The sequence below is a fragment of the Pseudoalteromonas sp. ATL1 genome (genome assembly GCF_058933015.1).
The window spans coordinates 235001-290637 of sequence record NZ_JBZYXL010000001.1 but is presented as its reverse complement, the minus strand read 5'-3'; the positions used below and the strand labels follow the sequence as shown (position 1 = coordinate 290637).

Genomic DNA, 55637 nt, shown 5'->3' with positions numbered 1-55637 from the left:
CCTTTGCTTAATAACGGCGGCGTGATTAAGCCCAAAACGGCCAAGATGTTGACGATACCAGCCACACGGCAAGTGAAGCTACAAACCAATATTAAAGGTGTTCGCGGCTTTTTAAGCTCGCTGGAATCACGCGGCTGGTCAATTGCTTGGCGTGGCGGCTCTGTGCTTGGGGCGCCTCCGGTTGGTCAAAAAGGGATCGGGTTAAAGTTACCCGCGAAAATTGGGAAAGATGGCAAAAAACAGCGCCCAGCATATTTGCTGTTCTATCGCAAAAAGCAAGTTGTGGTGCCTGCTCGTCGATTTATGAAGCTCACCAAAGCGCAAAAGTTGGAGCTGAGAAAGTTTGTGAAAAGTTATATGTCGGGAGTACATAAATAATGAAAGTAGTTAAACATCAAGATAGGACGCTGATTAATGGTGAGGCGCTTGCATTCTTAGCAACACTTGAGAGTAATAGTATTGGCGCATTAGTTACCGATCCGCCTTATAGTTCTGGCGGGTTACATCGCTCTGACAGAGTGCAAAAAACCAGCACAAAGTACCAAGGCACGGGATTTAAGGATCTATACCCTGAGTTTGTGGGCGACAACCGAGATCAGTTTAGTCAATTAGCTTGGTTAAATTTATGGTTAACCGAGACATATAGAGTTTTAGAGCCAAGTGCTTACGTTTTATTATTCAGCGATTGGCGGCAACTTCCCTTAACTTGCACTGCATTACAAACAGCCGGATTTATTCAACGTGGGATTGTGCCTTGGGATAAAACCAAAGCGTCACGCCCGCAAAAAGGCCAATTTAGGGCGCAATGCGAATATGTAGTTTGGGGCACTAAGGGGTCATTAGACGATGACGCTAAAAACCGTCCCGCATTACCGGGTTGTTTTACGCACTCGCCGCAAAAAGGCGGTAAACATCATATCGCAGGTAAACCAATTGATCTTATGACCGATTTGATTCAAATCGTGCCAAGCGGTAAGACCATTTTAGATCTATTTATGGGTTCTGGTTCTACGGGCCTTGCTTGCTCTGGCCGAAATCCATTTATAGGGGTTGAACTCACCGCCGACAATTTTGCTGTTGCATGTAATCGTTTAGGCGCTAATGAGGATGCAGCATGAACAAACACTTAGATCACCTTAAACAACAATTAGTTGAGCTGTTGGATATGCCTGGTGTCATAGAGCCGAGCAAAGCAGGCTCTAAAAGCCACTTTAGACTTTTACCCGGAGAACTTACCCTACACCCGCTAGCTCAGAGCTTAGGGCAGACAGATGTACCATACGAGGCACAGGTAAAAATTGTGTTTAGTTGGCGTATTGAAGGTGGTAACGAAAAGCTGATTTTAACGGATAAGGCGCTCGCTTTATCTATTCGTGTTGCTGAATTTATGCACCCAGATAACGACATAAAAACACAATGTACGGCACCAATCACGTTGGGTACGGGGCTGTCGCTATCTGAATATGGGCGCGTTAACAACATCAAAAAAGTAAAGGGTGAGTTTGCTCAAATTGAAGGCGATGAGCTGTTTTTATACCGCGAAGATTGGCAAATGGAACTGGGTATACGAGTACTTCGCCATCATACACCGCCGACATTACAGCAGATCACGCTATCGAATAGCGACAACGATCTAGTCGTGGAGTAAACCTATGATTTGGGGGAGCTGGGGCGCGGTCATTTTTGAAACAACATCGAGTCCAGACAAACTCACAAGCACACAGCAATATCGACTGGTGTCTCATGCGCTGATTAATAGATACCCAAGCCATGAATTTATGGGTGAAGACGAGCATTCGACCATTATGTCGTGGACGTTAAACAGCCGTTATTGTGATCCCGATACTATTTATAGTCAGTTGAACGATGCAGCAAGCACAGGAACCTACGCACCATTAGTGATTGGTGGTAAACAAATTGGTCAATTTGCTATCCGAGAAATAAAAAAAGATTTGCTCAATACGTCCCCCGAAGGTCATACGCGCGTGATTAAGCTCACTGTTAACTTAGTAGAGGTTCGCCCATGAACACGACTATTAGCAGAGATGGAGAGCGCTGGGACCAGTTAGCAGTGCGCACCTTGGGCCGCTCCGATATGGATACGGTCAACAGTATTATTGCCGCTAATGCTCAATTGCCACCCCCAATACGCTATGCAACTACGTTGATAGCGGGGCTCAAAATAAATTTACCTAGCATCCAACAAATACCACAAAAAACCGCAGGAACTGCACCATGGCGACGTTAAAACAACCCAAATTAGCGTTAACCTGGGCAGGCCAAGATGTAACTGAAGATTTAAGCGCGTTTATAGAAGAGTTCACCTTTACTGACTCATTAGAAGGCGGAAAAGACGAAATATCATTGCGCTTAAACAACATGGACAACCGCTTTATAAATGAATGGTTCCCAGACTATGGTGATTTAATTGAGCCGGTGATCATCTCTGAAAGTGGACGTTGGGCACTGGGTAAATATGCGATTGATAAAGTGGCTCCAAGGTTCAATCCCAGTGTATTTGTGGTGTCTGCTTTGGCACAGGAAATTAACCGTGACGCATTGGACAAAGTGCAAAGCCGCGCATTTGCCAATACCTCATTACATGCCGTGGTTGGCACATTAGCAGGTGAAACGGGGCTTAATCCAAATGTTGATGGCCAAGACCAAAACCTGAAGCGGTTAGACATGCGCCAAGAGTCAGCGCACCAACTATTACAGCGGCTCAGTAAACAGTATGGCTATTACTATGCAATTAAAGGCGATCTGTTGTTGTTCTTATCCAAGCCGCCGGTTGCAGAGGTTGCTATCGATATAAAACAAGATCCGAACCTAAAAGCAGCAAGCTTTGAGATAAACCCCCGCAAAGCCTACGCTAAAGCAACCATTCAATTTTATGATGCACAGCAAAAAAAGTTGATCGTGCATACCGAGACCGCTGACGGGATACCAGGCGATAAAACACTAAAGCTTTATGACATTGCCAATGATATCAGTGATGCACAGCATAAATGCCAGGCACAATTAAAAGCGCAAAACAAATCAGCCGGAGGCACTGGTACCTTGACGCTCACAGGTGCAACCATAGATGCTGGTTCAACCATAAAACTGATAAATGCTGGAAAACTACCAGCCAATTGGCTGGCGGAAAAAGTTACGACCACATTAAACAGTACAACTGGCTGGACGACCCGAATCAACTTAAAAGTAAAGGAGTAAGTCGTGGATATCTCATTACTACAGGCACCTGAGCTAGACAACACAACATTTCAAGAGCGCTTGGCCAGACTGAAACAGCAATACCAGACAGGCACTGGTGTATATCCGGCGCAAACATACCCTGAAACATTTTTACTTGAGCAAGTTGCGTATGAGGGCGATTTGCTGCGCCAGCATATCAACTTTGAGTCCTTACAAAATCTGCTTGCCTTTGCTGTGGGCGAACGGTTGGATCAATATGGTCAATTCATGGCAACACCAAGATTACCCGCTGCCTCAGCGCTGGTAAGGGTCGTGTTCAACTGCAATGGCCATGCACAGCCATTTACGATACCAAGAAACACAAAAGTGCGAGCCAGTGACAATAAAACTATTTTTGTAACCAAAACGGCTATTACAGTCATGCCGGGTCAAAACCAAGTGGATACAATTTTGATGTGCAGCACCGCAGGTACTGGTGGCAATGGGTTTTTACCCGGTGAAATCAATCAGCTCACTCAGCCGCTAGCCTATGTGCAAAACGTGAGTAATATTGATACGTCATCCGGTGGGATAGCACCAGAATCGGATGAGGCATATCGAGTACGTTTGCAACTGGCCCCCTCTAAGTTCAGTACAGCAGGCTCCGAAGATAGCTATATTTTTTACACTCGTTCAGCCCATCAAAATATCGTTGATGCAAAGGTAACAAGTCCTGCACCCAGTGAAGTTGAAGTGATAGCATTGCTACGTGGTGGGCAAATTCCAGACGACGCTATGCAGCAACTGATCATGGATACAATCAGTGACAAAAAAGTACGTCCAGTGGGTGATAGAGTGACACTAAAGCTACCAAACGCCGTTAATTTTAGTGTGGAGATAGTGCTGCAGTTCTATCGCAATCAAGCGACAATGACAGATCCAAGCGAGCAAAGCGCGAAAGCAAAAGTTGAGAAAATTGTGGATGACTGGCGCAACCAGCTTGGGCGAGACATCGTTCCTGAGCAATTGATCACAGCTTGCCAGTCGCTACCGGGTGTATACAGAGCAACCACAACGCTTGGGTTTCAGCAACTCGCTAATGATCAATTTCCGGTTTGTATTGAAGTCACCATTACCAGTGCAATTGTTGATGAAGCAGCGCGATAACCCGCGCAAAGTTGAAAAAGGTGGCATTTGCCACCGTAATAGAATTATTTTACTGAATCTTGGGCCTTTGGCCTTGAACCAGTGCCTGAGTTGCTACCGCCTGAAATGCGTTTCAATAGTTCTTTATTGGTTAACTGTTGCATAGTTATTTCCTTGTTAATTGTGTTGTAAAATGGTTAGAGGCAATAATACACGAATTGACATGCTTAGTTAGGCTTATTTTGTACTTCCCAAGCCTGCACATTTTTAGTTGCTAACCATTGCCCGAGATTATCTAAGCGCCATGTACGCAATTCATCAACACGGCCATGGCGAATGGTGTATGCGGTTTTGGTTTCTGGTGCAATGCCAATTAGATGGTATTTGTTTCGTTCAATACTTTGTTGTGCTATAAACTTACGCATAACGCCAGTTTCAAACAACCGCACAAATTCCCCCTCAGTGACTCTGTGAAATACTAAACCCATACATTCCCCCATATTGTCGGTGACATTTTGCTGTTTTGTATTTTCATTCTATTTGAGCTGCAAAATTCGGACTGCTGTACAGCAAAGTGATTCTGAACTTTTACATAGACTTGTGTAAAAGGAGGACGCAATGAAACTACTAGACACATTCAAAGACGTAGCCCCAACGCTGGTAACAGCGATTGGTGGCCCATATGCGGGACTTGCAAGTCAGGTGATAAAATTGGCTTTTGGTGATGACGACGATGCACAAGTAGAACATCGTTTAAAACAACCTACGGACGCAGATATCGCCGCGTTACAACAAGCGGAGTACGATTTTAAAGTTAAGATGCGAGAGCAAGATATCAGTTACGAACAGTTATTTTTTGCTGATAAACGTGATGCACGACACATGCAGATACTGACTAAATCTAATATGCCAGCCGTGTTAACTCTATTACTAACCATCGGATTTTTTGGAGCCATGGCTGTGGTTTTTTTAGTGGACCTATCAACTGAGCGACAACACCTCGCCATGTTTATGTTAGGTACGCTACAAACCTGTTGGGTCGCTTGTGTGCAGTTTTATGTCGGTACGAGTAAATCAAGCCAGGATAAAAGCCGTTTATTGGGAATTAACAAATAGTTTAGTGACGCATATATATGTTTTTGCTATGTAACGCCAACTCAACTAGCCTTTAATTTTATATCTGCAATATGTTGAGATTATATATATTATGGCTAATAAACACGAGTTGAAGAGGTACATACCAGCGGCAATTAGAAGGCAAATCCGAGATGAAGCTGGATACGGGTGCGTTATTTGTGGCAGCGCATTATATCAGTATGAACATATCGAGCCTGAGTTTTGTGACGCAAAAGAACATGACCCTGACAAAATGACTCTGTTGTGCCCTTCTTGCCACGATAGAGTTACCAATACACTAATATCAAAACAGAGAGTTTGGGAAGCAAAGCGTTCACCAAAAACATTTGAAAATGGGTATGTACATGACCCATTAATGGCACTAACTGATACAGGAGAGCTACGCATTGGAGATTGTACAACTTCAATGATTGGGGTTATTTTTTCAATCTACAGCAAGCCAATAATTTGGTTTGAACCATCCGAAACTCTTGGTAGATGCACATTATGTGCAATTTTTGTTAGTCCAAGAGGGGAAAATATCGCGTTTATCAACAGAAACGAGTATGTAGCTCTAATTGGTAATCAGGATATTACTCAGGAAAAAGCGAGTATTAAGATAAAAGATGATAAACATGGCGTTTTGCTAGAGCTTGATAGAACAGGTGACAAGCCTCTACATATTCAACGGCTGTACACTTATTATCTAAATACTGAACTTAAAGTACCCGGAATATATGGAGGTTTCTCCATAACATCCGCAAATGCCCCGCGTGTAGACGTAAGCAAACTTCGTGTTGAGATAAGCAATGTTAACCACAATGATATGCTGTGCCTTTATCGTTATGGGTGTGCCCCCCATTCAAATGGGTTAAACATGTTAGAAATGGCGCTTTTTGTTGCTCGCTACGGTATACCAGTTTTAAATTTTTTCGGCGGTATTTCTGCTTGGATTGCTGACTCCAAAATAATAAGTAAAACATATAAAGTAGTTGGAGTGATAAAAGGTAGGCAAGCTTTTGATTTAACTGGTACTTATGTCGCTGATTATATAAACGACCAATTTCTATGTAAAGATGATCAATATGAAACGGGTGAACCAATTTTTGTTTATCAAAATGATAGACTGACTAGAAATGTAAAGAAAGTGCAAGGGTTTGATCTAAGCTACAGATTTAAATAAGCGTTTAAAATAACTCAAGCTGCTGACCCGACTTAACAGTTTCTTGATTACTATCACTTTCAACAAACACATACCAACCGTGAAATCGGCAAGAAAAAAAGTGTAGCTCTTTAATTTTAGAGCGACGAGTTCGAGCACAGCCAGTTACATACTTGCTGGCTGGCACTAAATTAGTTTGCTGCGTCTGCTGCGCCATAGTTAGACCTATCCCAAATGAGATCAGCTACATCGACCAACTTAAACACATCAACACAGCCCAATTCTGATTTGATCACGTTTTGGTCAATTCGCCCAATGCTAAACTTTTCAAAAAACTCGTTTGCAGGTATCCAGCCATCTGGCCAATGACTTTTTAAAATAACCTCAACATCTTCCACTGACTGAGGGCTGACTATTGTTTGATTGTTTAGCTGTTGCATAGCTGGTAAATATCCTCTAGTTCAAACACAACCAGTTGTAACAGCTCGCGGGTGTGCTCTGGGCAGTGGTTAGTGATGGTTTGAACTGTTCCTCTCAGTGCTTCAATTCTGCTCACAATATTGCGGGGAACCGTCAATTTAGATAACGACTCTATGTCCAGTTGAAAATCAGATTTATCAGCGCGTAGCTGCGCATTAATTTTGTCAATATGTGGCGCTATATCACCCGTATACGTGCCGTTTAGTACTCTATATATGGTGGTTCTATCCATACCGCACTTATTAGCAAGCTTTGCCAAAGAGCCGTAACTATCTTTTAATTTCTCTGAATCACTCATACTTTCCACTTCTCCAACCCGGTGATCACATTTGACATTTGGCGTCTATCGAGTTGATAGACAGATACACATTGCTGCTGCGTTGTGCGTTGTATAAAATCAGCTAACTCTGGTGCACCTAAACCCGACCAGCCCTTTGACTTAACTACCGCTGTTAATTTTTTATATTGGTTGTTTGTTGGATTGTTATTCTGGCCCGTTTGCTGCTGTGCCTTTGCAACTGGCTTAGGCAAAGCGCCTTTGGCTTCTAACAAATTTTTAAGCGCTTTTAGCTGGGCATCGGTTAAGTCTTTGCAACTGGTTTTACTGGTAGTTTGCTTTAACCAGTCTCTATAAACCGCGTCAGCATCTTCCGGTAACATTTGGTTTAGGCCAAGCAAACGTGCTGCACCTTTATGGATCAGGCCGTAATAAGCATTTCTGTTAATTTGCATAACAACTCCAATCTTAAAAAAGGGGCCGAAGCCCCCAGAGGTACTCAATTTTTTTTAATGATTAACAGCATCTTTTAACGTCTTTCCTGCTTTGAACTTGGGTACTTTAGCCGCTGGAATAGTTATAGATTCGCCTGTTTGCGGGTTTCGGCCTGTGCGTTCTGCGCGTTCAGTCACTTCAAATGTGCCAAAACCTACTAGGGCTACCGATTCACCTTGTTTAAGTGACTTAGTGACTGCACTAATAAGCGCGTTTAGTGACGCTTCAGCATCTTTTTGTTTAATGCCTGCGTTTTCTGATATTTGTTGAATGAGTTGTGCTTTGTTCATGATTTTTCCTGTTGTGTGTTTTAAGTTAAATCGCTGCAATATCTAGTGAAATAGGTTGCCAGCTATCTGCGCTTGTGGGGCGCTGGTAAAATCGAATGTATTCCTTGCTATCAGTTATTTGTATGCTGTCTGCAACAGCTTTCATTGCTTGGTCCCAGCGCTCATCATTCATTTCTAACTTGCGTAAGTCCAAGATCCTGCCAAGTGAAACTTTACCTTGTCTGTCCACTTGAAAAGCGTGCTCTACCAGTGTTCTTACACGATCATTTGCACCATCAGACCAATCGCGTATGCATTTGTCGATCAGCTCTTTTGCTACCTGTAATCGCTCGTCAAAGTGCCTACGCTCAGCTACTTGAACAACAACTTTCTTAGTACCATCAAAATTAACTAACGTAATGTTCCCTTTTTTACCACCTAGTTGCTCGTTATACTCACTTGCAGACAGCTCGACAAAACTCTCAACTTCGGTAAACATCTGCACCTTGAACTCTCGTAAAAGTTGTTGTTGCTCAATGGCTTTATGGGTTAATTGATAAACAAGGTCGTGTCTTATCAAATCTATGGGTTTTATGTTTTGTTTGGCTACGAGGTTGCCCTTAGCATCCTTCATGTAGCCATCAGGTATTGTATTCACGCTGTTCTCCTGTATTGGCTGCTCATCAGTACCGGGCAACCACACCCGGCAGACCTCTGGCTTACTCAGAGGTTTCGCTTTGTGCTTCTTTGATGCGCCGCACTGTTGTTTTGAGGGTTTCACCTGCTGAAAAATGATAAGAGCTATATCCTGCAACTCGATGTGTATTCAGGCTCCTACCAACTGGGCCATAACGCTCTGGTACATGTCTGGCGTGAAATGTGCCCATTTGTGGCCACACAATGGGCTCGCTTTTGGCGTAGCACTCTGCGAAAGTAGAAGCTAGTGCCTCAAGAGCCGCTTTTACTTGTATTTCATCAAGCGCTGATTTTTCTGAAATGCTGTTCACTAGTTGTAAGTAGTTCATTAGATGTCCCCCATAGTTGACGCTGCGGTACTAATAATTTCTTCAGTTAACTCTGTAAACTGTCCATCATTTAAAATGCGTTCACACTGGACCATTAAGGCGTTTGCGATTCGCCAGTTTCCGCCTTTTGAAAATGCAAAAAAGCGCTTTGCAAGCTCTTTGGTTACTTCTTGTTGCAGGCGGGGCTTCAGTACATACCCGGCAACTTCTTTCATGGTCATTGGTTTCACTTTGAGTTGCTTACTACCAATTCGGCCCATAAGCTGCTCTAGGTAAATTTTGCTTTTGCCGCAGGTAAACTGCTCTTCGAATATTCGTGTTCCAGAAAGGATTAGTGTTACACCGCATTCGTCAGGCAAATAACGCAACAACTCCAAATGTTTCCAATTCAGATGGTTACATTCGTCTATAACCACGATCACTTGCTGGCCGTCTAAAAACTCTTTTAAGCGGATCATCAAACGGTCTTTTGATGCTGAACCTGTGTATATGCCGACACCTTGGCTTACCAGCTCAAGTAGCGCTTTTGCACCAATGTCTTTCCATGGTGCAACACGTATAGCCCCCATTTCACGCTCTAAGTACTTAGTTATGGTTGACTTGCCCGTGCCAGGGTCGCCGATAATTCGCCCAACCCGTTCAGTTGCGTTGGCTGTGGTATTGACGAGTTGTACAGCACGTTTTATGTCATTGGTTTCAATCGTCATGGCTAATCCTTAGTTTGGTAAATCGTCATCGTCCCACTCAATATCATCGAGTAGCACATTGTTCGGGTCCGTAAGGAACTGGTCGTAAACTTTTTTAGGTTTTTTAACCGTTTGATTCTCTTGTTTCATTGCTTCTAGCGCTTGGCCCAATTGGCTATCAGGTGCAACGGTCACAGTTTGAATCGTTGGCGCTTCAGGCGCGTCTGGTAGGCGCTTGTTCCAATCAGCCATTTCTTCAACAAGGTCTAATCGGTCACAGTGCTTACGACGTGCAGTAATGATCCGTTTTAATGTCTGAGTACGACGGGCTTGCTCTCTCGCGCCCTTACTCTCAAGAACACCATATTCTGGCTCATATGGCGCTATGCATGTCAGGTTGCGGCCATCGGCATAAACCAACACTTTTGAAGGGTCGTGACGGGCCCAGCGTGCAGTAACTTTGCGACCTGAATAAGGCAACAAGTCGTCGTGATAATAATGATGCCCGTTGATTGAAATTACGCCTCGGTCTGCTTTTGGTTCGTATGTTTCAGCGAATGCAAACAGCAAAGTCTCTTGAGTGACAGCAACTTTGCCCCATCCTCGACTGACAAAATCTGCATATTTTTGGTTGGGTGAACGCTCGCCCAAGGCGCTTTGGGCACGTTTATGGTAGCGCTCTAATGCAATGTCACACTGGGCGTGAAAGTCGTCCATTGTGCCAGGGAATGCGACAGGCTCTTTGCCCACATTTTGCTTTTTCTGGTCCTGACGATTACCGCCTACATAACCGGTAATGCTACCGAAATACTGTTCGATGACCGAAAATAGCCCCTCAATGGCTTTAGCTGGCGCATTGTAAGGACGACTGCGTAGGATTCGGCCTAATTCGCGCTCAGCATCCATAAGTGTGACGCTCATTTTGCTGCTAAGCTCTGCAATCTCAAGGAAGCCCTGCATCATTTCAGCCCATTTATATTCGTTACCATTATCGAGATATAAACGGACAGGTAAGCCCCATTCCTGCGACATAGAAGCGAATGACATGGCAACGTGTTCACGGCGCACACCTTCGCCTTTTTCGAGCATGATCAGTGTAAACCACATGCGGCCAGTGCCTACGTCGTGCCATGCAATGGCGCGAGGGTATACAACAGAGCCATCAGGTCGGCGACATTTAATGTCGATTGGGTGAACGTCACCCACAATTAGATCCATGGGACGCAGGCCGTCAGTATGGCGTGTGATACGTGGGATATAGCGGTCAAAAAATAGTTTTGCATCGCTATCATGTATCGCTACTAATTTATATTCACATCTAAATCGTTCAACATAAGCGCGGGTGACAGCACATTCGCTTTTTGTGTTTTTAATTTGCTCTTGTGTTACACCAGCTTCTATTAAAAGGTCGTGTAATCGGCCTGTTGCGTACTCCGTGATTGTACGCCAACCTTTGGCATTATTAGCCCATAGCGACTTTACGTAACGTTCTATCGTTTGTTCAATTTGCTCATGTGTGCGTTTAGATAAAAAACCTTGTTTAACTAAGTTATCTACATCACGTATGAAATTCTTTTTTCGACCCGTATCTTCACGAACTTTGGGCATTAGGTCGCGCACATTTCCCGAACCATTTTCATAAGTGCTGATCCAACGATAAAGCATATCTAAAGTAACTTTTTTAGATTTGCCGTTTGGCATTATGTAGGTTTTACCCGCAACTCGTTGAACCTCTGCGCCACGTTCAGAGCTATGACGATCAAAGTCTAGAGCCTGACGAATAAGCTCAAATCGCCACAAAGCAGTACGCATACGCGACTCGGTATTATGTGTAGCTACGTCTCCATGTTCGACAGCATCAGCAACCAGGGGAGATAACTCCGTAGATGCACTGCCAACCTGAGATAAATAGTACTTTTCGCGAAGTTCAGGCGGTAGGCTGTTTACATCAACGAGCAAACCTTTACCACCATGACCTCGAACACCAGTAATTTCTTTAGTTTTAATGACTTGTTTGGATATTTCGCCAGCAGAAAGAATCGTTCTTGCTCGGCGCTCGCCGACACTCATTAGCTGAGCTAGGTCTGTAGAGTTAATCCAGTTTTTTGAACTCACTTGCTGCATAACTAAACTCCCTGACTATTCAATCCACAGTCTTCAAGAATTTGGTCAACACATTGCTTTGCTTTTTCTCCAGCCCAAGCGCCATGAAGCGCCTGTCTAGCGTTCTGAGGTGCTACACCAATTTTCTCACATGCTTTGTTTAGTGAATCGCCTTTGAAGGCGTATGCAGCTCTTACAGTGTTGTACAACTTCTTAGAAGGTGGACAAATTTCCAAAATAATCATTTTGTTTATCCTTAATGCAACGAAATACCTAATATGTTTATATTTGTATTAGGTTTGCATATGGATGTCAACTATAAATACTAAATATATTTAATTTTTGTACTAGAAATATTTATTTTTTATATGTATCTTTTATATTAGAATCTAATAACGAGTAAAAAGGATACGAGTTATGAGCACTGAATTGAATCTGAAAAACGACATTATACCGAGGCTAAAGGAACTCTTAGGTGTTACAAAAAACACTGAAGTTGCTAAGGCGCTGGATACATATCCACAAACGCTCAACGGTTGGATGGATAGGAATTCGGTTCCGTATACTCAGCTATACAAACTAGCTAAAGATAGAAACGTATCCTTGACTTGGATTTTAGATGGCCAAGGCGAGCAAGTTAAAAATAAAAAGAGTGACGATAGCAATGTCAGCTTGAAAGCAGTTGACTCGAATGAGTCTGTCGCAGTTAGTAATGAATTTCTTAAATCAGTTCTCAAAATGGACGCTCAGAACTCCGCATATTACGTAGTACAAAGCGACTCAATGGAGCCGTTAATCTCAAATGGTGATACTCTACTTTTAACGACTAATACAGAGAACGCAGGTGATGGTATTTACGTTATGAAGATTAACAGTCGTATTTCAGTTTGTAGATTACAGTTTTTACCGAAAAGCATTAAGGCGAGTAACGAGAATAGTGCCTATGAACAATTTGAAATTAGCTATGATGATAAGTTTGAATTACTCGGAAGAGCTGTACGGAAACTAGGAAAAATCAACTAAAAGTAGATCCGTATTAGATCCGTATTCAACACATGATCAGATCCGAATTAAGGATCACGCTGTACATAAATACCGCTCAATCACTCTAAACTTCTATTAAATGGCACATTACACAAATTTTGTGCCAATTTTGAATAACAAATACATCATAAAATTCTGATATCATTATTTTTCAATTAGTTACAAATTTTAAGATTTAAAAACCGAAAAATTCTTAGGATTTTCATTTCATCCGCTACTCTAGATTTATAAAGATCTACTCCACGTGCTGATGGGATTACAAGCTATTAAAGTTTGCGATTTTTATATAACTGTATATACTCACAGTTAAATGTACTGTATGGAAAACCAGTTATATGCGGCCTTTGACAAAACGACAAGAACAAGTATTTGAACTAATTAGAGTATTCATAAAAGATACTGGAATGCCACCAACGAGAGCTGAAATCGCTGACGCCCTTGGTTTTAAAAGTGCGAATGCGGCCGAGGAGCATCTAAAGGCGCTGGCCAAGAAAGGTGTGATTGAAATGGTGCCAGGGGCGAGTCGCGGCATTAGGCTTGTTGAGGAACTAGAGAAAGAAGATCCTGGATTGCCTTTAATAGGACGTGTTGCTGCAGGTGAACCTATTCTTGCTCAGCAGCATGTGGAAAGTCACTGTCAAATAGATGCTAATTTATTTAAGCCAGCGGCCGATTACCTCCTACGCGTAGATGGTATGAGCATGAAGGATATTGGAATTTTAGATGGCGATCTGTTGGCTGTTCACAGTACACAAGTTGCAGAAAACGGTCAGGTTGTCGTAGCGCGAGTCGAAGACGAAGTGACTGTGAAACGCCTTGAAAAGGCAGGGAAAAAAGTGTATCTCCATGCAGAGAATGAAGATTTCTCACCCATCGTTGTAGATTTAGAACACCAATCGCTCACAATTGAAGGGTTAGCTGTTGGTGTCATTAGAAATGGCAATTGGATGTAAATAAGACTAAACCCTAATAATTATATGTTTCGAGTGGCTATATAACGCTAGTTATATAGCCATTTTTTTATCCTATGTACTTTTAGTTTCTATAGATTCAATCACTTCCATAAACTTCCTTTTTAAAACGAGCAAAACTTGCGAATTGTTTATTTATTGTCTAATCGTTAAAGAGTCGTGTTGTTAGATTAATGTTATTCAATAAGTCTAGACAGTCATCCAAATAATAAAAATGGTTATCGTCATTTGGCACACAAGGCAAATGGATAATGAAGGAGGCGTCAAATGTTTAAAACCCTACCGGCGGCAGCACTAACATCACCTCTTGCTGTTTCTTTCTCTGCATTAGGTAATAGTGCTTACAATATGCGACCTGGCGTAACTAATATTAGTCAGAATGTATATGACCTGCACATGACTATTTTCTTGATATGTTGTGTCATAGGCGTGGTTGTGTTCGCAGCGATGTTTTGGGCCATGATCCATCATAGAAAGTCTAAGGGGGTTGAGCCCGCGCAATTTCACGAGAGCACCAAAGTCGAGATCTTATGGACAGCTATACCCTTTCTTATCTTGATTGGGATGGCAATTCCAGCGACCAAAGTACTAATCGCAATGGAAGACACGAGCAAAGCTGACCTCACCATAAAAATAACAGGCTCACAATGGAAGTGGCACTACGAATACATGGGACATGGTGTTGATTTTTATTCGGTACTTTCTACCCCTAAAGCACAGATTGATGATTCAGAAGCCAAAGGTGAGCATTACTTACTGGAAGTAGATAAACCTTTGGTGATCCCTACGGATAAAAAAGTGCGCTTTTTAATGACTTCAGACGACGTTATCCATTCTTGGTGGGTCCCTGATTTTGCGGTGAAGAAGGATGCAAATCCAGGCTTTATCAATGAGGCTTGGACTCGTGTCAATGAAGAAGGCACATATAGAGGGCAATGCGCGGAATTATGCGGTAAAGATCATGGTTTTATGCCTGTAGTCGTAGATGCGCGCTCCCCCGAAGCATTTGAAACATGGCTTGATAACGCTAAAAAAGAAAAGCTTGAGGCACAAGCGGCTAGTGTAGCACTGCTCGATCAAACTTTGAGTAAGGATGAGCTAATGATGCTCGGTGAGAAAGTATACATGGCTTATTGTGCAGCATGTCATCAACCTGCTGGTACCGGTTTACCTGGCGTTTTCCCTGCGCTTAAAGGAAGTCCCATCGTTTTAGGAGACGTTAAAGATCATATAGACATCGTTTTGCATGGCAAGCCAGGTACTGCAATGCAGGCGTTTGTAAAACAGTTGTCTATTAAGGAAATCGCCGGTGTAGTCACTTTTAAGCGAAATAGCTGGGGAAATGATTTGGACCAAGTCATTCAACCAAGCCAAGTTCAAGAACGAATCAATGCGAATAAGGAGGCTAGCCAATGAGCACCGTAGCGCAAACACAGCATGAACATCATGGGCACGCACACAAAGGCCTCAAACGCTGGCTGTACACAACGAATCACAAAGATATAGGGTCTCTATATTTAATATTTTCTTTAACAATGTTTCTAATTGGCGGCGCGATGGCAATGGTCATACGTGCGGAGCTTTTTCAACCAGGATTACAGTTAGTCGATCCGCACTTCTTCAACCAAATGACGACAGTGCATGGATTAATCATGGTGTTTGGTGCGGTAATGCCAGCATTCACAGGTCTTGCTAACTGGATGGTGCCGATGATGATCGGCGCGCCAGATATGGCATTACCAAGAATGAATAACTGGAGCTTTTGGATACTTCCATTTGCTTTTACAATTCTATTGTTATCGCTATTCATGGAAGGTGGGGGGCCAGCTTTTGGCTGGACTTTCTATGCACCACTCTCGACTACTTATAGTAATGATAACACCGCGTTATTTGTATTTGCCGTGCATATAATGGGTATTAGCTCAATTATGGGCGCAATCAACGTGATCGTGACTATTGTGAATCTAAGAGCGCCAGGAATGACATGGATGAAGCTTCCTTTGTTTGTTTGGACTTGGCTTATTACTGCGTTTTTGCTGATTGCTGTTATGCCTGTGCTTGCCGGAGCAGTTACTATGGTGCTAACGGATAAATATTTTGGCACTAGCTTTTTTGACGCTGCCGGTGGTGGAGACCCGGTGATGTTTCAACATATATTCTGGTTTTTTGGGCACCCCGAAGTGTACATTATGATACTGCCAGCTTTTGGCATCATTTCTACTATTATCCCAACTTTCTCTCGGAAAAAGCTTTTCGGTTATGCATCAATGGTATACGCAACCTCGTCGATTGCACTACTGTCCTTTATCGTTTGGGCACATCATATGTTTACGACAGGGATGCCGCTAGCTGGTGAGTTGTTTTTTATGTACGCGACCATGTTAATTTCAGTGCCAACTGGCGTGAAGGTATTCAATTGGGTAGCAACCATGTGGCGTGGTTCTATCAGTTTCGAAGTACCGATGATGTTTGCTATCGCGTTCATTGTACTCTTTACCCTCGGCGGCTTTTCCGGCCTTATGCTGGCGATTACACCTGCCGATTTTCAGTATCATGATACCTATTTCGTTGTTGCCCATTTCCATTATGTTCTTGTAACCGGAGCAGTTTTCTCCATTATGGCTGCTGCTTATTACTGGTTGCCAAAATGGACTGGACACATGTACAACGAGACACTAGCAAAATGGCACTTTTGGTTGTCACTTATAAGTGTCAACGTTTTATTTTTTCCGATGCATTTCATTGGGCTCGCAGGTATGCCAAGAAGGATCCCTGACTATGCACTTCAATTTGCTGACTTTAATGCGCTGATTAGTATTGGGGGATTTGCTTTTGGGTTGTCGCAGTTGTTGTTTGTTTTAGTTGTGTACAAATGTGCGAAAGGTGGGCAGAGCGTACCGGATAAAGTTTGGGATGGGGCTGAGGGGTTAGAATGGCAAGTACCATCACCTGCGCCTTATCACACATTTTCGACGCCACCAGAGGTTAAGTAATGCCTCATCAGCGTTTGATTCGAAAGTTACTTTTAGCGGTGTTAGGTATGTTTGCTTTTGCCTTCGCATTAGTACCACTTTACGACGTTTTCTGTGACGTGACAGGACTTAATGGCAAGCCATCATTAGAAGTTGCAGGTGAAAGTAATCAGGTTTTAGCGCAGCGTTTCGTTGACGTGAGTTTTACTACTCATAGTCAACGAAATGCACCATTTCAAGTGGTATCTGAGACTTACAGTGTGTCGGTCCACCCAGGTGAAATGGCGAAGGTTAAATTTTCTGCAAAAAACTTGAGCACAGAGCAGAGGGTTATGCAAGCTGTGCCCTCTGTATCACCGGGAAAAGCGGCTAAATATCTGCATAAAATGGCGTGCTTTTGTTTTGACAGACAAGCGTTTTTGGCGAATGAAGAAGTTGAGTTTACTTTGGTGTTCTATGTAGATACAGAATTACCAGAAGATATCAATGAGCTTACCCTGTCGTATACCGTGTTTGATGTGAGTGATCAGACGTCACAAATCACGGAGCTGGCTAAGCATCAGGCGGGTTAGGAGATTATTATGAAAACAGAGTATGAGCACTATTATGTACCAGAGCAAAGCCATTGGCCTATCGTAGGCGCAATAGCAATGTTTTTGATTGCAGCTGGTGCGGGTTTAACTGTAATGCAGTTATCAAATGAAAGCACAAGTGGGAAATATATACTTGCTGCAGGTTTATGTATCTTGTTCTATATGCTATTTGGTTGGATAAAAAATGTCATACATGAGTCACAGTCAGGCCTCTATTCTAAGCAGATGGATAGTTCATTTAGACAAGGAATGAGTTGGTTTATATTCTCAGAGGTTATGTTCTTCTTTGCATTTTTCGGAGCATTATTTTACGCAAGGATGCTATCTGTCCCTTGGCTAGGAGGGGATGGAAACAATGCTATGACCAATGAAGTGTTGTGGCCTACGTTTGAAGCTATCTGGCCTTTGCTTACTACACCAAGTGGAGAAACAACGCAAGCGATGGGGTGGGAAGGATTGCCACTTATTAATACCATCATTCTACTCACCTCATCTGTCACGATACATTTTGCTCATGTTGCTATGGAGCATGATCAAAGAACGAAAGTTAAAGCTTTTCTGGGACTGACAGTACTTTTAGGTGGTACGTTTTTAGCTCTACAGGTGGCTGAATATATTCATGCATACAGGGATCTTGATTTAACGTTGCAGTCAGGCATTTACGGAACCACTTTCTTCATGCTTACGGGATTTCATGGTATGCATGTGACATTAGGTACTATTTTACTTTTGATTGTTCTGTTGAGAATTTTTAGTGGCCACCTTAACTCTAAGCAACACTTCGCATTTCAAGCCGCGGCATGGTACTGGCATTTTGTAGATGTAGTGTGGCTTTGCTTGTTTGTATTTGTATATGTACTTTAGCAACAGGGGAGTGGTTCAACTGAATCACTCCTAGTTTGGCTGCTAAGATGATAATGATGATGACAATGGCAGAGAACAGTACACGCCGACCCAAATAAAATGACATGGGCTTACTTTCTTTAGAGTTTTTGAGCATTAAAAACAAAGCTCTAAAAAGATTAAAAATAATAAACAATAACAAAACAACAATAAGAATTTTGATTGTCATAGTAGGTCCTTTTATGCGCGATATCGTTACACTGAAGTCTAGTTTAGTTATACCAAAAGCAATTGTCATAGCGGTCGTTTTCACATGCTTATCGCTAGCTAGTTGGCAATGGCATCGCTCTATAGAAAAAAAAGCACTTATAGAGCAACAGCAAAAGTTGAATTCGCAGCCGCTATCTGTGTTGATGAAAGCATCTTCAGAACAAAGAAATGGTGCTTCTGCCCAATTAATAGGGCATTTCATCGAGCCTCATATTTGGTTTTTAGATAATCAAGTGCTTGATGGTCGTGTAGGGTTTGATGTTGTTGCATTACTCGCCATTAACAGCATCCATCCATCCACGGTACTTGTGAACTTAGGCTTTGTAGAAGCTCCACATTCAAGGACATTACCATCTGTCACCTTGCCGAAGGGACAGGTTGCTGTCAATGTCATTTTGAAATCTCTCGATGTGAAAGGTTTTACGCTTGCGACTGCCCCAAATATGGATACTGAAGAACCGAGGCTGCTCCAGTATATTGATTTTGACTACTTCGAAAATCAAACGGGTCAGGTAATTAAGCATTTTGTCGCTTATCAACAAGGTCAAAGCCCTATCGTGGCTCTACCACATTACCAGCATGTTGTCATGCCACCGGAAAAACATCAGGCATATGCACTACAGTGGTTGCTTATTGCTTTAGCTGCTATTGCTGTAGCTTATTTTTCTATGTCAAAAAGGAGTTGAAATGAATAACAGACCGCTTTGGATGTTCGCTCTTTGCTGCGCTGTTCCTTTGCTGTTGGCATACATTGTTGTTAAAGGCCAATGGTTACCCGAACGCACAACAAATCATGGTCAATTTTTATCGAAGGAAGTTTACATCCCAAACTGGGAGAGCAAAGAGCATGTTTTGTGGACCATTGCAGTGAGTGCGCCAGATGAATGTGGAGAGATATGCGATAAGCAATTTTCAGCATTACACAATCTATACATCGCTTTGGGTAAGCACAAAGACTCTGTTGGTTTAGCGGTTTTAAACTACGGTGATGCCAACGAATTACCTAAAGAGTTTGGTCACTATCAAGTCAACGAGACTTTTCCATTTGCAAACTTGTTTCTGGTAGATCATAGAGGACTTGTTGTGCTGCAGTACAAATATTTCAATGATGAGCAACAGAATAGAGCCGAGCAAAAAGGGTTACTGAAAGATTTAAAGAAATTATTGCAATATGCGCGTAGTAGCTAAGGAGTAAAAATGGAAAAACACTATAAGTTGCTAGTAATTGTAAGTTGCTTTTTAGCGCTAACCGTTGTGTCTTTGGGCGCCTACACACGCTTAAGTAATGCTGGTTTAGGTTGTCCAGATTGGCCCGGTTGTTACGGGTTCTTAACTGTACCCAATGAAAGTCACGAGATGCAGGTTGTGGAACAGAATTTTCCTGGAGTGCAAGTAGAAGCGAGTAAGGCTTGGATTGAAATGATCCACCGCTATTTTGCGTCCTTTTTAGGGATGATGATCCTCGTTATATTTTTTATTGCACTTAAGAAGAGATTCTCCTCAGTGGAAAGTGCCAAAAAAATACCATTTAAACATACATTGTTATTGCTTATTTTGGTGTTATTTCAGGGCATGCTGGGTATGTGGACAGTCACAATGAATTTGCAGCCATTTATTGTAATGGGACATTTATTAGGCGGATTTTCGATACTTGGACTGCTGACCTTGCTCGCGTTAAGGTTAAGTTGGAGTGATAGGGATGTACCTCAAATCATTGGATTGTCATCTTTTAATGCCGCAATCGTAGCCCTAGTCGTATTGGTTATTCAAATTGCTTTGGGTGGCTGGGTTGCAGCTAACTATGCGGCACCTCATTGCACAGGGCTGCCAATTTGTAACAATATTGAACTGTTTTCATTGAGCAGTGTATTTCATTTGCCCTTAGGACAAAGTAATTATGAGTATGGCGTGCTGCCTTTTGAGACGCGTTTGTCCATACATTTTATTCATCGAGTTTGGGCGTTAGTAACAGCCATTGCGATTTTAAGTTTGGCGTGGAAGTTACTTAAAGGGGGTCAATCTTCACAGATCCGTCAATCTACATACCTTGTGGTGGCAGTACTAATCAGTCAATTAACATTGGGCAGTTTGATTGTTTATTTTCAGTTTCCTCTTTCACTAACGCTTTTTCATAACATCATGGCGGCGCTACTGTTACTGAGCATGATTAGGTTGTGCTATTTGTTAGTGCCAAAACAAGGAGCATTATCATGATTTCTACAAGTTTATCTACAAAATGGTCAATTAACTCTAGGCGAACACTAAATAATTACTTAGCAATTTGTAAGATCAAGGTAGTCATGATGCTCGTTTTAACTGCGTGGATAGGCATCGCACTTGCTCCAGATATGCAGCGTGATTGGTTTTCACAATGTATGAGTCTGCTAGGCATTGGACTTTTGTCAGCGTCTGCTGCTGCAGTGAATCATATTGTCGATAGAGAAATTGATAGGAAAATGGCGAGAACACGGCATCGGCCTATTGCTACTGAGCAGCTAAATGTGACTCAGGCATTGATATTTGCTTTAGTTTTATCGGTATCTGGAATTGTGATCTTACTTGTATGGAGTAATGTACTTTGTACGCTTCTTACGTTGGGAGCATTAGTTGGTTATGCCGTTGTGTATACACTGTTCTTAAAACGCGCGACACCACAAAATATAGTGATTGGTGGATTAGCGGGCGCTATGCCACCTTTGCTAGGGTGGGTGAGCGAAACAGGCATGCTCAGTGCACCACCTTGGCTCCTTGTTATGATCATATTTACTTGGACACCACCACACTTTTGGGCGTTAGCAATAGCGCGGAAAAAAGACTATGAACGTGCCAATATTCCAATGTTGCCAGTTACTCATGGGATTATGTTTACCAAACTCTGTATTGTTGCATACAGCATATTGCTAGGCGTAGTTTGTATATTGCCTTATCTAATCGGTATGGCTGGTTGGGTATATCTTGTTTTCGCGGCACTCTTAAATACGGTATTTGTAGCTAAAAGCGTGCAGCTTTACCGAAGTGAGGACGAGCAACAGGCAATGGCACTATTTCGTTTTTCTATTACCTATTTACTGATATTATTTTTAGCGTTCTTTATTGATTCGTGGTGGTTGTAATGCACAAAATATGGGCTGTGTTTTTGCTGTTGTTGGTGTCTTGTGGGGAAGTTGAGCAGGTTTCTGAACATACGGTGCATTATAACTCTCCTAAGATGATTGAGCCTTTTGTGCTTTATGATCAAAATGAGGTCGTCGTCACTGAGCGTGATTTGCTAGGAAAGTGGACTTTAGTATTTTTGGGCTATACCAGCTGTCCCGATATTTGCCCAATGACTCTGTCTAAGATGGCTCAGGCTCATTCACAATTAAGTACTTCCTATCCTACTAATGTTTGGTTTGTTTCAGTTGACCCTAGTCGAGACACACCTGCTAAGCGCAAGGCTTACATTAACTATTTCGATCCTACTTTTAAAGCATTGAGCAATGAACACAGCGTGTTGTTTCCACTCGTGAGAAATATGGGGCTCATTTATGCATTAAACGAGAATCAGGGTGATGAATATTACGTGGACCATAGTGCGTCTGTTGCGCTCATAAACCCATCTGGTGAACTGGAAGCTATGTTCAAGGCCAAATTTTTAGCCAACGAAGTGCCTTTGGTGGATGAAATGCAATTGGTCAACGATTTTCAAGTTATTGCTGAACAATATGTGCGCTAGTTCGCACATTTTCAGTTTCCTATCCTTACATCTAACATCTTCATTAATTTGTATTTATTCACATCAGTTTTGTGGCTTTTTCGTTATCTGCGTCTAAGATAAATTTATGAGTCAACAAATCTAGAGCTGAGCCCTGACATGTTAAAGCTTCCATCTGAATTAGCTGTAAGCCAAGTTGAAGAGCTTCATCAGCTATTGTTGCATGAGCTTATTGGTGAGCAGGATGTTTGTCTCGACATATCCGAGGTGACTAGGGTTGACACAGCATCTGTTCAGTTGTTTTGCGCTTTACAAAAACATCTGCACTCAGTAAGCCATAAAATTCTCTGGCACGGCGAAAGTCAAGCTCTCTCACATGCAGTGAATGAGCTTGGTTTGACAGAGTATCTAGCTCTGGAAGGCACAAACTAAGAGGTTAATATGAAGAAAATTCTGGCAGTGGACGACTCAGCGTCTATGAGACAAATGGTTGGGTTTACGTTAAAAAAAGCGGGCTTTGACGTAACAGAAGCCAGAGATGGAAGTGAAGCATTAAGTATTGCAAAGCAGCAGGGATTTGATGCGGTTATCTCTGATGTGAACATGCCAGTTATGGATGGAATAACGTTAATTCGTGAGTTAAGAAATCTACCAAACTATAAGTTTACCCCTCTATTAATGCTGACAACAGAATCAGGTCTTGATAAGAAAACAGAGGGAAAAGCAGCTGGTGCGACAGGCTGGATCGTAAAACCTTTTAACCCCGAGCAGTTATTAGCGGTATTAAAAAAAGTCATTCGCTAAACTGAGGAGCTGGGTTTATGAGTATCGATCTGAGCCAGTTTTTTGAGGTTTTCTTTGAAGAAAGTTTTGAAGGGTTAGACGCCATGGAGTCTGAACTTTTAAACTTAGAGCCCGGAAACGTAGACAGCGAAACCATTAATACTATTTTTAGAGCGGCACATTCCATCAAGGGCGGAAGTGGCACGTTTGGCTTTTCTTCTGTGTCGGATTTTACACACGTTTTAGAAACTCTGCTTGATCAAGTGAGGGATGGTGAGCGTACGTTAACATCCGAGCATGTAAACTTGTTACTCAAGTCGGTTGATTGTTTGCGAGGGTTACTCAGAGCACTACAAGCAGAGCAAGAACCTGATTTAACAGAAGCCATTGAACTGCGCGTAAAGTTTGAACAGATACTAGGAATGAAAAACGCAGTACCTTCAACAGAATCTGAAGGGGAATCAGTGGGTGCGCAATCGAAGACGACATTTCAAATTGACTTTAAACCGAAACCTCATTTATTTAAAACAGGTAACGAACCGCTTTTCATGATTAGCGAACTGGGCGAACTGGGTGATATAGAGACACAAGCTTTTCATGATGCGATTCCAGATATTAATCAGTTACATCCCGATGAGTGCTTTTTAAACTGGCGTTTCTTTTTAACAACAGATAAAGACCAAAAGGCGATTGAGGAAATATTCGAGTGGGTTGAAGATGATGCCGAAATTACCATTGGTACTTGTGGCGGAATATTTGAAAGTTCGGAAGTTGAAGAGCAAGGCCAGTCTGATGTAGACAAGCCGAAAGAGGCAGAAGCGAAGATAACGGAAGCGCCAGCAAAAAAAGCCACAGCCCAAGAAAGTACGAAAAAAGCGGATCCAAAGGCTGGATCAGAGCAGTCAACTTCTACGTCAATTCGGGTTGGAATAGACAAAGTAGACTCTTTGATTAACATGGTTGGAGAATTGGTGATCACGCAGGCGATGCTAAGCCAAATTGGTGAACAAGAAATCACTGAATCAACCATCACCGCGTTGCAAGAGGGTCTAGCACAATTAGCGCATAATACACGAGACCTTCAAGAAAATGTGATGCGGATCCGCATGCTCCCAATCAGTTTTGTATTTAGCCGGTTTCCTCGCCTGGTCCGCGATATTTCGCAAAAACTCAATAAACAAGTCGAACTTAAGCTATTAGGTGAGCAAACTGAGTTGGATAAAACCGTGATGGAAAAAATCTCCGATCCCATGGTTCATTTAGTGAGGAATTCTCTCGATCATGGGCTTGAAATCCCAGAGCAACGTATCGCAGCAGGTAAAGACCCAGTTGGTTCAGTGACGTTAAATGCGTTCCATCAGGGTGGCAACATCGTAATTGAAATTATGGATGATGGTCAGGGTTTAAATACTGAAAAGATAAGGAAAAAAGCGCTAGAAAATGGCTTGATACAAGATCAGGACGAGTTGAGTCCAGATGAAATCAATGAGCTAATTTTCATGCCTGGGTTTTCAACCGCGGATGAGGTAAGTGATATTTCGGGTCGAGGCGTGGGAATGGATGTGGTGCGCCGTAACATTCAGGCTTTGAATGGTTCTGTAGAAGTGTCTTCCGCACCTGGAGTGGGGTCTACATTCACCATACGATTACCTCTAACATTAGCAATTCTTGATGGTCAACTTGTACAGGTTGCACAGCACACTTACATCATACCTTTGATCTCAATAGTTGAATCACTTCAAATCGATGTGAATATGGTCAGCCGCGTTGGCAAAGACTTAGATGTACTGAGACTTCGAGACGAATATATCCCTATTTTACGCTTATATGACATTTTCAATCACCAGGGGGCAATTGAAGAGCTTGATAAAACCTTGTTGGTTGTTGTGGAAAGCGATAATCACAAAGTAGGGCTATTGGTTGATGACCTGCTTGCTCAACAGCAAGTGGTTATAAAAAGCTTAGAAGCAAACTACCAAAAAGTTGATGGGATCTCGGGGGCTACCATACTTGGAGATGGTCGTGTTTCGCTGATCATAGACATTAGTGGTTTGATTAAGTTAAGTGGCTTGAAAAGACCTGGGTCACAAGAATTGTTATTGGAACAACAAGGTTCAGAGGTGGCGTGATGAGCGAACATCGCGATGTAAACCAGCAATTAAATCTGAGAAAGCAGCAAAATGAGAACCAGTACTTAACGTTTATGATGGCTGGAGAAGAGTATGGTATGGACATACTCGCAGTTCAGGAAATAAGAGGTTGGGAAGATGTTACTGTGATCCCTAACGCGCCTGACTTTGTGAAGGGGGCGATTAATTTAAGGGGAACTATAGTGCCCATTGTTGATCTACGATTGAGGTTTGGTATTCCTAGTGAGATGTATGGGCCTCTCACGGTTGTCATTGTGGTATCGGTAAAAATTTCAGAGCAACAAAAAGTCATGGGGCTCGTAGTTGATGCAGTGTCGGATGTCTACAGTATTTCTGAAGAAAAAGCGAAAGATGTGCCTGATTTTCAAGACTCGAACAATGGGCAGTATGTTCATGGACTGGTTAATGTAGGCGAGAAAATGGTGGTATTGCTTAACTTGGCAAAGGTATTAGATCTAAGTGGCAAGCAAGCATTGCAAAGCTAGAAAAAGCGAAGGGTGAAAGCATGCAAAGTGAGATTAACAATAAATTATTGATTATGGGAGTGGTGCTAGTTTCAGCAATTATCGCCACTTTTCAATTGCTTGGAGTAACTATGAGTGCTGAAAATGGGGCGATGATAAGTCTTCCCATTGTTTTGGTACTAGCCGCCATTTTATATCTCAAGCAAATATTTGATGGCTACACGCGTAAATTGGTTTGTATAAAGGCTGTGATGCCATACTTGCGCGTGTCGGATCAAGATATTGTCTCTCGGCTTGATCTAGACGCATTACCAGAACTCACAAGGTTGTCTGAAGCGACGACCGTAAATAACTCGGATCAAGATCATGTTGAAAGCTTGCTGAATGCGCTTCATACCTGCCAAGCAAACATTATGATTGCGGATACAAATTTGAATATCACCTATCTCAATGAGTCGGTGACAAAGATGCTCAAAGCAAACGAGACTAAACTTAGGGAAGACTTACCTCGATTTAATGTTGATAGTTTAGTTGGCACCAATATCGACGAATTTCATAAGAACCCTGCGCATCAGCGAAACATGCTCGCTACGTTAAATCGCGTTTACACAACGCAAATTGAAGTCGCAGGTCTCACGTTCGACTTAATTGCTACACCGGTATTTAATTCGAACAATGAAAGAATATCGACGCTTGTTGAATGGAAAGACGTAACAGAGCAATTAGAGTTTGAAAGAAAGCAGGCTGCTTTAGCTGCGCATAACGCGCGTATTACAAGTGCGCTGGATGTGTGCCAAGCAAATGTGATGTTAGCTGATGGTGACTGCAATATTGTTTATGCAAATCATTCAGTGCTGAAAATGCTGAGTGAGAATGAGTCTCAGCTGCAAACCGAACTCCCTCAATTCGATGCAGATAACTTGATTGGTAAGTGCATTGATATATTTCACGCTAATCCGCAACATCAACGTAGAATGCTAGAAGCGCTGAGTGATACTTATAAAACAGATATTAAGGTTGCGGGCTTTACGTTCGGCTTGATAGCAACGCCAGTTTACGATTCCGATAATAATCGCCTTGGCACTGTGGTTGAGTGGGATGACAAAACCAAACGTCTAGAGCGAGAAAAAATTGAAAAACAAACTGCAGAGGAAAACTTGCGGGTTAAACAGGCGCTAGACAATGTGGCTACAAACACCATGATTGCGAATCACCAACATGAAATTGTGTATATGAATAGTTCGGTGCTCGACATGATGCGTCATGCAGAAAGTGATATTCGTAAAGACTTACCGCAATTTGACGTGAATAAGTTGATTGGTTCGAACATGGATATTTTCCATAAGAACCCTGCCCATCAGCGGGGTATGGTGGAGAAACTGAGTTCAACCTATAAAACAGAAATTCTTGTCGGTGGTAGGACTTTTGGACTCGTAGCGAACCCAATCGCGAGTGAGTCAGGTGAAAGAATTGGCACCGTAGTTGAATGGGAAGACAGAACTAATGAGGTTGCAATCGAAAAAGAGTTGAACGATTTAGTGTCTTCCGCTGGTGGTGGTGATTTAAGTGTTCGGTTAAATGAAGGTGATAAGGATGGCTTCTACTTACGATTGGCAAAAGGGCTAAATGAATTAATCACGATTGTTGATGGTGCAGTTACCGATACAGGCGAAATGTTAGATGCATTGGCCGGTGGTGACCTTACTCGACGTATCACAGGCGACTATGCCGGAGCGTTCGATAAGCTGAAGAGAGATGCAAATATTACCGCAGACAAGCTTACCGAGGTGATCAACAAAATAAGTTCTTCAGCTGGATTGGTTGCCAGTGGTGCAGAAGAAATATCGCAAGGTAACGCCGACTTGAGTCAGCGTACGGAAGAACAAGCATCATCGCTTGAAGAAACAGCTTCAAGCATGGAGCAAATGACCAGTACGGTTAAGCAAAATGCGGATAACGCAAAAGTTGCGAACGGGTTAGCTGAGGAAACGTGCGATAAAGCGATTTTAGGTGGTGAGGTTGTTAGCAAGGCAGTCGATAGCATGTCTGCCATTAATGAATCGAGCAAAAAAATAGCTGATATTATCGGTGTTATTGATGAGATAGCTTTCCAAACTAACTTATTAGCACTCAATGCAGCTGTTGAAGCGGCAAGGGCTGGAGAGCAAGGTCGCGGATTTGCGGTTGTAGCGGGTGAGGTTAGAAACCTTGCTCAGCGTTCTGCCGGTGCTGCCAAAGAGATCAAAGATCTTATTCGAGACAGTGTCAGTAAAGTAGAAGATGGCACATTATTGGTTAACGAGTCAGGTGCCACGCTCAAAGATATAGTTTCCTCGGTAAAACGTGTGACTGAGATGATTTCAGACATTGCTGAAGCATCGGTAGAGCAAAGCTCTGGTATTGAACAAGTTAACAAGGCTGTTGCTCAAATGGACGAAATGACTCAACAAAATGCAGCCTTGGTAGAACAAGCGTCAGCAGCAGGTGAATCTATGGCTGAGCAGGCCAATGATATGAGAAGGTTACTCCAGTTCTTTTCATTGGATGGTTCTGCGAAAGCAATGCCAGCACAGCTAACACATGATGAGCCTGCGGTTACCTATACACCGAGACCAAAACTCAAAAGCGGCAATAGCCAACCGGCCCCTAATAAGACTATGTCAATTGGCAACAAGTTTTCTGATAGCTCAGAAGAATGGGAGGAGTTTTAACAAACTTTCCACGGAGCTATTGGCCTAGCTCCGTGGTTTTATGTACAGGGGTGGCGATATGAGAGAATTTCTCTTTACAGATGATGATTTCGAAGGATTGTCAAAGCGAGTCTATAAAGCGTGCGGCATCGTTTTAGGGCCTCACAAAAAGGAAATGGTTTATTCTCGTATTGCTAGGAGAATTCGCGCGAATGGATTGAACTCATTCAAGCAGTACATTGATCTTGTAGATAGCGATAACATTGATGAATTTAGCCATTTTATCAATGCGATTACGACGAATTTAACTTCATTTTTTCGTGAAAAGCATCACTTTGAATATTTATCTTCAGTGGTTATTCCACAATTACTAGAAAAAAATGCAGCATCCAAGAGAGTTCGCATCTGGTCCGCTGGGTGCTCGACTGGTGAAGAGCCATATAGTATAGCGATGACTTTGCAAGGACGTTTCCCCTCGAATTGGGATGTGAAAATTTTAGCGACTGACTTAGACTCAAATGTGTTAAACAAAGCCCAAAATGGGGTTTATAACGCGAAAAACATAACAGGTATTGAACCAGAGGAAATCAAAAAGTGGTTTCTTAAGAGTCCAAATGGTGAATCATACAAAGTGAAGCCTAGCTTACAGGGATTGATCTCATTTAAACGCCTTAATCTTTTAGAAAGTTGGCCAATGAAGGGTCCATTTGACCTTATATTTTGTCGCAATGTACTCATTTATTTTGATAAAGAAACAAAAGACCAGCTATTTGCAGGTTACTACAATTTGTTATCACCGGGAGGCTATTTATTTATTGGACACTCGGAAACAATGGGAAAAGAGCATACAGAATTTCGTAACTTAGGTAAAACAATGTATCAAAAAGGCCAATTATGAATAGTCACTTTTCACCCGTATTGTCTGGGTTTGAACATGTGAAGCGATTCTGGGACTCAGGTCGCTCAACAGTTGTGGCCAAAGTGTTGCCGGGAGAGTTTTACGTATCACGAAACGATGAATATATTTCCACTGTTCTGGGCTCGTGTATTGCAGCTTGTGTCTATGACGAAACACGTGGGGTGGGTGGCATGAATCACTTTATGCTACCGGGGGCAAAGGATATCAAAGATATTCATGCGGATGATCTCAACTGTCGGTACGGCAACTGGGCGATGGAATATCTGATAAATGAAGTGATCAAGAATGGTGCGTCTCGTTCTAACTTGAAAGTGAAGTTATTCGGCGGTGGCAAAATTATCCGAGCGATGACGGATATTGGCATTGGGAACATTCGCTTTGCACATGCCTATGTTGAAGAAGAAGGGCTAGAGCTTGTTTCTCACGACGTTGGAGGACCTTGGCCTAGAAAAGTGATGTTTCATCCCCAAACTGGTAAAGCTCAGGTTAAAAAACTTAGAGAAATGCATAATGACACCATTGAGAAACGTGAAGTTCGCTATCTACATGATATCGAAGCGCAAGACGCAACAACTGACATTGAGCTGTTTTAGGAGGGATAATGATCAAAGTACTGGTTGTTGATGATTCCCCTTTGATCCGTGGGCTGTTAACTGAAATATTGAACCAAGCTGGTGATATCAAAGTGGTCGGTGCGGCAGAAGATCCATACAAAGCAAGAGAAATGATCAAGGAGCAAAATCCTGATGTACTTACTTTGGATATAGAGATGCCCAAAATGGATGGTATTAGCTTTTTACGCAACCTGATGCGCTTAAGGCCAATGCCAGTCGTAATGATCTCTACGCTGACTCAGCAAGGTTCCCCAGCAACGCTCGATGCATTGGAAATTGGAGCGGTCGATTTTATTGCAAAGCCGGTAGCCAATGTGGCTGAAGAGTTACAAGGATATGCGCGTACCGTACATGATAAAGTTCGTGCCGCAGCCGGAGCACGAGTTAGATCTTTTAAAGCGATACCAACAGAGCAACAAGATAAATATAAAGGTATGCGCTTTAAGGCGGGCAGCGTGATTGCCATAGGAGCCTCAACAGGAGGAACAGAGGCGATTAAAGAAGTACTGACCAGATTGCCCGAGAACACCCCGCCTGTTGTCGTAACTCAACATATTCCTCCTGTATTTAGCACCTCATTTGCTTTAAGAATGGATCGATGTTGTGCCGTAAAGGTAAAAGAAGCGCAAACAGGAGACATACTGCAAGAAGGGCACGTATTTATTGCGCCTGGCGATCAACATTTAAAAATCATCAGCAAGCAAGGAAAGCTAATATGCCAACTTGAAGATTCTGAACCTGTTAACCGCCATAAGCCCTCAGTTGACGTCCTTTTTGATTCGTTAATTCCATTAGGAAAGTCAGTCCATGCGGCGTTGTTGACTGGAATGGGTAGCGATGGGGCTAAAGCACTATTGAGACTGCTTGAAGCTGGGGCTTATACAGTTGCCCAAGATGAAAAGACTTCCGTTGTGTGGGGAATGCCGAGGGCGGCAGTAGAGCTCGGTGCTGCCAAAGTCATAGCTCCACTGCAAGAAGTAACGGAAACACTGTTGAAAGCGTGTAAAAAATAATATTAATCCGTGATCACCCAAGGTTGGGAAAACCAATAGAACTCACCAGGCGCGCTATTGGCAGGGGCCGTACAATTATATCGTGTACGGCCTAAGGGCAAGCTGTCCTTTGCTGTAATTCGTACACTCGTTTCGTTAGTCCATGTAATGTTCGCGTTGGCTTGGCCTGACACAAAACAATTGAATTGCGCTCTATCAAAAGTGATGGATTTAAAATTGATGGTGATACTAGGTGGGTTATCCGTTGATACTGAATCGGTATAGTTCAATGTTTCGATAGTAAAAGGATGTGCGTTGAGTTTTGTTTTAAGAGTCGATAAATCTGCATATATCCCTGAAGCAGGAAATCTAGGGACCCGAGTAAAGTCTGTGCTTGCACCAACTGCGCCCGAATGTTGGCCAATACCAATCAAGCCTAACTCTTTCACGAGCGATTGCAATGAGTTATTAAACTCGCCGTATGGGTAAGCAATCATTTTTGCATTATGGCCTATTTCTTCCTTTATTCTTTGCTCTGCCCAAAGTAAATCAGCTTTGATTCGTTTGTACCATTGTGTCTGAGATTCATTTGAGCGTCTTTGATGCAGGTAATCATGTTCAGCACTATGACTGGCAATGAGTGCGCCACGCTTCGAAAGATGTTTTAATTGCTGCCATGTCATGACATAGCTTTGCTTGCTATCAATGAGTTTTGGATTGACAAAAATAGTATAGGGAAACTTAAAGGCTTCCAATATAGGTGCGGCTTGCTGAATATTGTTCTCGTAGCCATCATCAAACGTAATGGCAACTGATTTTTCAGGCAATGGTTGGTCATTTTTAAGCGCTGAGAGCAGCTCATCGAGTGGTAACACGTTAAACTTTTCTGCTTTTAAATATTCTAAGTGTGTTTTGAACTGAGCTGGGCTAACTGATGTCACAGGGGGCAGTGTTTCGCTTACATGGTGATACTGTAGGATCACCGATGCCATTGCGCTTTTTGCACTCAATACAAAGGGTAACATTAAACAATGAAGCAATTTTTTAGCCATTATAAATCGTACCACCTGAGTTTGTTATTGCTGGCTGGGCCGATGATTTTATCAAATATTTCGGTGCCCTTACTAGGCTTAGTTGATACTGCTGTGATCGGCCATTTATCATCAGCGCATTATTTAGCGGGAATAGCGCTAGGGGCAAGTAGTATTGCGGTACTTTTTTGGCTCGCTAGTTTTTTGCGTATGAGTACAACTGGTATGATAGCGCAAGCGCATGGTGAACAAGATAAAAAGAAGCTTATTGCCCTTTTGCAAAGCAGTGTAATACTTGCGCTTGTTTTTGCGTTTTTATTGATAATCCTACAAAGCTTTTTTCTTTTAGCGATCGCTGATTTGTCGGGGGCCTCTGCTGATGTGATGGCGCAGGCAGAACGTTATTTTTCTATTCGTATTTTTAGTGCGCCTGCTGCGTTATGCAATCTTGTATTTCTCGGATTTATGTTAGGCATGCACTTTGGGAAAGGCCCTTTCTACTTAGTGCTATTTACTAACATCATCAATATTGTGTTGGATGTTGTGTTTGTCGTTGGCTTTAAATTGGGTGTTGCAGGCGCTGCTTGGGCGTCTCTCATCGCGGATTACTGTACTTTGGGTTTGGCTATTTATTTGCTATCGACTCTTTTTGAAAAGCATCAACTTCATTGGTCTTGGGCTTTACCGAGTAAAGAGCGCGTTAGCCAATTATTGACACTTAACCGAGATATTTTCTTACGTTCTCTCATGCTGCAGTTGTGTTTTAGTTTTATGACTTTTTATGGCGCGAGACTAGGCGAAACGACGCTCGCGGCCAATGCGGTACTGCTTAACTTCTTAATGTTAGTCAGCTTTGCTTTGGATGGTATTGCCTATGCGGCTGAAGCAAAAGTAGGGCATGCGAAAGGTCAGGCTGAGCCTGAGTTAATTAATCTTTGGGTAAAAATAAGTCTATTCTGGGGAGCTGTATTCGCGGCACTTTATTCACTGGCATTTGTGTTATTTGGTGCGGATATAATTGCCTTACTAACGGACCTGCCAGATGTCATTGATGAAGCTGTGCGTTATCTACCTTGGCTTATCGTTTTGCCGTTGATTGCTATGGGCTGTTTTTTGTTTGATGGGGTATTTGTCGGTTTAACTCGAGCAAAAGAGATGAGAAACAGCATGTTACTGTCTGCAAGTGTTGGTTTTTTTCTACCTTGGTGGCTGACAACATCATGGCTAAACCACGGCCTATGGCTCGCAATGAGCTGCTTTATGGCGCTGCGTGGTGCTAGCTTGTTTTATCGCTACCATCAGTTGGTTCGTCAGGGAAAATTGCTATAATAACTTGTGCAAAGCGATTGGCGAAAATACCTAAATAGCCCCAACCGGCAAAGAATAACGCGGGTAAAAGCAATACTAAACCAACGATTTGTACCAGCGGCTCGATATAGTAACCATATGCAATTGCTGTAGCGGAACAAGCAAATAGCCCCAAACCAATGAAAAATCGTTTGAGGCTAAGCTTTGGGTTTTGGCCCAGTTTATAGACTAGTTGCCTAAGCATGGCTTAGTAATATGAATGTTCGCCAGCTTGGTGCTCAGTGATATCACGTACGCCAGTGATCTCTTCAAATTTTGCGATCATTTCTTTTTCAATGCCTTCTTTTAATGTGACATCGATCATAGAACAGCCGTTACAGCCACCACCAAATTGCACCACCGCGATACCATCAGCCGTGATCTCAATAAGGCTTACTTGACCACCATGATTGGCAAGTTGCGGGTTCACTTCAGTGGTTAGCATATGCTCTACTTGTTCATGCAAAGAGGCGTTTTCACTGAGCTTTTTCGCTTTTGCATTGGGTGCTTTTAAGGTTAACTGAGTGCCCATTTTGTCTGTTACAAAATCAATTTCCGCTTCTTCTAGAAATGGTGCACTTTCTGCATCAACAACCGCATCAAAGCCGTTAAAAGGTAGGCGTATATCGGTTGGTTCAACGGCATCTGCCGGACAATATGATACGCCGCATTCTGCTTGAGAAGTGCCTGGATTAACAACAAAAACGCGAATGTTAGTGCCTTCTGCTTGATCTGAAAGGAGTTTGGCAAAATGTGTTTGAGCTGATTCTGAAATTGTGATCATAACTGTGACTATACTTGACTAATTTACTCGGTTAATGCCTATGATACTCCCCTCATCGTGTTGTCGCTAGTGTTGAACGTAAAAATTTGGCATCGCCTGAATGCCTTGCTAGCGTAAAACGACTTAATCGTTGTTAAGGTGCTAAAATGCGCTATTTTTTTGTTGTATTCATGTTGGGGCTGCAAAGCATTATGTGCGCAAGCGCCAAGCCGCTCGATTTTTATTTTTCGGATGCGGTGAAATTTGATCCTAACATTAGTAAGCCAAGTGAGGTGCTGGGCTATGAAGTAGGGCAGTGGCACGTACGTCATGATCAATTAGTCACCTATATGAGACTGTTGGCTGAGCAAAGTGATCGAGTGCAAGTCGAAACGATTGGCTATACCCATGAACAGCGTCCTTTGCTGCTGCTAACAATTAGTTCTAAGTCTCAGCTCGGTAATATTCAGCAAATTAAACAACAACATGTTGCTCGCTTGAGTGATACTTCTTTGAGCAATAATGGTCCAGCTGTCTTATGGATGGGCTATAGCGTGCATGGTAATGAACCGTCGGGTAGTAATGCTTCTATGCTGGTGGCCTATTACTTAGCGGCTGCTCAAGGTGAAGACGTTGAAAGTCTATTGAACAATACTGTGATCCTCCTTGATCCTTCTTTAAACCCTGATGGCTTGGCGCGTTTTGCGCAATGGGCGAATAGCAATCGAGGCATGACACTATCAGCCGATCCGCAGCATAGAGAGCATGTGGAAAATTGGCCATCTGGCAGAACCAACCATTATTTATTTGATTTAAATCGTGATTGGTTATTGCTACAGCATCCAGAATCAATCGCTCGCGTTAAAAAGTTCCACGAATGGAAGCCAAATGTGCTCACTGATTTTCATGAAATGGGCTCAAATAATAGTTATTTCTTTCAACCTGGCGTGCCATCTCGTACCCACCCACTCACGCCAGATGAAAACGTCACGCTCACTAACCAGTTAGCGACTTACCACGCACAAGCGTTAGACAATGAAAAACAGCTGTATTTTACACAAGAGAGCTTTGATGACTTTTATTATGGCAAAGGTTCGACCTATCCAGATGTGAACGGTGCCGTTGGTATTTTATTCGAACAAGCAAGCAGCCGTGGACATGTTCAAGATACAGTGAATGGTCGATTGGAATTTCCGCAAACGATTAAAAATCAACTGACAACGAGCTTATCGACTTTTACTGGCGTGATGAATAACAAAACCAAGCTCTTGAAATATCAACAAGCGTTTTATGAAGAAGCGAAAAAGCTTGCGAAACAGGAAAGTTACGTGGGTTATGTGGTCTCTGCCAATGGTGACAAACAAAAATTTGCTGATTTTTTAGCGTTGCTTGCAGCCCATCAAATCGTTGCGTATCCACTTCAGTCAAACTATCAAACGCAGAATCATGACTACAATGATGGCGATGTGTTCGTGCCATTGCAGCAACCTCAATATCGCCTCATTAAAGCGCTTTTTTCAGAGCAGACCTTATTTGCGGACAATACATTTTATGATGTTTCAGGTTGGACGCTCGCTCATGCATTCAATTTGCCGTTTGATAAAGTGAAGAACGTAAGAAAATTAACGATTGCTGACAAGCCTTGGCAGCGTATGCCAGCAAAGGTGTCTGACGCGCTGAAAGAGGCGTATGCATATGGTTTTTCTTGGCAATCTTTTAATGCGCCTAAGCTGTTAAATTACTTACTATCTAACGGCATTAAAGCCAAAGTAGCCACGCAAGCGTTTAGTGTGCAAACCGACACGGGCTCTGAGAATTTTGAAGCCGGTAGTATCGTGATCCCAGCGGGTCTGCAAACTAAAGGGGAGTGGCTCGCGACGCTCAATCAAGCCCAGATTCTGTTTGACGTAAATATCAAGATGTTTAAATCGGGGCTAACGAGCGAAGGCATTGATTTAGGGTCACGTTTGATGCATCCACTGACTGCACCCAAAGTATTGTTGATAGGCGGTGAGGGTATAAGCCAATACGAGGTTGGCGAGGTATGGTATTACTTAGATAAACACATTGGCATCGCGCCTACGATTATTGAAAAATCACGACTACCACAGGCATCGATAGCCCAATATAGCCATATCATTCTGGTTGATGGACGTTACAACGATGTTAGTGAACAAACGAAAGCTAAAATAACAACTTGGGTTGAGCAAGGCGGCGTCCTTTGGGGGCATAAACGCGGTGCCAAATGGCTCGTTGACAACAAATTGCTCAAGTCACAAAGCATCAGTCAACGAGAAATGGCGGAGCAATTTGATAGCAAAGATTTGAGCTATCAAGATCAAGACATGCTAGCGGCAAAACAGCGTATCGCTGGTGCGATTTTTTCTGCTCGACTCGATCTGTCTCATCCATTGAGTTTTGGTTTTCAAGGCGACAAGTTACCAGTTTTCAAAAATAGCACTTGGTTACTTAAAACCCCCGAACAGCCTTTTCTAACCGTTGCAAAATACGACAGTGAACCTCAGTTAGCTGGGTACAGTGCGGCTGAGAATACGAAAAAAATAGCCGATCAAGCTCTCTTGGTTGCGCATCGATATGGTCAAGGCAGTGTCATTGGCATGACGGATAATCCCGTATTTCGTGGTTATTGGTATGGGACGAGCCGACTATTGAGTAACGCCTTGTTTTTTGGTCAGGCTTTAACTGTCCAAGGGCGTTAGTGCTGTTGCAAATACCCATACTTGTGCAGCGCCAGCGTTTAGACACGTGCGCGCTGCCTCATTTACCGTGCTGCCTGATGTAATTACATCATCGATAATAACAACTCGCTTATGGGCGAGTGAGATATCTATTGAAAAGGCCCCTTGAATGTTTTTTTGTCGTTGTTTTCGGGTTAATTCGCTTTGTGGTTTTGTTTGTTTAACGCGCTTAAATGCATTACACACCGAGTGATGTGGCACAAGTGTAGGTAGCCAAGTTTGATAAACTTGGTTAAATCCTCGTTGAGCAAATCGAGTACTAGACAAAGGAATAATGAAACATAGATCGGGTTTAAATCGATTTATGCGCCAAAATTGATTCATTTGTACCGATATAATTTGCTGAAGTGCAAATTTGTAACAGGCTTGTTGGTTAAACTTGTAGCCTGATAGCCAAGATTTTAGTACGCCATGATACCAGCCACATGCTACAAGCCCCTCGCAATCTGGTAGGTCAAACGTCCTGAGTATATTAGGTTGCTCGAGTAAATTCCCTGATTTCAAGGGGATATAAGGAAAGTCTTCTAGACAGTGTGTACACAAACTTTTCGAATGAGTGATAAATCGTTGGCAGCATAAACAGCGGGGTGGAAAAAACCAATTCATAAGCATGATTGCATCCTTGCATTGCTTTGTACTTGCAAGCCGTTATTATAGCCGCACCAGACTTTTAGGGGGCAGATAATGGCTCAAGAACTAGTGTTTATTCATGGATGGGGGATGAATCAATCGGTATGGCAACTCTGTGTTGATGATATTAAATCTTGGTACAAAGATGAAATTAAATGCCTTAATATCCCAGGCTTTGGTGGCGCACCGTTGCCAAAGGGCGAGTATAGCTTTAGTTCAGCTGCAGAGTTGCTAGCAGAACAGTTAAGTGCAAACAGCACGATAGTGGCTTGGTCGCTGGGTGGTTTATTTGCGCTATATTTAGCGAAAAATTATCCAGTAAAAGTTAATAAAGTAATTCTGGTTGCCTCATCTCCTTGTTTTGTTGAGCGTGAGGGATGGTTTGGTCTTAATGAGCAAGTGCTTAGCAACTTTGAACAACAGTTATTGCACAACAGCGATAAAACGATCGAGCGCTTTTTAGCAATTCAGGCAATGGGCAGTGAGCATGCTAAAGATGACATAAAAGTACTAAGAGCGTTATTGAGTCGGTCACCTAAAGCGGATGAAGAAGCACTCAGAGCCGGGTTAGAAATCCTTAAGCAGCAAGATCTAAGAGGCGACTTTAGTCAATTGGATACGCCTATTTATGGTTATTTTGGACGCTTAGACTCACTCGTGCCAAAAAGGGCATGTCAACAAATGGCACAGTTGAATCCGCATTTTCAGTTTGAAGTATTACCAAAAGCATCGCACGCACCGTTTATCTCTCACAGGGATGAGTTTATATCTTACCTTAAATCAGTACTTTAAATTTTAGCTCTTTAGAATGGTGTAAAATTTAATAACTCATACTTTATTTTTATTATTTTTTGAGTAATAATTAACCATATCTATAACTGTCAGGAGAGCGCGATGCCAATTGGTGATGTGTTAAATAAGGGCCTTGAAGGCTTTAACAGAGCGAGCCAAGGTGTTGAGCGTGCCACAGCGGAGATTAACCGTGCAACGGTGCAAAGTCAGTCTGATGAACAACAAGCGCAGCAGCGTCAGTTGCAAGCTGCTGGGTCGGATGAGGCGACCACAGCCCCTGTTTCTCAGTCTGCTAGGCTAGATGAGGCTTTAGTCAATTTGAAAGTTGAAGAGTTTAATGCAAAAGCAAATGCTCAAACTATTCGCACGGCAGATGAAGTATTAGGTACTTTGGTAGATATTAAAGTGTAGTTATCTAGACAATGTCATGAATATAGTAACGCCACCCCCGGCGATGAACTTGAATACCGCAAACGTCTATACCGAAACGGCTAGGCGAGACAACCAGCTACGCGAAATTATTCCTAAACCCCCCGCATCAGCAGCAAGCTTTACCGAAAATAAATCTGCGAATGATGGTGATAAGACAAAAGCAACATCACCTGACGATTCGTCGTTGTACAGCAATAATGGGCAGCTAGCGAAGCAAAAAACCATTGAAGAACGTGAGCAAGAGCAAGGCCAGCAGAGCAAAGAACAGCAAAGCGATGAAGATGAAAATCAGCAAGATCCTCAGGCTGAAGAACAGCAGCGAGAACAAGAGCAGCAGATCCAAGAATTAAAAGCGCGTGACACTGAGGTTCGACAGCATGAACAAGCGCATGCCAGAGTCGGTGGTGTGCATGCTGGTTCACCAAGCTACGAATATCAGCGTGGCCCTGATGGGAATAAATATGCGGTAGGCGGCGAAGTCATGATTGATGTCGCTGAGGTGCCCAGTGACCCGCAAGCTACGATTGATAAAATGCAAACGGTTAGAGCTGCGGCGCTTGCGCCGGCGGAACCATCAGGCGCTGATAGAGCGATTGCCGCAGATGCCTCACGCAAGATGCAAGCCGCGCAAGCAGAATTAGCCACTCAACTGATCAGCGGTGAAGAAAGTGAAGATAATGGTAATAGCGTCGGCACGTACCAATCTCGTCGCCTTAAAGACGATGAAGATGAATTGCCGATTGAGCAGGGGAAGCGCGCAACATTAAAAGAAGATGCTGATCCTTATTCTGTTGCTTTACCGATTGAGAGGGATCCGCAAATCCAAGCGAGAGCTTTAAGGATCAATGATTTTTATCAGCATATAGCGTCGCCAAACATACCGGCATCATTGTCTGTGCAAGTATGATAAATTAAGCTTCTTTGAAAAAGCCGCTTCATTTGAAGCGGCTTTTTTTTGTTACTTTTTAAGTTTCGCAAATGCTTCAGCAAACGCATTGCCCATGGCTGCATTGCCTGCATCACGCTTTGGTTTGGGCTTATTCGAACCTTTGTTGACACTTGGTTTTTTCAAAGGTGCGGTATTTTGTTTGGGGGCCGTTTGTACTTCGTCATCTAGGCGCATTGTAAAGCTGATGCGTTTACGTGGAGCATCGACTTCAATTACTTTTACTTTCACGATGTCACCGGCTTTGACAACTTCGCGAGGGTCCGAAATGAACTTATTCGTGATGGCCGAGATGTGAACGAGGCCATCTTGGTGAACACCCACATCAACGAATGCACCAAAGTTAGCCACATTTGACACGACACCTTCCAAAATCATGCCAACTTCAAGGTCGTTAATGGTTTCAACGCCTGCTTTGAAGGTGGCTGTTTTGAATTCAGGTCGAGGATCTCGGCCTGGTTTATCTAACTCTTTAATGATGTCAGTGACTGTAGGCAAGCCAAACTTTTCGTCAGTAAAGTCATTAGCAACTAATTGATTTAAAAGTTCTGTATTGCCTATTAGCTCGCTAACAGCAATTTGCTTGGCTTCACAGATCTGCTTAACAACCGGATAAGCCTCAGGGTGAACGGCAGAGCTGTCGAGCGGATCTTTACCATTGGCAATTCTAAGAAAGCCTGCAGCTTGTTCAAATGCTTTAGGCCCTAGGCGTTCTACTTTTTTAAGCTCGCTACGGCTGTTGAATGAGCCATTAGCATCACGATATTTCACAATGTTGCTAGCGAGGGTTTTGTTAAGGCCTGATACACGAGTCAATAGAGGTACCGATGCTGTATTAACATCTACGCCCACAGAGTTTACGCAGTCCTCTACCACCGATATAAGGCTCTGGCCTAGTTGGCTTTGCGATACATCGTGTTGATATTGGCCAACACCAATTGATTTTGGTTCGATCTTTACAAGCTCAGCTAGCGGGTCTTGTAAACGGCGCGCGATTGACACAGCACCGCGTAGCGATACGTCTAAATCAGGAAACTCGTTGGCCGCGAATTCAGATGCGGAATAAACCGATGCACCCGCTTCACTGACCATGATCTTATTCAGTTTCAGCTCACTTGCTGCTTTCAATAGCTCACCTGCAAGCTTATCTGTTTCGCGCGAAGCGGTACCATTACCAATGGCGATTAACTCAACCTTGTATTGGCGACATACTTGCTCAAGTGTACGTAACGATTTATCCCAGTGATTTTGTGGGGCGTGTGGATAAATTGTGTTAGTTGCTAAGAGTTTACCCGTTTGGTCAACAACAGCGACTTTACACCCTGTTCGTAGTCCAGGATCGATCCCCATTGTCACACGAGGTCCAGCTGGTGCAGCCATTAACAAATCTTTGAGGTTTTTGGCAAACACATCAATGGCTCCCATTTCGGCTTGTTCGCGTAAAGTGCCTAAAAACTCATTTTCTAAATGCAGTGATAGCTTTACTTTCCAAGCCCATTGGACAACTGTCATTAACCATTTGCTTGCAGCGGCATCAGTCACATTTAATTTGTAATGATCTGCTATCATTTGTGCGCAAAACTGCTGTGCATCTTCAACATCAGGCTCTGGGTTAATTGATAGTTGTAATACGCCTTCATTACGTGCGCGAAGCATTGCAAGCGCTCTATGAGAAGGGACTTTGGCCAGTTTTTCACTGTGCTCAAAGTAATCACGATATTTACTGCCTGCTTCTTCTTGGCCTGCGATCACGGCCGATTCCAATTGGCCATTTTGCTTAATGTGGTTACGGAATTTTGCAAGGAGCTTAGCATCTTCGGCAAAGCGCTCCATAAGAATGAATTTCGCGCTATCTAAGGCTGCTTTTGAGTCTTCAATCCCTTTGTCTTGGCTGATATAGGTTTCAGCCTCTTGCTCAGGCGCAAGGTTAGGGTTAGAAAACAGTGCGTCAGCAAGCGATTCTAATCCCGCTTCTATGGCTATTTGTCCTTTAGTGCGACGCTTAGGCTTGAAAGGTAGGTATAAATCTTCCAATTCAGTTTTGCTTTGGGCTTGCTCAATGTCGGCCTTGAGCGAGTCAGATAATTTACCCTGCTCATCAATGGTGTTTAAAATGAAGCTACGACGCTCTTCGAGTTCTCGTAGGTAGCTGAGTCGCTGTTCGAGCAAACGCAGCTGGGTATCATCTAGTCCGCCAGTTACTTCTTTACGGTAACGGGCAATGAAAGGCACTGTAGCCCCTTCGTCAAGTAATGCGGTTGCAGCAATGACTTGTTGCTCTTTGGCGTTTAGTTCCTGTGCTAAACGAGCCGAGATGTTGCTCATGCAAAATCCTTATAAAGTTCAATTAGATACGCTATACCAATTTGGCGTGCGTTAATAGTAATATCATATCACAGCGATATTGAATAAGAAGCTTAGATGCTGTACTCGATGCTGTTTACAAACCAAGTCTTTTCGCCCTCAGGGGTGCGGACCACAAACTCATCATCAACTTGTTTACCAAGCAACGCCCTCGCCATTGGCGCATCAATAGAAATATAGTCTTTGCGGTCATATATCTCGTCTGGGCCAACGATCCGAAAGCGTTTGGTATCGCCTTGTTCATTTTCAATTTCAACCCAAGCACCAAAGTAGACTTTTCCAGCTTGCTGTTCTGAATACTCGACGATTTTCAGGTCGGGTAAGCGTTTACGCAAATAACGTACTCTGCGGTCTATTTGCCTGAGTAAACGTTTATTGAAGGTATAGTCAGCGTTCTCCGAGCGATCACCTAAGCTTGCTGCCCAAGTCACAATTTTTGTTATTTCGGGTCGTTTTTCATGCCATAAATGGTCATGCTCTTGCTGTAATTGTCGGTAACCTTCAGGGGTGATCAGATTTGTTTTCATAGTTTCTAAAACTGCCAGTGCGCTGCATTGATGCGTTCGGTATTATGACTTTTCTAAATTGTTACGTTCAGTAACAAAACTTCTTATTGGTATGGTGTCTAGTTGACCATTTTTCAATTATATTAAGCGAAGGTAATTTATAACAAGAAGAATGTAGTATGGGAAATGAAACTACCAAAGTACTGGTTGTAGATGATGACATGCGTCTACGAAGTCTTTTAGAACGTTATTTGGTTGAACAAGGTTTTATTGTACGTAGTGCGGCGAACAGTGAACAAATGGACAGGCTCTTAGAGCGCGAAAATTTTCATGTTATGGTACTTGATTTGATGTTACCGGGTGAAGATGGTTTGTCTATTTGCCGCCGTTTGCGTCAAAAGGAAAATGACATCCCTATTGTGATGCTGACGGCGAAAGGGGATGAGGTAGACCGCATTATTGGCCTAGAGCTGGGTGCTGACGACTACATTCCTAAACCTTTTAATCCTAGAGAGCTGTTGGCGCGTATTAAAGCGATTTTACGTCGTCGCGCAAAAGAGGTTCCAGGTGCACCGTCTGCAGAAGAAAACGAAGTCGCGTTTGGTATTTTTAAGCTTAATTTGGCAACCAGAGAAATGCACAAAGGCGATGAGGTACTGTCATTGACCAGTGGCGAGTTTGCGGTGCTAAAAGCATTAGTAAGCCATCCAAGAGAGCCGCTCAGTCGCGACAAGCTGATGAATCTCGCTCGGGGTCGTGACTACAGTGCACTTGAGCGCAGTATCGATGTGCAGGTATCGAGGTTGCGTCGCATGATTGAAGAAGATGCTGCTAACCCTCGTTATATTCAGACCGTTTGGGGACTGGGTTACGTATTTGTACCTGACGGTGGAAAATAGTCGTCGTTATGAGTTTATTTCCAAGAAGTGCCTTTGGGCAAACCGTGTTTTTTGTCGGGGCACTGTTGTTGATCAATCAAATTGTGTCCTACATCACTGTCACACTTTACGTTTTTAAGCCCACCTTTGAACAAGTTAATCTGATGCTTGCGAAACAAGTAAAAACCGTGTTTATCGATTGGGAAGAAGGCGGAGATGTCAGCTCTGAGCTTTCCGATAAGTTTTTTGAGATCACCGGTATTGAAGTGATGACACAGCGACAAGCGTATATCAATGGGCTAGACCGCGCCAAAGAATACAGTTTGCTCTCAAAAAGCATGTCTGAACAGTTAAATGGTTCAGCCAGAGTACGAATTAGTCAAGGAGATCCAATTGTATACTGGGTCGAGGCTCCGCAAGCGCCGGGCTACTGGGTAAGGGTACCGCTTACAGGGCTCAGTGAGACGAAACTGGAATTTTTGGTCTTTTATTTGTCTAGTATCGGTTTTTTGAGTGTATTAGGTGGCTGGTGGTTTGCTCGACACTTGAATCGACCTTTAAAAGCGCTACAAACAGCGGCGGGGCGTGTTGGTGTTGGAGACTTTTCCACCCGACTGGTCGAGCATGGATCGACGGAAGTCATGGAAGTAACCCGAGCATTTAATCAGATGTCAAAAGGGATTGCTGAGTTGGAAGATGATCGCCGTTTACTCATGGCGGGCGTTTCTCATGATCTACGCACACCACTGACACGTATTAGACTTGCCACTGAGATGATGGCGGACGAAGAGGATTATCTCAAAGAAGGGATCATCGACGATATCGATGATATGAATGCAATCATCGACCAGTTTATCGAATATTTGCGCCACCACCACAGTGGTGAAATGAATTATGAAGACCTCAACGGTTTGGTTGAAGATGTCGTCACGGCAGAGAAAAAGCACAAACGTACAATCAAAATGGTACTTGGTCCGGATGTACCACCAGTACTCATGAATATGGTAGCGATGAAGCGGGTGATCACAAATATGATCGAAAATGCTATTCGCTATTCTGATGAAGCAATCGAAGTGACGACGCGTTATAACCCTCGTAAAAAAGGGATCGAAATTTGTGTCAAAGACAGAGGCCCAGGCATACCGGAAAGTGAATTAGAGCGTGTATTTGAGCCGTTTAAACAAGGGGACCAAGCGCGAGGGAGTGAAGGTAGCGGTTTAGGTTTGGCTATTATCAAACGCATCGTAACAACTCATGGTGGTCAGGTTCGATTGCGTAACCGAGAAGTAGGCGGGCTTAGTGCAGAGGTATTTTTACCTGTTGTGAAGCGGTGAACAAAAGGGCAATAACAAGCGTGATGAATAAGTTAGTTGTACTTGGAGCGGGTTGGTTGGGGAAGCCATTATGCCAACAAGCATTAAATTTAGGCTGGCAAGTGCAGGGTACTCGCACAAACCCCAGCGGTGAGCACAGCTTTGAAAAGCAGCTTTATCTTGATGGGGAAAACTTGGTTCACGATATTTCACTGCGCGATGCTTGGTGGGTATGTGCCATTCCACCAAGAGCGAGAAAGCAAGAGAGCAATTATCTTTCATTGTTAAAGCAAGTGCTTACTTTAAGTAATCATTTTGAAGCAAAAGGCTTTTTGCTATGCTCGAGCAGCGGCGTATACCCCGAGTCGAGTGGTCACTACACTGAGCAAAGTGACACAAGTGTAGCCACCCAACGACAAGACATTTTGCTTGATGCAGAGCAGCAAGTATTAGCGTGTAACGGTAAAGTATTGCGTCTAGCTGGTTTGGTTGGGCCAAACCGTGAGCCTGGGCGCTTTGTTGCTGGTAAGCAATTGGGAAGTTCGTCACACAGCTTGGTCAATATGGTCCATCAACAGGATGTTATTAATGGCATATTCTGCGTACTGGAAACATGGCGCGAAGCACAACCTATTTATAACCTGTGCCATCCATCTCACCCTACACGTCAAGATTACTATGAGCACAAGTGTCAGCAGCATGGAACGCAAGCACCAACATTCTCTAGTGATCAGGTTATAGAGCGCATCATAAATGGCTCAGCGATTACAAAACTGGGTTTCGAATATCAGCATAATATCTAGGTGACACGCGGCTCGTTTTTTCTAAATGTAAGATGGCCGCCTAAGCGATACTTACTGCCAGGAGAAATAAGTCGCGTGAAACTCACAATACCAGCAGATGACCAAGTTCGCCGTATCACTTGTAAACAGGGCTCTTCGTTAAATAGTCCAAGCCACTGACACACTTCACTATTAGGCATAACCGCTTCGACAGTGTGTCTGGCTTCGGTTAGTGGCGCCACAGCTGACAGATATTCATGTGGTGTGAGTAAGTTAAAATCTTGCTGTAAATAATCTCTAGCCAAAGCTGGATTAACGAAACGTTCTTCGACTTGAATCGGTATCTCGTTTTCATTGTGAATGATCACGCTACGGTATACTTGACTATCAATATCCACACCCAATGCGATAGCGATAGGAGCGATCGCCGAGATAGACTCGAGCGACAAAACATTACTCGAATAGTGGCCGTTTCTTTGCGCGACCTCATCGGCAATATTTTTGATTTCCAGTAGCGATGACTGTGATTTAAAACTCGCGACAAAGGTGCCAAGGCCTTGACTGCGCGTCAATATACCAGAGTCGGTCAACTCAGTAAGTGCTCTACGTGCTGTCATCCTACTTACCTTGAATTGATCGGCTAGCTCATTTTCCGAAGGAACTCGCTGGTTTTCTTTCCATTGACCTGCTCGAATGTGATCAACAATATGTTGTTTGATGAGGGCAAACTTGGGCTGCTGTGTCATGGCCAGTACGTTCAATAAAAATGACATAAAAATAAAGGTGGCACACTTCTATTGTATATACAAGTGGAGTTGCTAAACTCGTAGGCAGTTTTAATTTTAAAGAGAAAGTTATGCTCAATGTAGACTTTGTGATCATTAACGCGACTGTAGCAACAATGGATCCTGCTAACTCAGCTGCTTATGGCTTGATAGAGCAAGGCGCGGTTATGGTGAAAGAAGGTAAAATTGTTTGGCTAGGCGAGCAGCAAGCGATGCCAGAATTCGATGCGCTAAATACCCCTCTGCACGATGCGAAAGGGCGTTTGTTGACCCCTGGGTTGATCGACTGCCATACCCATATTCTATTTGCAGGCAATCGTGCCGGAGAGTTTGAGCAACGCCTCAATGGCGTGTCTTACCAGCAAATCGCACAGCAAGGAGGTGGCATTGCTAGTACAGTGAGCGCAACACGACAAGCGGATATGGAAACGTTGTTTGTGAAAGGAAAAACACGGTTAAACAGTTTGCTTCGTGAAGGGGTAACAACCGTTGAGAGTAAATCAGGTTATGGCCTTGATAGCGAGAACGAAATTAAGCTATTAGAAGTGAACAAGCAGTTGAACGAACATCATCCAATTGATATTCAAAGTACATTTCTAGGTGCGCACGCACTCCCCCCTGAATACAAAGATAGAGCAGACGACTATATCACACTTGTATGTGAAGAAATGCTGCCGAAGGTAGCGGAACAAAAATTAGCGGTTGCTGTGGATGCATTTTGTGAAAACGTCGGATTTAGCTATGAACAAACTAAGCGTGTATTTGAAAAAGCACAGCAGCTTGGCTTGAAAATAAAATGCCATGCCGAACAACTATCCAATCAGCACGGCAGTGAGCTGGTGGCGCAATTTGGTGGTTTATCAGCAGATCACATTGAATACCTTGATGAGCAAGGTATTCAGGCGATGGCGAAAGCGGGCACCACGGCGGTTGTATTACCGGGAGCATTCTACTTTTTACGCGAAACGCAATTGCCACCCATTGAGCTGTTGAGAAAACACAAAGTACCGATGGCGATTGCGAGTGATTTTAACCCCGGCACAGCGCCGCTTTGCTCGTTACGGTTGATGCTTAATATGGCGTGTACTTTGTTTAAAATGACACCTCTAGAAGCGCTACAGGGCGTGACGGTGAATGCGGCAAAAGCCTTGGGATTACAAGATCGCGGGGTTTTAAAAGTAGGTATGCGTGCCGATATGGCACTATGGGATGTGACGCATCCAGCCGAATTGAGTTATCAATTTGGTATTAGCGACCTATCAAATTTGTGGATCTCGGGTAAACTTATTCAATACTGATAGATTTGCATATGGGAAAGAGGTGGTCGTAGAGTCGTCTTTTTGGTCTGCTGTTATTTCGCACGCATATAGTGATGTAACTACGCTACCTATTTCTTTGCTTCAAGCAATATTACTGGGCGGTATTGGCGCATCGGGGATAGCGCTTATTCTGTTAACAAAAGATGTACTGCTAAAAATGCTTCATGCAGTACTTTTTGGGGTCGCACTCACACTCCTTCTCCTTAACTCACCTTTAGCTTTATATCTGCTAAGTACAATACTCATCGTTTATTTTATTTATGCGCTTTTTCATTCCATTTCGTTTCTGGTGAAACTGACAGTCACAGCGATCGTTTTCGATATTGTGCTGCTTATTGGTGCCGTGCTCTATTTATGGCCACTGAGCTTGTCTGCACTGTCATTGTTACCGGTCTATTTAGGTTTACTGTACCTAACCAATCAAAGTGAGGAAGAGGTGCAAAGTGGGCCTATTTCAAGAACAAGTATCTCGGGTGATACCTTAGGGTTGCCCAATCGGGCAAGTTTACGAGAAGCCTATAAAACACAGCGACAAATCGATCCAGGCCCGGCCATGCTAGTGATTGTGTTTTTAGAGGGAATTGAACAAGTCAATATTCATCTTGGTCGAGAGTTTGGTGATACCTTACTTGCCGAGTCAGCAAATAGGATCAAGCAGCAACTTCATGATAAGCATATTTTCTCTATGCCGTCAGGAGATTCAATTTCAAGAGTTGCCCATTTAGGAGGGCTATATTTTGCTTTTGTATGCAGTACGGCAAACAATTCGTCTTTGCATGAACAGTTAATCAACGATATTTTACTCAGTACCGCTCAGCCTTTTTATGTGAATAACTGCACCCTTGAGGTCTCTGCACGAGCTAGTTATGTGAATTGCTATGAAGAGTCAGGGCAATTTGATAATTTAATCGCGTGTGCTTACCTCGCTTTGGATAGCTTACCAAGCCATACCCTATGCCCATACCAGCAACATATGCAAATTAGCCAGTTAGAAAAAAGAGCAAGAATAAGAGAGCTGGCAAATATTACTGTACAAGAAGAGTTTGAAGTTTATTTCCAGCCTGCTTTTAAAAATCAGGGAGGGGAGATCGCTTTTATGGAACTGCTATTGCGTTGGCCTCATCCGAAGCTAGGCCTTTTGACCGCGGAGCAGTTTATTGACGATATTCGTCTTGCAGGGCTTGCCATGCCAGTTGCCTATTTTATGATTGAGCGTGCTGCAGAAATGGCAATGGCATTGAAGATGGAGAACTTTAATATTCCTTTGAGTATCAATGTATTTGGTTCTGAAATGTTACGAGAAGACTTTATTCGCTTTATGGATAGAGTTTTACTTGAACATCATTTACAAAGCGGTGATATTCATCTGGAATATGCATCACCAACCTTCGCGACAGCCAAGTCTCATAATCAGCTTCGCATCGAAGAGCTTAGGGAGTTGGGCGTGCACATTGGGATTGATCGCTTTGGTGAGTCGCCAATTGTGTTGTCAACACTCGCAGATCTGAATGTCGATTATATCAAACTTGCACCTTCACTCACCCGGCAACCTCAACCAGAGGGGGTTGAGCATGTTGTGGCTGAGTTGGTTGCTATGCAACAACAAAGAGGCATTAAAATTATCTGTGGTGGTATTGAAAATAAACCGCAGTTAGATTTTGCCAATAAACTTAAACCAGACGCTGTTCAGGGGCATTTATTAGAGCATCCCATAAGTAGCAAAGGACTTATGAGCTGGGTACACCAATGGTATTTTGAGCAGAATAATTAGGATGCCTTGCCTTTGAGGTAACTACACACCAAACCACTGAGCACCTGCCCGGCTTCTACAATACCTTGTTCTAAACCTTGAGGGTGATTACCAGGTGCCGCTTCACACAGGTGTAAATAGCGCGCACTGGGCTGTTTGGCGCCTAAATACACAAAATGCTCCGCGTCATTGACACTAAATCCACAATTAGTAAAGGCGCTAACGGGCATATAACTAATACTATCTACATCGACTTCAATGCCAATAGGTGCTGCATTGGCAAACCGTTTCAAGCCAATCTCACACGCTTCGGTTAAGCTATGTGTTCTGGACACTAAAATATCTTGATAGCTTGAGTAGCTAAATTTGGCTGCCTTTAACGCATTCACAATTGCTTGGTTGTTTTTTTGCTCATGCATACCAACGACATGATAGTCGGACAAAAAACCTTGCTGATAAGCATAATGAAAGCCATTACCACTGTGGCGACCTTCTAACGCACGAAAATCTGCATGAGGATCAAAATTGATGGCGTGGCAGGCCATTTTGCTGACTTGCGACAGTGATTTCAAAATGCCGTAGCAATTGTTGTGGCCACCGCCAATAATGATGGGCTCAAGTCCTGCTGCAAATACCATTTTTAATACAGATTCGACGCGCTCATCAATTTGGCTGCATAGTGCTCTGAGCTCATCCAGATGTTGCGGGACTTTATTGTCTAAACCTGTACTTGCATGTTGTAGGTCGTCGCAGGTGATTTCCCCTAATAGCAACACATTGCTGGGAGTGAGAAACTCATTACATGGCAAGTTTAAAAAACGTTTTAAGAATGCTTGCCAGCCAAGTGTTGCACCACCGTTACCACAATTTGCGCGCGGACCAATGTCTTCATTAATTGCAATTAATACATACTTGATCCCAAAAGCCATCGCATCTTTTAGAGCGGCTTCAACTTGCGCATTGGGGTCCAAAAAAGTGAGTGCTTGCCAAAAGCGTTGTTCATTTTCACGGGGAGTAGCAAGGCTCGCGATGTCAGCCTCGCTATAAACTTGTAACCAATCACTCATGCAGATTATTCTTGCTCTTCGGGTTCTAATAGCAGTTCTTCTGCCGATATAACGATACCCGTACTATCGGCATATAAGTAGTCATCTTCAAAAAACGATACGCCGGCAAAGTTAACAGGGATACCTTGTTCTCCAGCGCCTTCACTGTCAGCGGCGACGGGAATAGAGGCAATGGCTTGGATACCCAAATCACACTCTTCCAGCTCATCGACATGGCGTACGGCACCGTATACAACGATACCTTGCCAGTTATTCTCTACCGCTAGTTCCGCAAGGTCGATGTCGATAAGGGCGCGTCGGGTCGAGCCACCGCCATCGATAAGCAATACTCGGCCAGTTCCATCTTGCTCTAATACGCTTTGAATGAGCTCGTTATTTTCAAAACACTTTAGAGTTGTAATGCGTCCACAAAATGAAGGTTGACCACCAAAGTTGATGAACATAGGTTCAAGTACGTCAACTACGTCGGGAAAGTGATCACATAAATCGGAAGTGTTGTAATCCATTCTTTTATCCTCTGAAAATAACACAAGTCAGGGTCAGTATACTCCCATATCACACCTTAGCAATGATAAACAGCAACTTACATATTTGTGTCTTGAAAATGTCACGTTTTTGTTATTTAGCTCTTCTATGCTGAATTTATACACAACATGTGGGCTAACGTCATGAAGGGCAAAATAGCGGAACTTGATACAGCACTGTACTTTGCGGTTTTTACACCGAGTCCAAAGCATTGGTGGCGACTCGCTGCGCTAGGGTTATCAAAAAGTGGCAATGGCGGACTATATGTATTGCTCGCACTGTTTTGTGCGATTTTTCTAGAGCAACTAGGGCAGATCTTTGCACTAACCGCCATTATGGCATTTGCCCTAGAGCGCCCATTGTATTTTTATTTGAAAAAGCGTATTGCACGTATCAGACCCTGTGATTGTTATGCACAAAAAGCGCTGTTGACACCTGGAGACAAATTTAGCCTACCTTCGGGTCATAGTGCAGGGGCTTGGTTGTATGCGACTTGTTTGATGGAACATTTACCTATTTTGTCGATCCCTCTGATGGTCTGGGCATCTGGTGTGTCTTTATCTCGGGTCGTGGTTGGTGTGCATTATCCTCTTGATGTCGTTGTTGGCGCATTAATGGGAGTAGGGTGTGCTAGTTTGGCAATTGGTTTTGTAGGAATGCTATGAAGATTTTGTATGGGGTACAAGGGACGGGAAACGGACATACGACTCGAGCCCGAATTATGGCGTCTTGTTTTGCGCAACATGGCATTCAGGTGGATTATTTGTTTTCAGGAAGAGCAAAAAGCAAATATTTTGACATGGATGTATTTGGTAATTATCAAACACGAGAGGGCATTAGTTTTGCGTCTCAAGGCGGTAAAATCAATCAATTGGATACCTTAAGGCAGCTCAAGTTATTTCGCCTTTACAAGGATATACGTCAATTGGATGTTTCTGGCTATGATTTGGTGTTCAATGATTTCGAACCCGTAACAGCATGGGCTGGGAAGCTCGCAAAGGTACCTGTGATTGCAATGAGTCATCAGGCTGCCTTTTTGTCGCCAGAAGTGCCTGTGGAAGGAGCCGGTTTGTTTAAACGCACCTTCATCAAACAATTTGCTCCTGCTGATATCCACCTTGGTGTACACTGGCTACCGTACGCAGACAATATCATTCCACCTTTTATTCCATATGAAGCACCCAATAATCAGTGCCAGTCAATTGCGAATAAAGTCTTAGTTTATTTACCTTTCGAAGATTTAAATAAGATCATTGAGCTACTCAAAGATTTTCCCGACAAAGAGTTTTATTGTTATCACCCAGATGCACAGAACCAGTCATTAGCGCACATTCATTTACGTGCACCGAGTCGAGAGGGCTTTTTGAAAGACTTAGCAAATTCCAGTGGCGTAGTCGCCAATGCGGGTTTTGAGCTTTCTAGCGAAGCCATGAAATTTGGCAAAAAACTGTTATTAAAACCACTTAGTGGCCAATTTGAGCAATTATCCAATGCATCCACTTTAGAAGAAATGGGCAGAGCCAAAGTGATGCATTACTTGAGCTCCAATGCGTTGGAAGAATTCTTGGAGCAGCCAATAGCGGAAGTTGTTCACTTCCCATCAGATCCTACCCCGTTAGTCAATTGGCTGGTTGGTAAACAATGGCATGATGTCGGTGCACTGCATCAACTATTGTGGCAATCAGTTCAGCAAAAGGTGTCAAACGCTGCATAATTGATCAAGCTCACTTACTCTATTATTTTATCGTAAGCAGTAAGCGAGCTTCTCAGCTATACTATTACCTAATAGAACAATGTTTAGGTAACAGTATGGCATTATTAGAAAATCTTACAATTAAGCGACGACTGCAACTCAACGCGCTTGTTGTCGGTGTTGCACTAGTTGTGATGCTTTTTGTGATCATGTATGAAGCAAAAACTATGCTTCGTTTAAATGACGGCATTCAATATTCAAAGGAGTTGGATGTTCGCGAATTAACCATGCGAAAGCATGAGAAAAACTTTCTCTTTTATAAAGAACCCGAAGCGCTCGAGCAGTTTAATGAAGAGTACCAGCAACTCAAGAATACCATTATTTTGCTGGAAGACGTGTTTGAAGAGTTTGACATTGATAAGAGTAAAATAGCAGAATTCAAGCGGCTTGCTGAACAATATAACTCCGATTTTCAACATGTTGTTAAATTACAGAAAAACATAGGTCTTCATCCCAAAGATGCGCTGTATGGCGAATTGCGAGGGGCTGTTCATGAGGTTGAAACGTTACTTAAAGAGCGTGAAAACCATGAGCTGCTTGTCACCATGCTGCAGCTGCGCCGTGCAGAGAAAGATTTTATGTTACGACTTGATACTAAATATCAAGCCAAACTGTCTGAGATAGTGCCTAAGTTTTCACAGCAAATTAAAGCTGCGGGATTTCCTCGGGATTATGAATCAAAGCTGCTTGAATTACTCAATGTGTATCACACGAAATTTAATAATCTAGTTGATGCACAAGTGCAACTGGGGTTAAGTCTGACTGATGGCGCGCTAGGTAAAATGAAAAAAAGCGTTGAACAAAGTGATAAGTTGGTGACGGATGTTGTAACGCAAACCAAACAGGCCATTGAAGATACGTCGACGAGTGTGCAGTACATCGCATTTATCATTTTTGCTCTTGCTGCGGTTATTGTCATGCTATTGGTGCTATCAACCAGCAACTCTATTATTAGACCTGTGGAGCGAGTATATCTTACGATTGAACGGATCCGTCGCGAGAACAATTTAGGTTTGTTGATAGAGCAAAGTGGTAATGATGAAATCACCATTATGACGCGTGACTTCAATAGTCTCATTAATGATTTCAAGATCCTTATTTCTGAAGTTAATTCCGCCTTAGAAACGATTAATGATGCGACCTCTCATCTGACTGAGTCCACAGCTCAAACAAGCGCTGGAATGAACGAACAGTTACATGAGGCTGATATGGTGGCCACAGCAGCAACGCAAATGCAGGCAACCATTCAAGATATTTCTCATAACACCGAAGCGGCTTCACAAAAAGCAGAGTTTACGAATAACAATGCACAACAAGGCCGTCATGAAGTGGATGCGACCATTAAGCATATTATTGCCCTTTCGGAATCCTTGAGTGGCGCGTCTGATGTTGTATCCCAACTTGAAAAAGATGGCGAAACAATAGGCTCAGTGCTTGATGTGATCAGAGGAATTGCTGAGCAGACAAATTTACTGGCGCTAAATGCCGCAATTGAGGCGGCGCGTGCCGGCGAGCAAGGGCGAGGGTTCGCAGTGGTTGCTGATGAAGTCCGATCGTTAGCGCAGCGAACCCAAGACTCAACTCGAGAAATAGAAAGTATCATTTCGACATTGCAGCAACGTACGCGCGAAGTGGTGAATATAATGCAGCAATGTCGAAATCAAGGTGGGGAAAGTGTTTCTCAGGCTGAAAAGGCGGGTGAATTGTTGGGTATGATCACTGAGGATGTACAAACTATCATGGACATGAGTACACATATCGCGACAGCCATTGATGAACAAAATCAGGTGGCAAGCGAAGTGAATAAAAATGTGGTTCGTATTCGCGATATTGCCCAGATCGCTTCTCAGCATGCCAATGCAAATGCACAAAGCAGTGAAGAAGTCGCTGAGCAGGCGAAAGTGTTAAGAGATGCAGTTGCTAAATACAAAGTGTAGAACTTAGCTGTTATGTCACAATAGTAATGCCGCTGTCTCAGCGGCATTTTATTCATAGTCATTTTCCTCATATTCGAAGCACAAGGCTTAATTCAATAGACATATTGCTTTTCAAATTTTCTTCTAAAGGTAATGTAAAAGAGAACGTGCAGATTCTTTTACAGCGAGTGAATTTAGAGTTCTTGTTATTTTACAAATATTACACTAATTTAACTTTTGCGGTGGTTATTAAACGCCGATATGTTTTGTTGGTGGTTTTTCACGCGTGTACGAACGACTGTTTTATGATCTTGGTTTGAGTCACCGCCTCTACGTAGTAACAAGGTTATTAGAATAATCGTGTATGCGATGCTGTTGAGGCTGTGTTTTGTGCCTATATGTGAGTTGTCTGGACAAGGTTATCGGTCATTCAGTTCGAACGGAGGGAATAATGAAAACACTAATATGTCTTTTTGGCTTATCGTTTAGCATGCAAGGAATGACACACTCACTCATGCCTGATATTGATGTAGGGAAGTATGATTCAGCGTTTTTATCAAACCAAAGCATGCCTAAATTAGTGGACGATAACAATTTCGTATATCGTCCCACGGTGAATCCATTTGTGATGTCTGAATATTTTTCAGCGTATCCACAGTGGCAGCCCTTGGAAGAAGCATTGTTGCATTGGAGTGGGGCTTTTGGAGTAGACCCTCGCGTGGTGCTTACGACAATTGTCATTTCAAAAAATTGGTCACCTAAACTGGAAGCCAATGCGCTATTAATAGACGTTTATCGACAAGAGATAAAAGTGGTTGCAGATCACTTGTCACAAATGTTTTATCATTTTGATAAAGATGGGGTATTAAGTACCAATGCTGCATCGTACGCGATTGCTTCTTTGTTTGGTGATAAAAAGCAAATAGTGCAATGGCAAGAGCAATACAACACTTGGTTTGGTCAACAAACTACAGCAGATAGTCTTAATGCTTCAGCAATACCACAAATGCAGTGGCCATGGCGAGCTGGGTATAGCTGGACGCC

62 protein-coding genes, 1 other RNA gene and 2 pseudogenes (2 of these 65 running past the window's edge) are annotated in these 55637 nt (G+C 43.0%); 42 read left to right on the top strand and 23 right to left on the bottom strand.

Annotation, left to right across the window (positions count from 1 at the left end; genetic code table 11):
• The 7 genes in view from AC5FX4_RS01315 to AC5FX4_RS01285 are tightly spaced (at most 4 nt apart) and all read left to right on the top strand, a layout consistent with a single transcriptional unit that may run on beyond the window.
• Positions 1–378, top strand: partial view of a phage virion morphogenesis protein gene (locus AC5FX4_RS01315; protein WP_493604748.1) — the 3' portion only. Its footprint begins 252 nt before the window's first position; only the last 378 of its 630 coding nucleotides appear in the window; its start codon lies beyond the left edge, outside the window; the stop codon is at positions 376–378.
• The gene (locus AC5FX4_RS01310; RefSeq protein WP_493604747.1) at positions 378–1118 is read left to right on the top strand and encodes a DNA-methyltransferase; all 741 of its coding nucleotides are present in this window, start codon (positions 378–380) and stop codon (positions 1116–1118) included. Before AC5FX4_RS01315 ends, AC5FX4_RS01310 begins: the two co-directional genes overlap by 1 nt.
• Positions 1115–1648 carry a hypothetical protein gene (locus AC5FX4_RS01305; RefSeq protein ID WP_493604746.1) on the top strand — a complete coding sequence of 178 codons (534 nt, stop codon included), beginning with the start codon at positions 1115–1117 and terminating at the stop codon, positions 1646–1648. Before AC5FX4_RS01310 ends, AC5FX4_RS01305 begins: the two co-directional genes overlap by 4 nt.
• A 4-nt stretch (positions 1649–1652) precedes the next feature.
• Positions 1653–2027: a phage tail protein gene (locus AC5FX4_RS01300; RefSeq protein WP_493604745.1), complete on the top strand. Its 375-nt coding sequence runs from the start codon at positions 1653–1655 to the stop codon at positions 2025–2027.
• The gene (locus tag AC5FX4_RS01295; RefSeq protein WP_493604744.1) at positions 2024–2248 is read left to right on the top strand and encodes a tail protein X; all 225 of its coding nucleotides are present in this window, start codon (positions 2024–2026) and stop codon (positions 2246–2248) included. Before AC5FX4_RS01300 ends, AC5FX4_RS01295 begins: the two co-directional genes overlap by 4 nt.
• Positions 2236–3216 carry a phage late control D family protein gene (locus AC5FX4_RS01290; RefSeq protein WP_493604743.1) on the top strand — a complete coding sequence of 327 codons (981 nt, stop codon included), beginning with the start codon at positions 2236–2238 and terminating at the stop codon, positions 3214–3216. Before AC5FX4_RS01295 ends, AC5FX4_RS01290 begins: the two co-directional genes overlap by 13 nt.
• Before the next feature lie 3 nt (positions 3217–3219).
• The gene (locus AC5FX4_RS01285; RefSeq protein WP_493604742.1) at positions 3220–4344 is read left to right on the top strand and encodes a baseplate J/gp47 family protein; all 1125 of its coding nucleotides are present in this window, start codon (positions 3220–3222) and stop codon (positions 4342–4344) included.
• Positions 4345–4550: 206 nt separating this feature from the next.
• On the opposite strand, the gene AC5FX4_RS01280 is transcribed toward AC5FX4_RS01285, so the two are convergent.
• Positions 4551–4811 (bottom strand): hypothetical protein, encoded by a 261-nt coding sequence (locus AC5FX4_RS01280; RefSeq protein WP_493604741.1) that lies wholly within the window; start codon positions 4809–4811, stop codon positions 4551–4553.
• A 130-nt stretch (positions 4812–4941) separates the two neighbouring features.
• On the opposite strand from AC5FX4_RS01280, the gene AC5FX4_RS01275 reads away from it, so the two are divergent.
• Both AC5FX4_RS01275 and AC5FX4_RS01270 read left to right on the top strand, forming a co-directional pair.
• The gene (locus AC5FX4_RS01275; protein WP_493604740.1) at positions 4942–5439 is read left to right on the top strand and encodes a hypothetical protein; all 498 of its coding nucleotides are present in this window, start codon (positions 4942–4944) and stop codon (positions 5437–5439) included.
• Between the two features lie 91 nt (positions 5440–5530).
• Positions 5531–6622, top strand: a complete 1092-nt coding sequence (locus tag AC5FX4_RS01270; protein WP_493604739.1) for an HNH endonuclease — start codon at positions 5531–5533, stop codon at positions 6620–6622.
• A 4-nt stretch (positions 6623–6626) separates the two neighbouring features.
• Here the strand turns inward: AC5FX4_RS01270 and AC5FX4_RS01265 are convergent, their stop codons facing one another.
• The 11 genes and pseudogenes from AC5FX4_RS01265 to AC5FX4_RS01215 form a co-directional block, all read right to left on the bottom strand.
• A complete protein-coding gene (locus AC5FX4_RS01265; RefSeq protein ID WP_493604738.1) occupies positions 6627–6818 on the bottom strand; it encodes a hypothetical protein in 192 nt (63 codons plus the stop codon).
• Positions 6793–7041, bottom strand: coding sequence for a hypothetical protein (locus tag AC5FX4_RS01260; protein ID WP_493604737.1), 249 nt, complete (start codon positions 7039–7041; stop codon positions 6793–6795). Before AC5FX4_RS01260 ends, AC5FX4_RS01265 begins: the two co-directional genes overlap by 26 nt.
• Complete coding sequence (locus tag AC5FX4_RS01255; protein WP_493604736.1) at positions 7029–7379, bottom strand: hypothetical protein; 351 nt, start codon at positions 7377–7379, stop codon at positions 7029–7031. Before AC5FX4_RS01255 ends, AC5FX4_RS01260 begins: the two co-directional genes overlap by 13 nt.
• The gene (locus tag AC5FX4_RS01250; protein ID WP_493604735.1) at positions 7376–7813 is read right to left on the bottom strand and encodes a phage protein GemA/Gp16 family protein; all 438 of its coding nucleotides are present in this window, start codon (positions 7811–7813) and stop codon (positions 7376–7378) included. The genes AC5FX4_RS01255 and AC5FX4_RS01250 overlap by 4 nt, the downstream gene beginning before the upstream one ends.
• A 54-nt stretch (positions 7814–7867) precedes the next feature.
• Positions 7868–8143, bottom strand: a complete 276-nt coding sequence (locus tag AC5FX4_RS01245; protein WP_493604734.1) for an HU family DNA-binding protein — start codon at positions 8141–8143, stop codon at positions 7868–7870.
• Positions 8144–8168: 25 nt separating this feature from the next.
• The gene (locus AC5FX4_RS01240) at positions 8169–8780 is read right to left on the bottom strand and encodes a DUF3164 family protein (protein WP_493604733.1); all 612 of its coding nucleotides are present in this window, start codon (positions 8778–8780) and stop codon (positions 8169–8171) included.
• 12 nt (positions 8781–8792) lie between these two features.
• Positions 8793–8860, bottom strand: an RNA gene (locus AC5FX4_RS01235) — hammerhead ribozyme type II.
• A 32-nt stretch (positions 8861–8892) separates the two neighbouring features.
• Positions 8893–9147, bottom strand: a pseudogene (locus AC5FX4_RS01230) (HU family DNA-binding protein); the annotation flags it as partial.
• Positions 9147–9854: an AAA family ATPase gene (locus AC5FX4_RS01225; RefSeq protein ID WP_493604732.1), complete on the bottom strand. Its 708-nt coding sequence runs from the start codon at positions 9852–9854 to the stop codon at positions 9147–9149. The pseudogene AC5FX4_RS01230 and the gene AC5FX4_RS01225, both read right to left, overlap by 1 nt.
• Positions 9855–9863: 9 nt before the next feature.
• Positions 9864–11957 (bottom strand): Mu transposase C-terminal domain-containing protein, encoded by a 2094-nt coding sequence (locus AC5FX4_RS01220; RefSeq protein ID WP_493604731.1) that lies wholly within the window; start codon positions 11955–11957, stop codon positions 9864–9866.
• 2 nt (positions 11958–11959) lie between these two features.
• Positions 11960–12181: a hypothetical protein gene (locus AC5FX4_RS01215; protein ID WP_171625037.1), complete on the bottom strand. Its 222-nt coding sequence runs from the start codon at positions 12179–12181 to the stop codon at positions 11960–11962.
• A gap of 172 nt (positions 12182–12353) precedes the next feature.
• Between AC5FX4_RS01215 and AC5FX4_RS01210 the strand changes: the two genes are divergently transcribed.
• The 6 genes from AC5FX4_RS01210 to AC5FX4_RS01185 all read left to right on the top strand — a co-directional run bounded on the left by AC5FX4_RS01210 (position 12354) and on the right by AC5FX4_RS01185 (position 18380).
• On the top strand, positions 12354–12959 hold the full coding sequence (locus tag AC5FX4_RS01210; protein WP_493604730.1) for a LexA family transcriptional regulator: 606 nt from the start codon (positions 12354–12356) through the stop codon (positions 12957–12959).
• Positions 12960–13315: 356 nt separating this feature from the next.
• The gene (gene lexA, locus AC5FX4_RS01205; RefSeq protein WP_493604729.1) at positions 13316–13933 is read left to right on the top strand and encodes a transcriptional repressor LexA; all 618 of its coding nucleotides are present in this window, start codon (positions 13316–13318) and stop codon (positions 13931–13933) included.
• A 285-nt stretch (positions 13934–14218) separates the two neighbouring features.
• Complete coding sequence (gene coxB / locus AC5FX4_RS01200; protein WP_493604728.1) at positions 14219–15367, top strand: cytochrome c oxidase subunit II; 1149 nt, start codon at positions 14219–14221, stop codon at positions 15365–15367.
• Positions 15364–16944: a cytochrome c oxidase subunit I gene (ctaD, locus tag AC5FX4_RS01195; protein WP_493604727.1), complete on the top strand. Its 1581-nt coding sequence runs from the start codon at positions 15364–15366 to the stop codon at positions 16942–16944. Before coxB ends, ctaD begins: the two co-directional genes overlap by 4 nt.
• Positions 16944–17495, top strand: a complete 552-nt coding sequence (locus tag AC5FX4_RS01190) for a cytochrome c oxidase assembly protein (protein WP_493604726.1) — start codon at positions 16944–16946, stop codon at positions 17493–17495. The genes ctaD and AC5FX4_RS01190 overlap by 1 nt, the downstream gene beginning before the upstream one ends.
• A gap of 9 nt (positions 17496–17504) precedes the next feature.
• Positions 17505–18380, top strand: coding sequence for a cytochrome c oxidase subunit 3 (locus AC5FX4_RS01185; RefSeq protein WP_493604725.1), 876 nt, complete (start codon positions 17505–17507; stop codon positions 18378–18380).
• Here AC5FX4_RS01185 and AC5FX4_RS01180 read toward each other — a convergent pair.
• Positions 18286–18588 carry a DUF2909 domain-containing protein gene (locus AC5FX4_RS01180; protein WP_493604724.1) on the bottom strand — a complete coding sequence of 101 codons (303 nt, stop codon included), beginning with the start codon at positions 18586–18588 and terminating at the stop codon, positions 18286–18288. The two genes, AC5FX4_RS01185 and AC5FX4_RS01180, sit on opposite strands and share 95 nt — an antisense overlap.
• On the opposite strand from AC5FX4_RS01180, the gene AC5FX4_RS01175 reads away from it, so the two are divergent.
• The 13 genes from AC5FX4_RS01175 to AC5FX4_RS01115 all read left to right on the top strand — a co-directional run bounded on the left by AC5FX4_RS01175 (position 18485) and on the right by AC5FX4_RS01115 (position 30956).
• On the top strand, positions 18485–19315 hold the full coding sequence (locus tag AC5FX4_RS01175; protein WP_493604723.1) for an SURF1 family protein: 831 nt from the start codon (positions 18485–18487) through the stop codon (positions 19313–19315). The two genes, AC5FX4_RS01180 and AC5FX4_RS01175, sit on opposite strands and share 104 nt — an antisense overlap.
• Position 19316: 1 nt before the next feature.
• Positions 19317–19817 (top strand): redox-active disulfide-containing membrane protein, encoded by a 501-nt coding sequence (locus tag AC5FX4_RS01170; RefSeq protein ID WP_493604722.1) that lies wholly within the window; start codon positions 19317–19319, stop codon positions 19815–19817.
• Positions 19818–19826: 9 nt separating this feature from the next.
• A complete protein-coding gene (locus AC5FX4_RS01165) occupies positions 19827–20843 on the top strand; it encodes a COX15/CtaA family protein (RefSeq protein ID WP_493604721.1) in 1017 nt (338 codons plus the stop codon).
• A complete protein-coding gene (gene cyoE / locus AC5FX4_RS01160) occupies positions 20840–21742 on the top strand; it encodes a heme o synthase (protein WP_493604720.1) in 903 nt (300 codons plus the stop codon). The genes AC5FX4_RS01165 and cyoE overlap by 4 nt, the downstream gene beginning before the upstream one ends.
• Positions 21742–22344 (top strand): SCO family protein, encoded by a 603-nt coding sequence (locus tag AC5FX4_RS01155; protein ID WP_493604719.1) that lies wholly within the window; start codon positions 21742–21744, stop codon positions 22342–22344. The genes cyoE and AC5FX4_RS01155 overlap by 1 nt, the downstream gene beginning before the upstream one ends.
• 126 nt (positions 22345–22470) lie before the next feature.
• Positions 22471–22755 carry an STAS domain-containing protein gene (locus tag AC5FX4_RS01150; protein ID WP_493607752.1) on the top strand — a complete coding sequence of 95 codons (285 nt, stop codon included), beginning with the start codon at positions 22471–22473 and terminating at the stop codon, positions 22753–22755.
• 9 nt (positions 22756–22764) lie between these two features.
• Positions 22765–23127, top strand: coding sequence for a response regulator (locus tag AC5FX4_RS01145; RefSeq protein ID WP_070990989.1), 363 nt, complete (start codon positions 22765–22767; stop codon positions 23125–23127).
• A gap of 17 nt (positions 23128–23144) precedes the next feature.
• On the top strand, positions 23145–25235 hold the full coding sequence (locus tag AC5FX4_RS01140; RefSeq protein WP_493604718.1) for a chemotaxis protein CheA: 2091 nt from the start codon (positions 23145–23147) through the stop codon (positions 25233–25235).
• On the top strand, positions 25235–25741 hold the full coding sequence (locus AC5FX4_RS01135; RefSeq protein ID WP_493604717.1) for a chemotaxis protein CheW: 507 nt from the start codon (positions 25235–25237) through the stop codon (positions 25739–25741). Before AC5FX4_RS01140 ends, AC5FX4_RS01135 begins: the two co-directional genes overlap by 1 nt.
• A 20-nt stretch (positions 25742–25761) precedes the next feature.
• Positions 25762–28431, top strand: coding sequence for a methyl-accepting chemotaxis protein (locus AC5FX4_RS01130; RefSeq protein ID WP_493604716.1), 2670 nt, complete (start codon positions 25762–25764; stop codon positions 28429–28431).
• A 58-nt stretch (positions 28432–28489) separates the two neighbouring features.
• On the top strand, positions 28490–29308 hold the full coding sequence (locus AC5FX4_RS01125) for a CheR family methyltransferase (RefSeq protein ID WP_493604715.1): 819 nt from the start codon (positions 28490–28492) through the stop codon (positions 29306–29308).
• A complete protein-coding gene (gene cheD / locus AC5FX4_RS01120; RefSeq protein WP_493604714.1) occupies positions 29305–29922 on the top strand; it encodes a chemoreceptor glutamine deamidase CheD in 618 nt (205 codons plus the stop codon). Before AC5FX4_RS01125 ends, cheD begins: the two co-directional genes overlap by 4 nt.
• Positions 29923–29930: 8 nt before the next feature.
• Complete coding sequence (locus tag AC5FX4_RS01115) at positions 29931–30956, top strand: protein-glutamate methylesterase/protein-glutamine glutaminase (protein WP_493604713.1); 1026 nt, start codon at positions 29931–29933, stop codon at positions 30954–30956.
• 2 nt (positions 30957–30958) lie between these two features.
• On the opposite strand, the gene AC5FX4_RS01110 is transcribed toward AC5FX4_RS01115, so the two are convergent.
• Positions 30959–31987, bottom strand: coding sequence for a polysaccharide deacetylase family protein (locus AC5FX4_RS01110; protein WP_493604712.1), 1029 nt, complete (start codon positions 31985–31987; stop codon positions 30959–30961).
• On the opposite strand from AC5FX4_RS01110, the gene AC5FX4_RS01105 reads away from it, so the two are divergent.
• Complete coding sequence (locus tag AC5FX4_RS01105) at positions 31967–33295, top strand: MATE family efflux transporter (protein WP_493604711.1); 1329 nt, start codon at positions 31967–31969, stop codon at positions 33293–33295. The two genes, AC5FX4_RS01110 and AC5FX4_RS01105, sit on opposite strands and share 21 nt — an antisense overlap.
• On the opposite strand, the gene AC5FX4_RS01100 is transcribed toward AC5FX4_RS01105, so the two are convergent.
• Both AC5FX4_RS01100 and nfuA read right to left on the bottom strand, forming a co-directional pair.
• Positions 33243–33518, bottom strand: a complete 276-nt coding sequence (locus tag AC5FX4_RS01100; protein ID WP_493604710.1) for a hypothetical protein — start codon at positions 33516–33518, stop codon at positions 33243–33245. The genes AC5FX4_RS01105 and AC5FX4_RS01100 overlap by 53 nt on opposite strands.
• A 3-nt stretch (positions 33519–33521) precedes the next feature.
• Complete coding sequence (nfuA, locus tag AC5FX4_RS01095; protein ID WP_493604709.1) at positions 33522–34097, bottom strand: Fe-S biogenesis protein NfuA; 576 nt, start codon at positions 34095–34097, stop codon at positions 33522–33524.
• A 146-nt stretch (positions 34098–34243) separates the two neighbouring features.
• Here nfuA and AC5FX4_RS01090 point away from each other — a divergent pair, with 146 nt between their 5' ends.
• The gene (locus AC5FX4_RS01090; RefSeq protein WP_493604708.1) at positions 34244–36796 is read left to right on the top strand and encodes a M14 family metallopeptidase; all 2553 of its coding nucleotides are present in this window, start codon (positions 34244–34246) and stop codon (positions 36794–36796) included.
• Here AC5FX4_RS01090 and AC5FX4_RS01085 read toward each other — a convergent pair.
• Entirely contained in the window at positions 36776–37339 is a 564-nt protein-coding gene (locus AC5FX4_RS01085) for a ComF family protein (RefSeq protein WP_493607751.1), read from the bottom strand. The two genes, AC5FX4_RS01090 and AC5FX4_RS01085, sit on opposite strands and share 21 nt — an antisense overlap.
• A gap of 15 nt (positions 37340–37354) precedes the next feature.
• Positions 37355–37441, bottom strand: a pseudogene (locus tag AC5FX4_RS01080) (double zinc ribbon domain-containing protein); the annotation flags it as partial.
• A gap of 78 nt (positions 37442–37519) precedes the next feature.
• Here AC5FX4_RS01080 and bioH point away from each other — a divergent pair.
• The 3 genes from bioH to AC5FX4_RS01065 all read left to right on the top strand — a co-directional run bounded on the left by bioH (position 37520) and on the right by AC5FX4_RS01065 (position 39596).
• Positions 37520–38257, top strand: a complete 738-nt coding sequence (gene bioH / locus AC5FX4_RS01075) for a pimeloyl-ACP methyl ester esterase BioH (RefSeq protein ID WP_493604707.1) — start codon at positions 37520–37522, stop codon at positions 38255–38257.
• A gap of 102 nt (positions 38258–38359) precedes the next feature.
• The gene (locus tag AC5FX4_RS01070) at positions 38360–38668 is read left to right on the top strand and encodes a hypothetical protein (RefSeq protein ID WP_493604706.1); all 309 of its coding nucleotides are present in this window, start codon (positions 38360–38362) and stop codon (positions 38666–38668) included.
• A gap of 16 nt (positions 38669–38684) precedes the next feature.
• Complete coding sequence (locus AC5FX4_RS01065; protein WP_493604705.1) at positions 38685–39596, top strand: putative metalloprotease CJM1_0395 family protein; 912 nt, start codon at positions 38685–38687, stop codon at positions 39594–39596.
• Positions 39597–39647: 51 nt separating this feature from the next.
• Here the strand turns inward: AC5FX4_RS01065 and AC5FX4_RS01060 are convergent, their stop codons facing one another.
• The gene (locus AC5FX4_RS01060) at positions 39648–41960 is read right to left on the bottom strand and encodes a Tex family protein (protein ID WP_493604704.1); all 2313 of its coding nucleotides are present in this window, start codon (positions 41958–41960) and stop codon (positions 39648–39650) included.
• A gap of 92 nt (positions 41961–42052) precedes the next feature.
• Positions 42053–42526, bottom strand: coding sequence for a transcription elongation factor GreB (gene greB, locus AC5FX4_RS01055; protein ID WP_493604703.1), 474 nt, complete (start codon positions 42524–42526; stop codon positions 42053–42055).
• A gap of 158 nt (positions 42527–42684) precedes the next feature.
• On the opposite strand from greB, the gene ompR reads away from it, so the two are divergent.
• Genes ompR through AC5FX4_RS01040 form a run of 3 tightly spaced genes read left to right on the top strand, consistent with a single transcriptional unit; the run spans position 42685 to position 45499 of the window.
• Positions 42685–43404 (top strand): osmolarity response regulator transcription factor OmpR, encoded by a 720-nt coding sequence (gene ompR / locus AC5FX4_RS01050; protein WP_476294135.1) that lies wholly within the window; start codon positions 42685–42687, stop codon positions 43402–43404.
• A gap of 8 nt (positions 43405–43412) precedes the next feature.
• Complete coding sequence (envZ, locus tag AC5FX4_RS01045; protein ID WP_493604702.1) at positions 43413–44717, top strand: two-component system sensor histidine kinase EnvZ; 1305 nt, start codon at positions 43413–43415, stop codon at positions 44715–44717.
• 11 nt (positions 44718–44728) lie between these two features.
• The gene (locus AC5FX4_RS01040; RefSeq protein ID WP_493607750.1) at positions 44729–45499 is read left to right on the top strand and encodes a Rossmann-fold NAD(P)-binding domain-containing protein; all 771 of its coding nucleotides are present in this window, start codon (positions 44729–44731) and stop codon (positions 45497–45499) included.
• On the opposite strand, the gene hutC is transcribed toward AC5FX4_RS01040, so the two are convergent.
• Positions 45496–46224, bottom strand: coding sequence for a histidine utilization transcriptional repressor HutC (gene hutC / locus AC5FX4_RS01035; RefSeq protein ID WP_493607749.1), 729 nt, complete (start codon positions 46222–46224; stop codon positions 45496–45498). The genes AC5FX4_RS01040 and hutC overlap by 4 nt on opposite strands.
• A gap of 110 nt (positions 46225–46334) precedes the next feature.
• Between hutC and hutI the strand changes: the two genes are divergently transcribed.
• Positions 46335–47561: an imidazolonepropionase gene (gene hutI / locus AC5FX4_RS01030; RefSeq protein ID WP_493604701.1), complete on the top strand. Its 1227-nt coding sequence runs from the start codon at positions 46335–46337 to the stop codon at positions 47559–47561.
• A gap of 22 nt (positions 47562–47583) precedes the next feature.
• Complete coding sequence (locus AC5FX4_RS01025) at positions 47584–49353, top strand: EAL domain-containing protein (RefSeq protein ID WP_493604700.1); 1770 nt, start codon at positions 47584–47586, stop codon at positions 49351–49353.
• On the opposite strand, the gene AC5FX4_RS01020 is transcribed toward AC5FX4_RS01025, so the two are convergent.
• Together AC5FX4_RS01020 and rraA are read right to left on the bottom strand one after the other, a co-directional pair.
• The gene (locus AC5FX4_RS01020) at positions 49350–50399 is read right to left on the bottom strand and encodes a formimidoylglutamase (protein WP_493604699.1); all 1050 of its coding nucleotides are present in this window, start codon (positions 50397–50399) and stop codon (positions 49350–49352) included. The genes AC5FX4_RS01025 and AC5FX4_RS01020 overlap by 4 nt on opposite strands.
• Before the next feature lie 5 nt (positions 50400–50404).
• A complete protein-coding gene (gene rraA, locus AC5FX4_RS01015) occupies positions 50405–50905 on the bottom strand; it encodes a ribonuclease E activity regulator RraA (protein ID WP_493604698.1) in 501 nt (166 codons plus the stop codon).
• Positions 50906–51067: 162 nt separating this feature from the next.
• On the opposite strand from rraA, the gene AC5FX4_RS01010 reads away from it, so the two are divergent.
• The 4 genes from AC5FX4_RS01010 to AC5FX4_RS00995 form a co-directional block, all read left to right on the top strand.
• Positions 51068–51589: a phosphatase PAP2 family protein gene (locus AC5FX4_RS01010; protein ID WP_493604697.1), complete on the top strand. Its 522-nt coding sequence runs from the start codon at positions 51068–51070 to the stop codon at positions 51587–51589.
• Positions 51586–52638, top strand: a complete 1053-nt coding sequence (locus tag AC5FX4_RS01005; RefSeq protein ID WP_493604696.1) for an MJ1255/VC2487 family glycosyltransferase — start codon at positions 51586–51588, stop codon at positions 52636–52638. The genes AC5FX4_RS01010 and AC5FX4_RS01005 overlap by 4 nt, the downstream gene beginning before the upstream one ends.
• 95 nt (positions 52639–52733) lie before the next feature.
• Positions 52734–54614, top strand: a complete 1881-nt coding sequence (locus AC5FX4_RS01000) for a methyl-accepting chemotaxis protein (RefSeq protein WP_493604695.1) — start codon at positions 52734–52736, stop codon at positions 54612–54614.
• 430 nt (positions 54615–55044) lie between these two features.
• Positions 55045–55637 carry the 5' portion of a M23 family metallopeptidase gene (locus tag AC5FX4_RS00995; protein WP_493604694.1) on the top strand. The gene runs 481 nt beyond the window's last position, so the window shows 593 of its 1074 coding nt (coding positions 1–593); its start codon is at positions 55045–55047; the stop codon falls past the right edge of the window.

Bases quoted from the DNA above. Each gene is read 5' to 3' on its own strand.
- AC5FX4_RS01305 (WP_493604746.1), top strand. From the start codon at position 1,115: ATGAACAAACACTTAGATCACCTTAAACAACAATTAGTTGAGCTGTTG.
- hutI (WP_493604701.1), top strand. From the start codon at position 46,335: ATGCTCAATGTAGACTTTGTGATCATTAACGCGACTGTAGCAACAATG.
- AC5FX4_RS01295 (WP_493604744.1), top strand. From the start codon at position 2,024: ATGAACACGACTATTAGCAGAGATGGAGAGCGCTGGGACCAGTTAGCA.
- AC5FX4_RS01270 (WP_493604739.1), top strand. From the start codon at position 5,531: ATGGCTAATAAACACGAGTTGAAGAGGTACATACCAGCGGCAATTAGA.
- AC5FX4_RS01135 (WP_493604717.1), top strand. From the start codon at position 25,235: ATGAGCGAACATCGCGATGTAAACCAGCAATTAAATCTGAGAAAGCAG.
- cheD (WP_493604714.1), top strand. From the start codon at position 29,305: ATGAATAGTCACTTTTCACCCGTATTGTCTGGGTTTGAACATGTGAAG.
- AC5FX4_RS01220 (WP_493604731.1), bottom strand. From the start codon at position 11,957: ATGCAGCAAGTGAGTTCAAAAAACTGGATTAACTCTACAGACCTAGCT.
- AC5FX4_RS01190 (WP_493604726.1), top strand. From the start codon at position 16,944: ATGCCTCATCAGCGTTTGATTCGAAAGTTACTTTTAGCGGTGTTAGGT.
- envZ (WP_493604702.1), top strand. From the start codon at position 43,413: ATGAGTTTATTTCCAAGAAGTGCCTTTGGGCAAACCGTGTTTTTTGTC.
- AC5FX4_RS01265 (WP_493604738.1), bottom strand. From the start codon at position 6,818: ATGGCGCAGCAGACGCAGCAAACTAATTTAGTGCCAGCCAGCAAGTAT.
- AC5FX4_RS01155 (WP_493604719.1), top strand. From the start codon at position 21,742: ATGCACAAAATATGGGCTGTGTTTTTGCTGTTGTTGGTGTCTTGTGGG.
- greB (WP_493604703.1), bottom strand. From the start codon at position 42,526: ATGAAAACAAATCTGATCACCCCTGAAGGTTACCGACAATTACAGCAA.
- AC5FX4_RS01020 (WP_493604699.1), bottom strand. From the start codon at position 50,399: ATGAGTGATTGGTTACAAGTTTATAGCGAGGCTGACATCGCGAGCCTT.
- AC5FX4_RS01105 (WP_493604711.1), top strand. From the start codon at position 31,967: ATGAAGCAATTTTTTAGCCATTATAAATCGTACCACCTGAGTTTGTTA.
- ctaD (WP_493604727.1), top strand. From the start codon at position 15,364: ATGAGCACCGTAGCGCAAACACAGCATGAACATCATGGGCACGCACAC.
- nfuA (WP_493604709.1), bottom strand. From the start codon at position 34,097: ATGATCACAATTTCAGAATCAGCTCAAACACATTTTGCCAAACTCCTT.
- AC5FX4_RS01260 (WP_493604737.1), bottom strand. From the start codon at position 7,041: ATGCAACAGCTAAACAATCAAACAATAGTCAGCCCTCAGTCAGTGGAA.
- cyoE (WP_493604720.1), top strand. From the start codon at position 20,840: ATGATTTCTACAAGTTTATCTACAAAATGGTCAATTAACTCTAGGCGA.
- bioH (WP_493604707.1), top strand. From the start codon at position 37,520: ATGGCTCAAGAACTAGTGTTTATTCATGGATGGGGGATGAATCAATCG.
- AC5FX4_RS01005 (WP_493604696.1), top strand. From the start codon at position 51,586: ATGAAGATTTTGTATGGGGTACAAGGGACGGGAAACGGACATACGACT.
- AC5FX4_RS01000 (WP_493604695.1), top strand. From the start codon at position 52,734: ATGGCATTATTAGAAAATCTTACAATTAAGCGACGACTGCAACTCAAC.
- AC5FX4_RS01010 (WP_493604697.1), top strand. From the start codon at position 51,068: ATGAAGGGCAAAATAGCGGAACTTGATACAGCACTGTACTTTGCGGTT.
- AC5FX4_RS01060 (WP_493604704.1), bottom strand. From the start codon at position 41,960: ATGAGCAACATCTCGGCTCGTTTAGCACAGGAACTAAACGCCAAAGAG.
- AC5FX4_RS01100 (WP_493604710.1), bottom strand. From the start codon at position 33,518: ATGCTTAGGCAACTAGTCTATAAACTGGGCCAAAACCCAAAGCTTAGC.
- AC5FX4_RS01290 (WP_493604743.1), top strand. From the start codon at position 2,236: ATGGCGACGTTAAAACAACCCAAATTAGCGTTAACCTGGGCAGGCCAA.
- rraA (WP_493604698.1), bottom strand. From the start codon at position 50,905: ATGGATTACAACACTTCCGATTTATGTGATCACTTTCCCGACGTAGTT.
- AC5FX4_RS01280 (WP_493604741.1), bottom strand. From the start codon at position 4,811: ATGGGTTTAGTATTTCACAGAGTCACTGAGGGGGAATTTGTGCGGTTG.
- lexA (WP_493604729.1), top strand. From the start codon at position 13,316: ATGCGGCCTTTGACAAAACGACAAGAACAAGTATTTGAACTAATTAGA.
- coxB (WP_493604728.1), top strand. From the start codon at position 14,219: ATGTTTAAAACCCTACCGGCGGCAGCACTAACATCACCTCTTGCTGTT.
- AC5FX4_RS01070 (WP_493604706.1), top strand. From the start codon at position 38,360: ATGCCAATTGGTGATGTGTTAAATAAGGGCCTTGAAGGCTTTAACAGA.
- AC5FX4_RS01110 (WP_493604712.1), bottom strand. From the start codon at position 31,987: ATGGCTAAAAAATTGCTTCATTGTTTAATGTTACCCTTTGTATTGAGT.
- AC5FX4_RS01210 (WP_493604730.1), top strand. From the start codon at position 12,354: ATGAGCACTGAATTGAATCTGAAAAACGACATTATACCGAGGCTAAAG.
- AC5FX4_RS01185 (WP_493604725.1), top strand. From the start codon at position 17,505: ATGAAAACAGAGTATGAGCACTATTATGTACCAGAGCAAAGCCATTGG.
- AC5FX4_RS01225 (WP_493604732.1), bottom strand. From the start codon at position 9,854: ATGACGATTGAAACCAATGACATAAAACGTGCTGTACAACTCGTCAAT.
- AC5FX4_RS01165 (WP_493604721.1), top strand. From the start codon at position 19,827: ATGGAAAAACACTATAAGTTGCTAGTAATTGTAAGTTGCTTTTTAGCG.
- AC5FX4_RS01275 (WP_493604740.1), top strand. From the start codon at position 4,942: ATGAAACTACTAGACACATTCAAAGACGTAGCCCCAACGCTGGTAACA.
- AC5FX4_RS01175 (WP_493604723.1), top strand. From the start codon at position 18,485: ATGGGCTTACTTTCTTTAGAGTTTTTGAGCATTAAAAACAAAGCTCTA.
- AC5FX4_RS01180 (WP_493604724.1), bottom strand. From the start codon at position 18,588: ATGACAATCAAAATTCTTATTGTTGTTTTGTTATTGTTTATTATTTTT.
- AC5FX4_RS01310 (WP_493604747.1), top strand. From the start codon at position 378: ATGAAAGTAGTTAAACATCAAGATAGGACGCTGATTAATGGTGAGGCG.
- AC5FX4_RS01115 (WP_493604713.1), top strand. From the start codon at position 29,931: ATGATCAAAGTACTGGTTGTTGATGATTCCCCTTTGATCCGTGGGCTG.
- hutC (WP_493607749.1), bottom strand. From the start codon at position 46,224: ATGACACAGCAGCCCAAGTTTGCCCTCATCAAACAACATATTGTTGAT.
- AC5FX4_RS01125 (WP_493604715.1), top strand. From the start codon at position 28,490: ATGAGAGAATTTCTCTTTACAGATGATGATTTCGAAGGATTGTCAAAG.
- AC5FX4_RS01245 (WP_493604734.1), bottom strand. From the start codon at position 8,143: ATGAACAAAGCACAACTCATTCAACAAATATCAGAAAACGCAGGCATT.
- AC5FX4_RS01065 (WP_493604705.1), top strand. From the start codon at position 38,685: ATGAATATAGTAACGCCACCCCCGGCGATGAACTTGAATACCGCAAAC.
- AC5FX4_RS01170 (WP_493604722.1), top strand. From the start codon at position 19,317: ATGAATAACAGACCGCTTTGGATGTTCGCTCTTTGCTGCGCTGTTCCT.
- AC5FX4_RS01130 (WP_493604716.1), top strand. From the start codon at position 25,762: ATGCAAAGTGAGATTAACAATAAATTATTGATTATGGGAGTGGTGCTA.
- ompR (WP_476294135.1), top strand. From the start codon at position 42,685: ATGGGAAATGAAACTACCAAAGTACTGGTTGTAGATGATGACATGCGT.
- AC5FX4_RS01255 (WP_493604736.1), bottom strand. From the start codon at position 7,379: ATGAGTGATTCAGAGAAATTAAAAGATAGTTACGGCTCTTTGGCAAAG.
- AC5FX4_RS01250 (WP_493604735.1), bottom strand. From the start codon at position 7,813: ATGCAAATTAACAGAAATGCTTATTACGGCCTGATCCATAAAGGTGCA.
- AC5FX4_RS01215 (WP_171625037.1), bottom strand. From the start codon at position 12,181: ATGATTATTTTGGAAATTTGTCCACCTTCTAAGAAGTTGTACAACACT.
- AC5FX4_RS01140 (WP_493604718.1), top strand. From the start codon at position 23,145: ATGAGTATCGATCTGAGCCAGTTTTTTGAGGTTTTCTTTGAAGAAAGT.
- AC5FX4_RS01090 (WP_493604708.1), top strand. From the start codon at position 34,244: ATGCGCTATTTTTTTGTTGTATTCATGTTGGGGCTGCAAAGCATTATG.
- AC5FX4_RS01300 (WP_493604745.1), top strand. From the start codon at position 1,653: ATGATTTGGGGGAGCTGGGGCGCGGTCATTTTTGAAACAACATCGAGT.
- AC5FX4_RS01145 (WP_070990989.1), top strand. From the start codon at position 22,765: ATGAAGAAAATTCTGGCAGTGGACGACTCAGCGTCTATGAGACAAATG.